Source organism: Arthrobacter bambusae, assembly GCF_022606295.1.
GTDB lineage: Bacteria > Actinomycetota > Actinomycetes > Actinomycetales > Micrococcaceae > Arthrobacter > Arthrobacter bambusae_A.
Genome location: NZ_JAHHZS010000025.1, coordinates 1 through 56,622 on the forward strand (window position 1 = coordinate 1; position 56,622 = coordinate 56,622).

At 63.9% G+C, this 56,622-nt stretch carries 56 protein-coding genes and 1 riboswitch (1 of these 57 only partly in view); of the genes, 20 read left to right on the plus strand and 36 right to left on the minus strand.

Annotation, left to right across the window (positions count from 1 at the left end; genetic code table 11):
* Positions 1-264 precede the first annotated feature (264 nt).
* Complete coding sequence (locus KNN17_RS16165) at positions 265-1,257, minus strand: SDR family NAD(P)-dependent oxidoreductase (RefSeq protein WP_241709995.1); 993 nt, start codon at positions 1,255-1,257, stop codon at positions 265-267.
* A gap of 35 nt (positions 1,258-1,292) precedes the next feature.
* Entirely contained in the window at positions 1,293-2,504 is a 1,212-nt protein-coding gene (moeB, locus tag KNN17_RS16170) for a molybdopterin-synthase adenylyltransferase MoeB (RefSeq protein ID WP_241709996.1), read from the minus strand.
* A gap of 85 nt (positions 2,505-2,589) precedes the next feature.
* On the opposite strand from moeB, the gene KNN17_RS16175 reads away from it, so the two are divergent.
* The 3 genes from KNN17_RS16175 to KNN17_RS16185 are packed head-to-tail and all read left to right on the plus strand — an operon-like array spanning position 2,590 to position 3,861.
* On the plus strand, positions 2,590-3,246 hold the full coding sequence (locus KNN17_RS16175; RefSeq protein WP_370873866.1) for a TetR/AcrR family transcriptional regulator: 657 nt from the start codon (positions 2,590-2,592) through the stop codon (positions 3,244-3,246).
* Between the two features lie 50 nt (positions 3,247-3,296).
* The gene (locus KNN17_RS16180; protein WP_059387503.1) at positions 3,297-3,521 is read left to right on the plus strand and encodes a DUF3107 domain-containing protein; all 225 of its coding nucleotides are present in this window, start codon (positions 3,297-3,299) and stop codon (positions 3,519-3,521) included.
* 37 nt (positions 3,522-3,558) lie between these two features.
* A complete protein-coding gene (locus KNN17_RS16185) occupies positions 3,559-3,861 on the plus strand; it encodes a hypothetical protein (protein ID WP_241709997.1) in 303 nt (100 codons plus the stop codon).
* 97 nt (positions 3,862-3,958) lie between these two features.
* Here KNN17_RS16185 and KNN17_RS16190 read toward each other — a convergent pair whose 3' ends face one another.
* From KNN17_RS16190 to thiO, 4 genes are all read right to left on the minus strand, one after another.
* Positions 3,959-4,291, minus strand: a complete 333-nt coding sequence (locus KNN17_RS16190) for a 4a-hydroxytetrahydrobiopterin dehydratase (RefSeq protein ID WP_241709998.1) — start codon at positions 4,289-4,291, stop codon at positions 3,959-3,961.
* 60 nt (positions 4,292-4,351) lie between these two features.
* A complete protein-coding gene (locus tag KNN17_RS16195; protein ID WP_274619738.1) occupies positions 4,352-5,158 on the minus strand; it encodes a thiazole synthase in 807 nt (268 codons plus the stop codon).
* Between the two features lie 3 nt (positions 5,159-5,161).
* Positions 5,162-5,398 carry a sulfur carrier protein ThiS gene (thiS, locus tag KNN17_RS16200; RefSeq protein WP_241709999.1) on the minus strand — a complete coding sequence of 79 codons (237 nt, stop codon included), beginning with the start codon at positions 5,396-5,398 and terminating at the stop codon, positions 5,162-5,164.
* Positions 5,395-6,699 carry a glycine oxidase ThiO gene (gene thiO, locus KNN17_RS16205; RefSeq protein ID WP_241710000.1) on the minus strand — a complete coding sequence of 435 codons (1,305 nt, stop codon included), beginning with the start codon at positions 6,697-6,699 and terminating at the stop codon, positions 5,395-5,397. Before thiO ends, thiS begins: the two co-directional genes overlap by 4 nt.
* A riboswitch (TPP riboswitch) is annotated at positions 6,691-6,810 on the minus strand. Its footprint overlaps the gene before it by 9 nt.
* A gap of 26 nt (positions 6,811-6,836) precedes the next feature.
* On the opposite strand from thiO, the gene thiE reads away from it, so the two are divergent.
* From thiE to KNN17_RS16225, 4 genes are all read left to right on the plus strand, one after another.
* Complete coding sequence (gene thiE, locus KNN17_RS16210) at positions 6,837-7,526, plus strand: thiamine phosphate synthase (protein WP_241710001.1); 690 nt, start codon at positions 6,837-6,839, stop codon at positions 7,524-7,526.
* A gap of 37 nt (positions 7,527-7,563) precedes the next feature.
* Positions 7,564-9,078, plus strand: a complete 1,515-nt coding sequence (locus tag KNN17_RS16215) for an RNB domain-containing ribonuclease (RefSeq protein ID WP_241710002.1) — start codon at positions 7,564-7,566, stop codon at positions 9,076-9,078.
* 288 nt (positions 9,079-9,366) lie between these two features.
* The gene (locus tag KNN17_RS16220; protein WP_241710003.1) at positions 9,367-11,088 is read left to right on the plus strand and encodes a DEAD/DEAH box helicase; all 1,722 of its coding nucleotides are present in this window, start codon (positions 9,367-9,369) and stop codon (positions 11,086-11,088) included.
* A gap of 8 nt (positions 11,089-11,096) precedes the next feature.
* Positions 11,097-11,960, plus strand: coding sequence for a DNA-methyltransferase (locus KNN17_RS16225; protein WP_078108318.1), 864 nt, complete (start codon positions 11,097-11,099; stop codon positions 11,958-11,960).
* Here KNN17_RS16225 and KNN17_RS16230 read toward each other — a convergent pair.
* Entirely contained in the window at positions 11,957-12,802 is an 846-nt protein-coding gene (locus tag KNN17_RS16230; RefSeq protein ID WP_241710004.1) for a PHP domain-containing protein, read from the minus strand. The genes KNN17_RS16225 and KNN17_RS16230 overlap by 4 nt on opposite strands.
* A gap of 80 nt (positions 12,803-12,882) precedes the next feature.
* Here KNN17_RS16230 and KNN17_RS16235 point away from each other — a divergent pair, with 80 nt between their 5' ends.
* Positions 12,883-14,466: an aminopeptidase P family protein gene (locus KNN17_RS16235; RefSeq protein WP_078108316.1), complete on the plus strand. Its 1,584-nt coding sequence runs from the start codon at positions 12,883-12,885 to the stop codon at positions 14,464-14,466.
* Positions 14,467-14,552: 86 nt separating this feature from the next.
* Here KNN17_RS16235 and KNN17_RS16240 read toward each other — a convergent pair whose 3' ends face one another.
* Positions 14,553-15,374 carry a general stress protein gene (locus tag KNN17_RS16240; RefSeq protein WP_241710005.1) on the minus strand — a complete coding sequence of 274 codons (822 nt, stop codon included), beginning with the start codon at positions 15,372-15,374 and terminating at the stop codon, positions 14,553-14,555.
* Between the two features lie 76 nt (positions 15,375-15,450).
* On the opposite strand from KNN17_RS16240, the gene KNN17_RS16245 reads away from it, so the two are divergent.
* Genes KNN17_RS16245 through KNN17_RS16255 form a run of 3 tightly spaced genes read left to right on the plus strand, consistent with a single transcriptional unit; the run spans position 15,451 to position 18,567 of the window.
* Positions 15,451-16,734: a magnesium transporter MgtE N-terminal domain-containing protein gene (locus KNN17_RS16245; RefSeq protein ID WP_078108315.1), complete on the plus strand. Its 1,284-nt coding sequence runs from the start codon at positions 15,451-15,453 to the stop codon at positions 16,732-16,734.
* A 49-nt stretch (positions 16,735-16,783) separates the two neighbouring features.
* Complete coding sequence (locus KNN17_RS16250; protein WP_078108529.1) at positions 16,784-17,428, plus strand: DUF1003 domain-containing protein; 645 nt, start codon at positions 16,784-16,786, stop codon at positions 17,426-17,428.
* An 11-nt stretch (positions 17,429-17,439) separates the two neighbouring features.
* The gene (locus KNN17_RS16255) at positions 17,440-18,567 is read left to right on the plus strand and encodes an Mrp/NBP35 family ATP-binding protein (RefSeq protein ID WP_241710006.1); all 1,128 of its coding nucleotides are present in this window, start codon (positions 17,440-17,442) and stop codon (positions 18,565-18,567) included.
* Between the two features lie 3 nt (positions 18,568-18,570).
* On the opposite strand, the gene KNN17_RS16260 is transcribed toward KNN17_RS16255, so the two are convergent.
* From KNN17_RS16260 to sigE, 3 genes are read right to left on the minus strand one after another with little or no spacing between them, the layout of a single operon-like run.
* Positions 18,571-18,945, minus strand: coding sequence for a twin-arginine translocase TatA/TatE family subunit (locus tag KNN17_RS16260; RefSeq protein WP_241710007.1), 375 nt, complete (start codon positions 18,943-18,945; stop codon positions 18,571-18,573).
* A 31-nt stretch (positions 18,946-18,976) separates the two neighbouring features.
* The gene (locus KNN17_RS16265) at positions 18,977-19,858 is read right to left on the minus strand and encodes a hypothetical protein (RefSeq protein WP_241710008.1); all 882 of its coding nucleotides are present in this window, start codon (positions 19,856-19,858) and stop codon (positions 18,977-18,979) included.
* Between the two features lie 36 nt (positions 19,859-19,894).
* The gene (gene sigE, locus KNN17_RS16270) at positions 19,895-20,539 is read right to left on the minus strand and encodes an RNA polymerase sigma factor SigE (protein ID WP_078108311.1); all 645 of its coding nucleotides are present in this window, start codon (positions 20,537-20,539) and stop codon (positions 19,895-19,897) included.
* Positions 20,540-20,797: 258 nt separating this feature from the next.
* Between sigE and KNN17_RS16275 the strand changes: the two genes are divergently transcribed.
* Positions 20,798-21,430, plus strand: a complete 633-nt coding sequence (locus KNN17_RS16275) for an O-methyltransferase (protein ID WP_078108310.1) — start codon at positions 20,798-20,800, stop codon at positions 21,428-21,430.
* 76 nt (positions 21,431-21,506) lie between these two features.
* Here KNN17_RS16275 and KNN17_RS16280 read toward each other — a convergent pair whose 3' ends face one another.
* The 5 genes from KNN17_RS16280 to dapE form a co-directional block, all read right to left on the minus strand.
* Positions 21,507-21,674 (minus strand): DUF3117 domain-containing protein, encoded by a 168-nt coding sequence (locus KNN17_RS16280; protein WP_009357720.1) that lies wholly within the window; start codon positions 21,672-21,674, stop codon positions 21,507-21,509.
* 231 nt (positions 21,675-21,905) lie between these two features.
* Positions 21,906-23,183: a hypothetical protein gene (locus KNN17_RS16285; protein WP_372489692.1), complete on the minus strand. Its 1,278-nt coding sequence runs from the start codon at positions 23,181-23,183 to the stop codon at positions 21,906-21,908.
* A complete protein-coding gene (locus KNN17_RS16290) occupies positions 23,180-23,515 on the minus strand; it encodes a DivIVA domain-containing protein (RefSeq protein ID WP_078108309.1) in 336 nt (111 codons plus the stop codon). Before KNN17_RS16290 ends, KNN17_RS16285 begins: the two co-directional genes overlap by 4 nt.
* Positions 23,516-23,552: 37 nt before the next feature.
* Positions 23,553-24,353 (minus strand): TIGR00730 family Rossman fold protein, encoded by an 801-nt coding sequence (locus KNN17_RS16295; protein ID WP_241710039.1) that lies wholly within the window; start codon positions 24,351-24,353, stop codon positions 23,553-23,555.
* A 369-nt stretch (positions 24,354-24,722) separates the two neighbouring features.
* On the minus strand, positions 24,723-25,847 hold the full coding sequence (gene dapE, locus KNN17_RS16300; RefSeq protein ID WP_241710009.1) for a succinyl-diaminopimelate desuccinylase: 1,125 nt from the start codon (positions 25,845-25,847) through the stop codon (positions 24,723-24,725).
* An 86-nt stretch (positions 25,848-25,933) separates the two neighbouring features.
* Between dapE and dapD the strand changes: the two genes are divergently transcribed.
* Together dapD and KNN17_RS16310 are read left to right on the plus strand one after the other, a co-directional pair.
* Positions 25,934-26,959: a 2,3,4,5-tetrahydropyridine-2,6-dicarboxylate N-succinyltransferase gene (dapD, locus tag KNN17_RS16305; RefSeq protein WP_241710010.1), complete on the plus strand. Its 1,026-nt coding sequence runs from the start codon at positions 25,934-25,936 to the stop codon at positions 26,957-26,959.
* 11 nt (positions 26,960-26,970) lie between these two features.
* Positions 26,971-27,813 carry a hypothetical protein gene (locus tag KNN17_RS16310; protein WP_241710011.1) on the plus strand — a complete coding sequence of 281 codons (843 nt, stop codon included), beginning with the start codon at positions 26,971-26,973 and terminating at the stop codon, positions 27,811-27,813.
* A 32-nt stretch (positions 27,814-27,845) separates the two neighbouring features.
* Here the strand turns inward: KNN17_RS16310 and KNN17_RS16315 are convergent, their stop codons facing one another.
* Together KNN17_RS16315 and KNN17_RS16320 are read right to left on the minus strand one after the other, a co-directional pair.
* A complete protein-coding gene (locus KNN17_RS16315; RefSeq protein WP_241710012.1) occupies positions 27,846-28,457 on the minus strand; it encodes a hypothetical protein in 612 nt (203 codons plus the stop codon).
* Positions 28,458-28,520: 63 nt separating this feature from the next.
* The gene (locus tag KNN17_RS16320) at positions 28,521-29,147 is read right to left on the minus strand and encodes a TetR/AcrR family transcriptional regulator (RefSeq protein ID WP_241710013.1); all 627 of its coding nucleotides are present in this window, start codon (positions 29,145-29,147) and stop codon (positions 28,521-28,523) included.
* A gap of 114 nt (positions 29,148-29,261) precedes the next feature.
* On the opposite strand from KNN17_RS16320, the gene galE reads away from it, so the two are divergent.
* Entirely contained in the window at positions 29,262-30,275 is a 1,014-nt protein-coding gene (gene galE, locus KNN17_RS16325; protein WP_241710014.1) for a UDP-glucose 4-epimerase GalE, read from the plus strand.
* Positions 30,276-30,401: 126 nt separating this feature from the next.
* Here the strand turns inward: galE and KNN17_RS16330 are convergent, their stop codons facing one another.
* The 3 genes from KNN17_RS16330 to fdxA all read right to left on the minus strand — a co-directional run bounded on the left by KNN17_RS16330 (position 30,402) and on the right by fdxA (position 33,406).
* Complete coding sequence (locus tag KNN17_RS16330; RefSeq protein ID WP_059387479.1) at positions 30,402-31,685, minus strand: citrate synthase; 1,284 nt, start codon at positions 31,683-31,685, stop codon at positions 30,402-30,404.
* A 230-nt stretch (positions 31,686-31,915) separates the two neighbouring features.
* Entirely contained in the window at positions 31,916-33,064 is a 1,149-nt protein-coding gene (dapC, locus tag KNN17_RS16335; protein WP_274619739.1) for a succinyldiaminopimelate transaminase, read from the minus strand.
* Positions 33,065-33,079: 15 nt separating this feature from the next.
* Entirely contained in the window at positions 33,080-33,406 is a 327-nt protein-coding gene (gene fdxA, locus KNN17_RS16340) for a ferredoxin (RefSeq protein WP_018776555.1), read from the minus strand.
* A gap of 136 nt (positions 33,407-33,542) precedes the next feature.
* On the opposite strand from fdxA, the gene KNN17_RS16345 reads away from it, so the two are divergent.
* A complete protein-coding gene (locus tag KNN17_RS16345) occupies positions 33,543-33,785 on the plus strand; it encodes a putative acetyltransferase (RefSeq protein WP_241710015.1) in 243 nt (80 codons plus the stop codon).
* Positions 33,786-34,087: 302 nt separating this feature from the next.
* On the opposite strand, the gene KNN17_RS16350 is transcribed toward KNN17_RS16345, so the two are convergent.
* Together KNN17_RS16350 and KNN17_RS16355 are read right to left on the minus strand one after the other, a co-directional pair.
* A complete protein-coding gene (locus tag KNN17_RS16350; protein ID WP_241710016.1) occupies positions 34,088-34,897 on the minus strand; it encodes a type IV toxin-antitoxin system AbiEi family antitoxin domain-containing protein in 810 nt (269 codons plus the stop codon).
* Between the two features lie 202 nt (positions 34,898-35,099).
* A complete protein-coding gene (locus tag KNN17_RS16355; RefSeq protein ID WP_241710017.1) occupies positions 35,100-36,317 on the minus strand; it encodes an MFS transporter in 1,218 nt (405 codons plus the stop codon).
* A gap of 198 nt (positions 36,318-36,515) precedes the next feature.
* On the opposite strand from KNN17_RS16355, the gene KNN17_RS16360 reads away from it, so the two are divergent.
* Positions 36,516-37,022 (plus strand): helix-turn-helix domain-containing protein, encoded by a 507-nt coding sequence (locus KNN17_RS16360; RefSeq protein WP_241710018.1) that lies wholly within the window; start codon positions 36,516-36,518, stop codon positions 37,020-37,022.
* Here the strand turns inward: KNN17_RS16360 and KNN17_RS16365 are convergent, their stop codons facing one another.
* From KNN17_RS16365 to KNN17_RS16395, 7 genes are all read right to left on the minus strand, one after another.
* A complete protein-coding gene (locus tag KNN17_RS16365; RefSeq protein ID WP_241710019.1) occupies positions 37,023-37,403 on the minus strand; it encodes a hypothetical protein in 381 nt (126 codons plus the stop codon).
* A 43-nt stretch (positions 37,404-37,446) separates the two neighbouring features.
* Positions 37,447-39,375, minus strand: a complete 1,929-nt coding sequence (gene typA, locus KNN17_RS16370; protein ID WP_078108286.1) for a translational GTPase TypA — start codon at positions 39,373-39,375, stop codon at positions 37,447-37,449.
* Positions 39,376-39,671: 296 nt separating this feature from the next.
* A complete protein-coding gene (locus KNN17_RS16375; RefSeq protein ID WP_241710020.1) occupies positions 39,672-41,384 on the minus strand; it encodes a dipeptide ABC transporter ATP-binding protein in 1,713 nt (570 codons plus the stop codon).
* 11 nt (positions 41,385-41,395) lie between these two features.
* Positions 41,396-42,346, minus strand: coding sequence for an ABC transporter permease (locus tag KNN17_RS16380; RefSeq protein WP_078108285.1), 951 nt, complete (start codon positions 42,344-42,346; stop codon positions 41,396-41,398).
* Between the two features lie 7 nt (positions 42,347-42,353).
* The gene (locus KNN17_RS16385; RefSeq protein WP_059387472.1) at positions 42,354-43,283 is read right to left on the minus strand and encodes an ABC transporter permease; all 930 of its coding nucleotides are present in this window, start codon (positions 43,281-43,283) and stop codon (positions 42,354-42,356) included.
* Positions 43,284-43,416: 133 nt separating this feature from the next.
* Positions 43,417-45,099: a peptide ABC transporter substrate-binding protein gene (locus KNN17_RS16390; RefSeq protein WP_241710021.1), complete on the minus strand. Its 1,683-nt coding sequence runs from the start codon at positions 45,097-45,099 to the stop codon at positions 43,417-43,419.
* 436 nt (positions 45,100-45,535) lie between these two features.
* Positions 45,536-47,383 (minus strand): ABC transporter ATP-binding protein, encoded by a 1,848-nt coding sequence (locus KNN17_RS16395; protein ID WP_241710022.1) that lies wholly within the window; start codon positions 47,381-47,383, stop codon positions 45,536-45,538.
* Between the two features lie 79 nt (positions 47,384-47,462).
* On the opposite strand from KNN17_RS16395, the gene KNN17_RS16400 reads away from it, so the two are divergent.
* Entirely contained in the window at positions 47,463-48,089 is a 627-nt protein-coding gene (locus KNN17_RS16400; RefSeq protein ID WP_241710023.1) for a PH domain-containing protein, read from the plus strand.
* A 24-nt stretch (positions 48,090-48,113) separates the two neighbouring features.
* On the opposite strand, the gene KNN17_RS16405 is transcribed toward KNN17_RS16400, so the two are convergent.
* The 3 genes from KNN17_RS16405 to KNN17_RS16415 form a co-directional block, all read right to left on the minus strand.
* A complete protein-coding gene (locus KNN17_RS16405; RefSeq protein ID WP_078108281.1) occupies positions 48,114-49,208 on the minus strand; it encodes an ABC transporter permease in 1,095 nt (364 codons plus the stop codon).
* Positions 49,205-50,746, minus strand: a complete 1,542-nt coding sequence (locus KNN17_RS16410) for an ABC transporter permease (RefSeq protein ID WP_241710024.1) — start codon at positions 50,744-50,746, stop codon at positions 49,205-49,207. Before KNN17_RS16410 ends, KNN17_RS16405 begins: the two co-directional genes overlap by 4 nt.
* Before the next feature lie 176 nt (positions 50,747-50,922).
* Complete coding sequence (locus KNN17_RS16415) at positions 50,923-52,701, minus strand: ABC transporter family substrate-binding protein (RefSeq protein ID WP_241710025.1); 1,779 nt, start codon at positions 52,699-52,701, stop codon at positions 50,923-50,925.
* Positions 52,702-53,069: 368 nt separating this feature from the next.
* Between KNN17_RS16415 and KNN17_RS16420 the strand changes: the two genes are divergently transcribed.
* On the plus strand, positions 53,070-53,276 hold the full coding sequence (locus KNN17_RS16420) for a hypothetical protein (RefSeq protein WP_078108278.1): 207 nt from the start codon (positions 53,070-53,072) through the stop codon (positions 53,274-53,276).
* Positions 53,277-53,359: 83 nt separating this feature from the next.
* Here the strand turns inward: KNN17_RS16420 and KNN17_RS16425 are convergent, their stop codons facing one another.
* Positions 53,360-53,725, minus strand: coding sequence for a hypothetical protein (locus KNN17_RS16425; protein ID WP_241710026.1), 366 nt, complete (start codon positions 53,723-53,725; stop codon positions 53,360-53,362).
* Between the two features lie 208 nt (positions 53,726-53,933).
* Complete coding sequence (locus KNN17_RS16430) at positions 53,934-55,700, minus strand: GNAT family N-acetyltransferase (protein ID WP_241710027.1); 1,767 nt, start codon at positions 55,698-55,700, stop codon at positions 53,934-53,936.
* Between the two features lie 84 nt (positions 55,701-55,784).
* Between KNN17_RS16430 and KNN17_RS16435 the strand changes: the two genes are divergently transcribed.
* Entirely contained in the window at positions 55,785-56,564 is a 780-nt protein-coding gene (locus KNN17_RS16435; RefSeq protein WP_241710028.1) for an alpha/beta fold hydrolase, read from the plus strand.
* A gap of 13 nt (positions 56,565-56,577) precedes the next feature.
* Here KNN17_RS16435 and KNN17_RS16440 read toward each other — a convergent pair whose 3' ends face one another.
* A protein-coding gene (locus KNN17_RS16440) for a DUF1877 family protein (protein ID WP_241710029.1) crosses the window boundary here: on the minus strand, positions 56,578-56,622 show its end. Its footprint extends 468 nt past the window's final position; 45 of the gene's 513 nt are visible here — the last part of the coding sequence; its start codon lies off the right edge, out of view; it ends in the stop codon at positions 56,578-56,580.

Genomic DNA, 56,622 nt, shown 5'->3' on the forward strand with positions numbered 1-56,622 from the left:
CTCGCGAATCACCGTGCTGATTTGCCCAGCGCAGAGCATGCCCTCCCCCGATCACCAGCACTGGACATAACAGGAATATGTCCGGCTGCAATCACCAAGAATGAACATGTCCCTAGGCGCTGGCTCGCGAATCACCGTGCTGATTTGCCCAGCGCAGAGCATGCCCTCCCCCGATCACCAGCACTGGACATAACAGGAATATGTCCGGCTGCAATCACCAAGAATGAGCATGTCCCTAGGCGCTGCTTCGCGAGCCCCCCGGCCCTACGCGAACGCGTTGACTCCCGTCATTTCTGCGGACACGGCCCACAGCCTTGTTGCGGCTTCCGGATCCACAGCGTGTGCATCCACTCCTTGGTACCGCGCGAGCGGCGAGGCAGGGTCCGTGGGCTTGGCGATGTCGCAGTCTTCGCAATACACCCCGCCCATGCCCGCCAGTGCCGGCGAGGTGGCTGCCCAGGTGGATGTGGCGGCTCCCTGCTCCGGAGTCTTGAAGCCCTCCCTGACGTTGCCCGCATCGTCCATCCATCCCGCCGCGACCATCTCTTCCCTCGGAAGGTAGCGCTGGAGCTCGGTCATGATGCCGCCTGGATGGACCGCGAAGGCCCGTACTCCGGAGGAGCGGCCCAGGCGGTCAAGCTCGACGGCGAACAACGCGTTGGCCGTCTTAGCCTGGCCGTAGGCCTTCCATTTGTCGTAGCCGTTCTCGAAATTGATGTCCTCGAAACGGATGGGCGAGAGTTTGTGCCCGGTGGAGGACAAGGCCACGACGCGGGCCGAACCGGCAGCCGCCAGCGCAGGCCACAGGGAGTTGAGAAGCGTGAAGTGGCCCAAGTGGTTGGTGGCGAATTGGGATTCCCAACCCGGACCCACGCGTTGCTCCGGGCTGGCCATGATGGCCGCGTTGTTGACCAGGATGTCCAGGGTTTCGTTGGACGAGAGGAAACGTGACGCGAAATCCTTCACTGCGTCCTGATCGGCCAGGTCCAAGGCTTCCACCGTCACTTGCTCCGGTGCAAGGCCGGCAGCGGCGAGGACTTCCTTGGCATGTTCAGGACGCCGGGCCGGAACCGTGACCTTGGCCCCGGCGGAGGACAAGGCCCGCACCGTTTCCAGGCCGAGCCCGGAATAACCGCCCGTCACAATTGCGGTCTTGCCGTGAAGGTCCACTCCCGCCACAACGTCCGATGCCGTGGAGCCGTGGCCGAAACCCGATCCGATGGGGTGTTGCGGTGTGGTCATGGATTCCTCGCTCATATCGGGACCTTTCATGTTCACCTGCGCTTGTCGGTTCAGTAAACGGGTTTGCCGGGCTCGACGTCGTGCACCCAAGCGAGGATCCCGCCGTCGAGGTGGCTGACGCGCGTGTAGCCGGCGCGCTGTGCAGCCGCGAGCACCGCCGCGGAACGGGTGCCGCCCTTGCAGTGGAACACGATCTCTTTGTCCTGTGGCAGTTCCGTCCAGGCCTCCCCCGCCAGGATCCGTCCCTGCGGGATGAGCACCGAACCGTCGATGCTCACGATCTCGTGTTCACCGATCTCGCGGACATCCACCAGTTCGAAGTCGCGTTCCCCTGCCGCGCGGGCTTCGAGCATCCCGGAAAGTTCGGTGGCCGTGACCGTCGGAACCGAATCCCCCGCAGGTGCCGGGATGATGCCGCAGAACGCTTCGTAATCGGTCAATTCGGTGATCGGTTCGGCCTCCGGGTCTTTCGAAACCTTGATTTCGCGCCAGCTGCCGCCGAGGGCGTCAAAGAGCGCCACCCGTCCCAGCATGGAGCGCCCGACGCCGGTGATCAGCTTGACTGCCTCAGTCACCATGAGCGAGCCGACAGCAGCGCACAGCATGCCGAACACGCCGCCCTCGCCGCAGGACGGGACCGAGCCGGCAGGAGGGGCCTCAGGGTAGAGATCGCGATAGCTGGGCCCGTGCTTCTCCCAGAACACGCTGACCTGGCCGTCGAAGCGGAAAATCGATCCCCAGACGTACGGTTTGCCGAGAATTGCCGCGGCATCGTTGACAAGGTACCGGGTGGCGAAGTTGTCCGCCCCGTCCAGGATGAGGTCGTAGCCGGAGAAAATCTCCAAGGCATTGGAGGAGTCCAGGCGGACGTTGTGCAGTTGCACGTTGACGAGTGGATTGAGCTCCTTGATCGCGTTCTGTGCCGATTCGATCTTCGGCCGTCCCACATCTCCTACGCCGTGAATGATCTGGCGTTGCAGGTTGCTGAGGTCGACGTCGTCGTCGTCCACGATTCCGAGCGTCCCCACGCCGGCGGCTGCGAGGTACAGCAAAGCCGGAGAGCCCAGTCCGCCTGCACCTATCACCAGGACTTTTGCATTCTTGAGCCGACGCTGACCGGCCGCACCGATTTCGGGAATAATGAGGTGGCGCGAATACCGTTCCACCTCTTCGGTGGTCAGTTCCGCCGCCGGTTCCACGAGGGGCGGCAGTGTCGAAGAAGGAGAGGGCGGCAACGTTTGGGCAGCAAAAATAGTGGCCATACTCCAAAGTATGCCTGCCGCTGCCGCCCGGTCATATTACTGCGCAGTATTGTGGTCATAACTGCAAAGGAAAGGCGGCAGACAAGTGGCTGAGAGTGCACGTATCAAACAGGAGGCACAGGTCAGGCAGGATCGGACCGGTTCGCCGCGTTCGGCCAGGCTGCCACGCGATGAGCGCAGGGCCCAGCTCTTGAACGCCGCCTTGGAAGTCTTCGTTGCCAACGGGTTCCATGGTGCAGCGATGGACGAAATCGCCGAGACAGCCCATGTCAGCAAACCGGTGCTCTACCAACACTTCCCGTCCAAGCGGGAGCTCTACATGGCACTCCTCGACAGCCACCTGGCCACGCTCACGGACCAGATGCTTACGGCGCTGAATTCGACGTCGGACAACAAGGAACGCGTCCAGGCAGTCATGCGCGCCTACTACCGTTTCATCGCAGGCGATGACCAAGCGCACCGGCTCGTCTTCGAATCCGACCTCATCAATGACCCGGACGTCAGTTCGCGTTTGGAGACGTTCAACCGCACTTTTGCCGACGCCGTCGCCAAGGTCATCGCCGAAGACACCAAGCTGCCCCCGCTGGAGGCCCAGCTGCTGGGCCGGGGCCTGGCTGGAATGGCGCAGGTCAGTGCCCGGTATTGGCTCGAGACCGACGGCGATTTGGACCTCGATGTTGCCAGCGACCTGATCTACCGTTTAGCTTGGCGCGGAATCAGTCGCTTCCCGAAAGAGTCCTAGACTACAAATAGAGGACTGAGTAATTTTTTGATTGGCTGGGAGGCCCCGCTGTGGAAGTAAAGATCGGCATTCAGAATGTTGGCCGTGAGATCGCGCTTGAGTCCGCTCTCGACGCCGAGGCTGTTGCCAAGATCGTGAGCGAGGCCATTGCCAACGGCACGGACCTGCGCCTGACCGATGAAAAGGGCCGTCAGGTCATCGTTCCCGGCAACGTCCTCGGATACGTTGAGATCGGTGCCGAGGAAGTACGCCGGGTCGGCTTCGGCGCGCTCTAAGCTTTTACACCAGAACACCAGCGAGCCAGGAGTCCGCATGCTCTCACTTGTCATCGTGGCGCTAGCCACCATCGCCTCGGGCTTCATTGTCTGGGGAACTGACAAACGCCGGGGCACGTACGGAATCACCCTGCCCGCCGGCGTTTCGGTGGCCGTCGCCATGCTGAGTTGGATGATCTTCATCCAACTTGGCTTTGGCTACCAGCCTGGCGTGACGTGGATCCCTTGGGTCCTGCCCATCGTTCTGGGTACCGTGGCGGCCGCGGTGGCCTCGTACTTCCTGGGCCACCACCGGGCCCGGCACGATACTGCCCAGCTGACCGCGGCCCTGCGGCTCTAGCTGGGGCTGCTCGCACGGGCCGGCGACACTTCAAACAGAGCGGCGACTCCTGTATCCGGGCGTCGCCGTTCTGTTTGCGTGTCGCGGACAAACCGGCTCACGGCAGAGCTTCGGGTCGCGCCACTGCCCCGGCTTCCTTGGCTGCCCGGCTGACGTTCATGGCTGCCCGGACATCGCGTTGGGTTACTTCGCTCCCGGCGTCGTGGGAGGTGTAGCGGATCGACACCCGGTTGTACCTCCATTCCAGGTCCGGGTGGTGGTTCTGTTGCTCGGCGATCTGCCCGACGGCGGCAATCAGCTCGAGGGCCGCCGCCGACGTCGGGCATTTAAAGACCGTGACGAGGCTGCCCAGGCGGTACCGCCAGTCCGGAAGATCCGCCAAGGCGTCGTCGATTGCGGACTTGGTGAGGATGTCATCCTTGCCGGCCATGGGGAGCTCCTTCGCTGACAGGGGATTCACACGAATCCGCCGACGGCCGGCAAAAACCCGCTAGAGAAACTCTGCCCGGCCTTCCATGGCCGATGACGCCAGCGCGTGTTCCCGGCGCGGGATGCGGCCCGCCTGCTTCGCCAGCCTACCGGCGATGACCGCGTGTTTGAAGGCCTCGCCCATCTGCACCGGGTTCTGCGCGCGGGTCACTGCGGTGGCCAGCAGCACGGCGTCGCAACCGAGCTCCATGGCCAGTGCGGCGTCGGACGCAGTGCCGATGCCGGCGTCGAGCACTACCGGCACGGAAGCCCGGGACACAATGAGCTCGATGTTGTGGGGATTCAGGATGCCCAAGCCGGTACCGATAGGCGCGCCCAACGGCATCACCGCCGTTGCTCCGAGGTTTTCCAGCCGAAGCGCCAGCACGGGGTCGTCGTTGGTGTAGGCGAAGACCTTGAAGCCGCGGTCCACCAGCTTCTCCGTTGCATCCACCAACTCCACGGCATCGGGCAGGAGCGTCTGCTCGTCGGCGATGACCTCCAGCTTGACCCAATCCGTTTCCAAGGCCTCCCGGGCAAGTTCGGCTGTCATGACAGCGTCCTTGGCGGTAAAGCAGCCGGCAGTGTTGGGCAGGACACGGATGCCGTGGTCCACGAGCAACTGGAACAGGGAACCTGTCTCCGTCGGTGAGTACCTCCGCATGGCAACGGTGGTGAGTTCGGTGCCGGAGGCCAACAGGGCTGCTCCCAGGCCGTCCAGGCTCGGGGCTCCGCCGGTTCCCATGATGAGGCGCGAGCCGAACTCAACACCATCGATTACCAGGGCGTCGGTTCGGGTGCTTGCTGCGTGAGTGCTTGCTGTGGTCATGGTTCAGCCTCCCTGTACTGCGGTCACGATTTCGAGTTCGTCGCCCTCTGCGAGCGCGGTGGCAGCCCACTGGCTGCGCGGCACCACTTCGGAATTGCGTGCGACGGCGACGCCGATCTTGCGTCCGTCGGCCGCCTGGCCGCTGGGGTCCACAACCCGTCCGGTGATGTGGCTGACGAGTGTGGTCACGGACGCGCCGTCGCCCAGTGTGTGGTCTGCGCCGTTCAATCTGATGTTCATGCGTGGTCCTTCGGAAGGGGATGTGGGGTGTCGGCCGACGGGCCGCCTGTGGATGCCCTTGCTGCAGACAGCGGGCGGGAGAAGCGGTCCGGGCGGAATTTGTTCCACCGCGGATCGACGGTGCCATCCATGAGTCCGACGCAGATTTGCGCCGCTGCCGGGGTGAGGAGCACGCCGTGCCGGAAAAAGCCGCTGGCCACGATGAGGCCGGGCACGGTTCCTTCGCGACCTTCGACACGACCCAACAGCGGTGCGTTGTCCGGTGTGCCAGGGCGGGCACGGGCGGTCGCTTCGAGGAGCTCCAGTTCGGCGACAGCCGGAACCAGTACCTGGGCATCGCGGAGCAATTGGTACACGCCCCCGGCTGACACCGGGTTGGCTCCTCCCCCGGACGCCGACAAACCGTCTTCGCGTTGCGTTGCGCCGATCACCACGGTCCCGTCCTCGCGGGGAACGATATACACGGGCACTCCGCGCACCATCCCGCGGACGGTGGCGGTGACAAGGGGCTGCAGATGCTCCGGGACGCGCAACCGCAGTATGTCGCCGTACACGGGACGCAATGGCAGCGACAATCCATCCGGCAGGCCGTTCAAGCGGGCAGCATCAAGTCCGTTGGCTACTACTGTTTCCGTGGCGAGAACTTTGGCGCCCGAGCCGAGCACCGTCCCGACGACGCGCCCGTCCTCCCACAGGAGGCCCGCCGCAGTGTCGTGGACCGCGAACCCGTCTCCTGCCTCCGCGATCCAGCTCGAATCGCCGGGCTGGTGGTTTGCCAAGGCGGCGAGAATCGCGGCCGAGAGCCGGCGCGGATCCACTTGGTGATCGCCCGGGATATCGAAAGCACAGGAAATCTGCGGGCTCAAGAGCGGCTCGCGCTCCCGCGCCTCGCGCAACGGAACGGATTCCACCACCAGGCCATGGGCGAGCTGGACGTCCCGAAGGTCGGCGAGCGCCCGGCGGTCCGCGGCGTCCGCACCGACGGCGAGGGTCGGCGTCGTGCGGTAACCCGTGCCGCGCCCGGCGCTTGAGCCGGTCACATTGCGTTCGAAGCCCGGCCACAACGCCGATGATTCGAGCATGAGCTCCAGGAGGTCCTCTTCCTGGTAGTGCAATTCGCTGACGGGCGCCAGCATTCCCGCTGCCGCGAACGTAGCGCCGCTGGCCGGTGCGGGATCGATGAGGGCAACCGAACGGCCGGATCTGCGGGCTTCCCCCGCGATGCCGAGGCCAATGACACCGCCCCCGATCACCGCGACATCCGCGTGGAGGGGCCCGTTCCGGGTGTTTGCTTCTTCCATGGAGTCCTTCCCTACGCCGGTACTAGCCGGATCAGGTCAAGCGGTCGGCGCTGAAGCCCTCTCAGCCGCGCGGCGATTGTGACCGCCGCCGCGGCTCCCGCGGTACCAGCCCAGTTTAGAGGAACTACTCTGTTTCCATGACCCAGCACGATGTCCACACCACCGCCCGCCTGTACCTCTGCACCGACGCCCGCAAGCAACAGGGTGATTTTGAGCAATTTGTCGATGCCGCATTCGAGGGCGGCGTGGACATCATCCAGCTGCGTGACAAGACGATTGAAGCCGCCGAGGAACTGGAGCTCCTGGAGATCCTGCAATCCGTGGCGCACCGTCACGGCCGTCTCTGGGCAGTCAACGACCGGGCGGACGTCGCTTCCCTCTCGGGCGCACCGGTGTTCCATATCGGCCAAAAGGACATTCCGCTGCGCTCGGCCCGGAAGCTGCTCCACGACCCCACCATCATCGGCCTCTCCACGCACACGCCGGAACAGATCGACGCGGCCATCGCCGCGTCGCCTGGCCGCAGCGGCCTGGACTACTTCTGCGTCGGGCCGGTGTGGGCCACCCCTACCAAGCCGGGACGCTCCGCCGTCGGGCTCGATCTGGTGAAGTACGCCGCCAACGCCGTGAAGCAGGCAGACGCTGAGACAGTCGGCGGTGTGGTGCTCCCCTGGTTCGCGATCGGGGGCATCGATCTGGGCAACGTCGAAGAGGTAGTGGAGGCCGGTGCAAGCCGCATCGTAGTGGTCCGCGCCATCACCGAGGCAGAGGATCCGACGGCGGCAGCCCAGGCACTCCTGGCCGCCCTTGACGCTGCGGCCGCCTAGCGAGACGCCGAAAGATTTTGGAGTTACCCTGACTTTCGTGTCACATCAGCGGATAGCCCCGAATGTCAGTGAAACGTCGAACCAGCTCGCGGAAGCACTGGCGGCGCTTCGGACTGAACTCGAGCTGCCCGCAGGCTATCCCGCTGAAGCGTTGCGCGACGCCGAAGCGGCGGTTTCCGGACACACCCTGCCGGTGCAGGACCTCACGGACGTTCCGTTCATCACGATCGACCCGGCCTCTTCCACGGATCTCGATCAGGCGCTCTTCATTGACCGGTCCGGCGATGGTTACAGGGTCCTCTACGCCATCTCCGATGTGCCCTCCTTCGTGCCCCCGGGAGGAGCGCTCGACGCCGAAACCCGCCACCGGGGGCAAACGTACTATGCCCCGGACGGCCGCATACCGCTGCACCCCGAGATCATCAGCGAGCACGCCGGAAGCCTGTTGGCCGGCCAGACGTGCGGCGCGTTCGTGTGGGATTTCGAACTCGACGCCGAAGCGGAGTTCCGAACCGTCTCTGTGGGTCGGGCAAGCGTACGCAGCCGCGCCAAGCTCGACTACAAAGGCGTGCAGGCGGAGATCGATTCCGGCGCGGCCGATCCCGTCCTCCAGCTCCTCAAGGAGGTCGGACTCAAGCGGGTGGAACTCGAACGCCAACGCGGCGGAGCCAGCCTGAACATGCCTGAGCAGGAAATCGTGCAGCTGCCCGACGGCGAGGGCTACAGGATCGTCGCAGCCCCCTCGCTGCCGGTAGAGGACTGGAACGCCCAGATTTCGCTCATGACCGGGATGGCAGCCGCCCAGCTGATGCTCGACGGCAAAGTGGGAATCCTACGGACCATGCCCGCCCCCGATGAGCGTTCGTTGCTCCATTTCAAACGGCAAACCGGGGCACTTGGCAAACCTTGGACCGAGGGGACCAGCTATGGCGAGTACCTGCGGAGCCTCGACGCCAAGGATCCCCGGCAACTGGCCATCCTCCATTCAGCGGGACTGCTTTTCCGTGGTGCAGGCTACACGCCTTTCGACGGCGAGGTCCCGGACAGTGTGATGCAGTCCGCCATCGGGGCACCCTATGCCCACACCACCGCTCCGTTGCGCCGGCTGGTCGATCGATTTGTCCTGGTCATCTGCGAAGCGCTCAGCAATGGAACCGAGATACCGGCATGGGCCCGGGACGCTTTGCCGAGCCTGCCCGAGATCATGGCGTCATCCGACCAGCTGGCCGCGAAAATGGAGCACCTGGCCCTGGACACCGTGGAGGCAGCGCTCCTTGTCAACCACATCGGACAGGAATTCGACGCCGTGGTGATTTCCGGATCGAAGCCGGCCAAAAACAACGGAAACGGCAACGGGAACAGCCACAACGGCAACAACGGAAACGGCAACGGGAACGGAGCCCAGCACGGCCCCTACGGTGTCGTGCAGATCGCCGAGCCCGCGGTCACCGCCCGTTGCGACGGCGAAATGGAGTCCGGGACGAAGGTCCGCGTGAAACTGCTCCACGCGGACATTGCCACCCGCCAAATCACCTTCGAACTGCTCCCGTAGCGCACTCCGTCCACAGGGCCGAGGCCGCGATCCGGGGTTTATTGTCCCCAGACGCTAGACTGTGTAAGTAGTAATGGATGCCCGGTCGTTGATTCAGTTCATTTTTTGACATCAACAAGCCCGCCCCTACGCGATCTTGAGATACACCAGCTGGTCCCCAGTGCCAGTATTTAGATAGCCCGCGATCGGCTTCCACTGGATTTGCTTGCGCCCATCCGTGCTCCGGAACGGCCCTGCCACAACCGTTGAGCACGCAGCGCAGCCCAAATGAATAAGGAAAACTCCACTGTGAGTGAATTGCACACCCATGAAGTTCTGACAGACGGAACCGAAACGATCGAACCCGAGGAAACCATTTCCTCGGACGAAACACCCCACGAGATCGCGGAAAAGACCTTCGCCGACTACAACGTCCGCGCAGACATCGTCGAATCCCTCGCCGACGCCGGAATCACCCACCCGTTCCCCATCCAGGCCATGACCCTCCCGGTCGCCCTGGGCGGCCACGACATCATCGGCCAAGCCAAGACCGGTACCGGAAAGACCCTCGGCTTCGGCATCCCGGCGCTGCAGCGCGTCGTCGGACCGGGCGACGCCGGCCACGAGAAGCTCGCTGTCCCGGGTGCACCCCAGGCCCTCGTGATTGTTCCTACCCGCGAACTCGCCGTCCAGGTTGCCAACGACCTCCAGACGGCATCCCGGAAGCGCAACGCCCGCATCGCCACCATCTATGGCGGCCGCGCCTACGAGCCCCAGATCGAAGCCCTGCAAAAGGGCGTCGAGATTGTTGTCGGCACGCCCGGCCGTTTGATCGACCTCTACAAGCAGAAGCACCTGAACCTCAAGAACGTTCGCATGGTGATTCTCGACGAAGCGGACGAGATGCTGGACCTCGGCTTCCTCCCCGACGTAGAGACCCTGATTGCCGGCACACCCGCCGTCCGCCAGACCCTGCTCTTCTCGGCCACTATGCCCGGCCCGGTCATCGCCATGGCGCGCCGCTACATGACACAGCCCACGCACATCCGTGCCGCCGACCCGGACGACGAAGGCCTGACGAAGCGCGACATCCGGCAGCTCATCTACCGTGCCCACAGCATGGACAAGGTGGAGGTCGTCGCCCGCATCCTGCAGGCCCGCGGCCGCGGCCGGACCATCATCTTCACCAAGACCAAGCGCACCGCGGCCAAGGTTGCCGAGGAACTCGTGGACCGCGGCTTCGCGGCCGCCGCCATTCACGGCGACTTGGGCCAGGGCGCCCGCGAACAGGCCCTCCGGGCCTTCCGCAACAACAAGGTGGACGTCCTCGTGGCCACCGACGTCGCCGCACGCGGCATCGACGTCGATGACGTCACGCACGTGATCAACTACCAGTGCGTCGAAGACGAAAAGATCTACCTGCACCGGGTGGGCCGCACCGGCCGCGCTGGCAACAAGGGCACAGCCGTGACGTTCGTCGATTGGGACGACATGCCGCGCTGGGGCCTCATCAACAAGGCGCTTGGCTTGAGCTACCCGGAGCCCGTGGAAACCTACTCCTCGTCGCCGCACCTTTTCGAGGAACTCGACATCCCCGCGGGCACCAAGGGCCGACTGCCCCGCGACAAGCGCACCCTCGCAGGCGTTGACGCCGAGGTCCTTGAAGACCTAGGCGAGACCGGCAAGAAGAACTCCCGTTCCGGAGGCGATTCCGGGCGTGGACGCACCGCTCGCGCCGGCGGGCGCGATGGTGGCCGTGAAGGTGCACGCCGCGGTCCCAAGTCCGGCGACGCTCCGGCCCGCGAAGGAGACGGTGATGGCGGCCGCAACCGCACGCGCCGCCGTCGTACGTCCGAAGGCGAAACAGCCCCCGCTGAGGGTTCGGCCCAGTCTGCCGAGCCCCAATCCGGGCAGGCACAGTCCGGCGAGGGCGCCGACAAGCCGGCCCGCGCACGCCGCTCCCGCACCCGCCGCCGCAACGGCGAAGTGGTCTCCGCTTCCGGTGCATCCGGCGAGAGCACCGAGGCTTAACGGCCTCAATGACTGACACTGTTTGGGCGCCGGACGGTAGCAACTTGGTGGTTCACGCGGACAACGCGGTTTTCCTCCCGACGCTGCCGGACGGCGCCTTCACACTGATTTACGTGGACCCGCCCTTCAATACGGGCCGGGTCCAGAGCCGCCAGGAAACGCGCATGGTCCGCAACGCCGACGGCGACGGCGACCGCGTAGGTTTCAAGGGCCGTTCCTATGACACCATCAAGGGCGCCCTGCACCGCTACGACGACGCCTTCAGCGACTACTGGTCCTTCCTGGAACCCCGGCTCGTGGAAGCCTGGCGACTGCTCGCCGACGACGGCACCCTGTACCTGCATCTCGACTACCGCGAGGTGCACTACGCCAAGGTCATGCTGGACTCGATCTTCGGCCGGGAGTGTTTCCTGAACGAGATCATCTGGGCCTACGACTATGGTGCACGCGCCAAGAACCGCTGGCCCACCAAGCACGACAACATCCTCGTGTACGTCAAGAACCCCGCCAAGTACCATTTCGACAACGCCGAGGTGGACCGTGAGCCGTACATGGCGCCCGGCCTCGTGACGCCGGCCAAGCGCGAACTGGGGAAGCTTCCCACGGACGTTTGGTGGCACACCATCGTTTCCCCGACCGGCAAGGAAAAGACCGGCTACCCGACGCAAAAGCCGGAAGGCCTCGTCCGGCGGATCGTCACGGCGTCCAGCCGGCCAGGAGACTGGTGCCTCGATTTCTTCGCCGGCTCAGGCACGCTCGGCTCGGTCGCGTCGAAGCTCGAGCGCAGGTTCGTGTGCGTGGACCAGAATGCCCCGGCTATCGACGTGATGCGGAAACGCCTGGACGGCAAGGCCACCTTCCACCCCGTCTAACGGACCACCGAACTGCCCGTGCCCAACTCCTCGATACGGGCCAGGACGTCGGGGGACGTCAGGTTCTCGCCGAGCAGATTGGGTTTGCCGGTTCCGTGGTAGTCGGACGAACCGGTCATGAACAAGCCATGTTCAGCAGCCAGGCGCCGCAGGAACACGCGGCCTTCCTCGGGATTGTCTCGGTGCTCCACTTCGAGCCCCAGGAGGCCGGCGTCGATCATTTCCCGGTACGTCCGCTCCCCGACCACCCGGCCGCGGGCAGAGGCCACCGGATGTGCGAAGACGGGAACTCCGCCCGCCGCCCGGACGAGCTCGACGGCGAGCGCCGGGTCCGGTGCGTAGTGCTGCACGAAGTAGCGCGAGTGCGAAGTCAGGATCGCGGTGAACGCCTCGGAGCGGCTCGCCACGGCACCGGCCGCCACGAGGGCGTCCGCAATGTGGGGCCGGCCCACGGTCGCACCCGGAGCCACATGGTGGATGACATCGTCCCAGCTCAAGGGGTAGTCCTCCGCCAGGAGCGTGACCATCCGCTTGGCGCGGGTGAGCCTCGCGTCTTTCGCCTTGGTGATTTCCTCGAGCAGGCCGGGGTGTGCGGGATCGTGGAGGTAGCTGAGCAGATGGACGCTGATCCCCTCCCGGGTGCGGCACGAGATCTCCATCCCCGGCACGAAAGCCACCCCGAATTCGAGGGCCGCGACGGAGGCCTGCTCCCATCCGTCAGTGGAGTCGTGGTCGGTCAGGGCCACCACATCCAGACCCGCAGCAGACGCGGAAGCGATCACTCCCGCGGGAGCCTCGGTCCCGTCGGAAACATTGGAGTGCGCATGCAGGTCGATCTTCACTTTCCAAGCGTATTTGATTACGGACGGCTTGGACCGTTGCGCCGCTGGCCTAGTATCGGCCTTGATGGGACGATTGGACGGTGAACGATGCAGATAACACCCAAAACGGTGAAACCACAGCCTCCCAGCCCCTGGAGGAGCGCGTCAACAACCGCTCCCAGCGGCCCACATCCGATGCCTTCAAGGCGTTCATGGCCGGCAATTGGGCGCCCGCGCCGCAGGTGACCCCTGCGCGTGACGCCGTCGCAGACCACGCCGCCACGCGTCGTCGGGCGATCTCCGGCAAGTTCGCGGGCCTGCGCCTCGTCGTACCGGCCGGCCCGCTCAAGGTCCGCTCCAACGATACCGACTACCGTTTCCGCCCCCACTCCGGTTTCGCCCACCTCACGGGCCTGGGCCTGGACCACGAGCCCGACGCCGTGCTGGTCCTGGAACCTGTCGAGGAAGGAACCGGCGACGACGGCGGCAACCACCTCGCGACGCTTTACTTCCGTCCGCTGGCCGGCCGCGACACGGAACAGTTCTACGCCGACTCGCGTTCCGGTGAGTTCTGGATCGGCGCCCGTCCGACGCTCGCCGAATTCGAAGCGCGCCTCGGACTCAGGACGGCGCATCTCGACGAACTCGAGATGGCCATCACCAAGAACGTGGGTGCCCCCGAAATCGGCGGCATCGCCATCCGCCTGGTCCGCAAAGTAGACGAGAACATCGATGCCCTCGTGGACACCGCCCGCTACAACACGGCCAAGGATCCGGAGAACCTGGACCTCGGCGAGCTCGATGCACTGGACGAACTGCTCAGCGAGGCGCTCTCCGAGTTGCGCTTGCTCAAGGACGAGTGGGAAATCGAGCAGATGAAGGCCGCCGTCGCTGCGACGGTGGAAGGCTTCGCCGACGTCGTCCGCGCCCTCCCCCGCGCCATGACCCACCACCGCGGCGAACGCGTCATCGAAGGCGCCTTCTTCGCGCGTGCCCGTGAGGAAGGGAACGAGCTCGGCTACGACACCATCGCGGCCGCCGGAAACAACGCCACGGTGCTGCACTGGACCCGGAACACGGGGAAGGTCAACGCCGGGGAACTCGTGCTGCTGGATGCCGGCGTGGAGGCAGACTCGCTCTACACAGCCGACGTCACCCGCACCATTCCGGCCAATGGGAAGTTCTCGGACGTCCAGCGCAAGGTCTATGAAGCCGTTCTTGACGCAGCCGACGCCGGATTCGCCGCAGCCCAGCCGGGCGTGAAGTTCCGCGACATCCACACGGCCGCCACCACGGTCCTCGCAGAACGCCTTGCCGAGTGGGGCCTGCTGCCGGTCTCCGTCGAGGAAGCCATCAGCAACGAAGGCCAGCAACACCGCCGCTGGATGCCGCACGGTACCAGCCACCACCTAGGCCTGGACGTCCACGACTGTGCCCAGGCCAAGCGCGATCTCTACCTGGACGGCGTGCTCACCGAGGGCATGGTGTTCACCATCGAGCCCGGGCTCTACTTCAAGAACGAAGACCTCGCCATTCCGGAGGAATACCGTGGAATCGGCGTCCGGATCGAGGACGACATCCTGATGACGGCAGACGGTCCCGTCAACCTCAGCGCCGCCCTCCCCCGCAAGGCCGACGACGTCGAGTCCTGGATGGCGGGCATCTACCAGGACGCCGAAGCGTAACCACTGAGGCAAAGCGCGGGAGGAGGGCTACCGGATATTGATCCGGTAGCCCTCCTCCTTTGCTGACCCTTGGCGCTAGGAACTTTTTACTGCTTGGCCGCATCCTCGCCGTTGGCAGCGTGCTCGCCGTTTCCGGGTTCGTTCACCCGTACACCGTACTGAGGCCGGCCGTCGGGAAGATCCGGGTAGCGAACGCCGGCTGTTGGCCGCGCGGCCGCGACCGGTGCGCCTGCGACGGGCTGGGCTGGCTCGCCCGCCGTTCCCTGTCCGGCTTCGGGCCCACGCTGGCCGTAGGGGTCCTGCCAGGACGCCGGGCGTTCCGGCCCAGGGCCCTGGGGCGCGCTTGGATGGACAGGAGGGTTCCGGTAGTCCTGCGGCGTGTACGCCTGAGGAGGCCGGCCGACAGCCGCCTCGGAAGGATTCATCGGCAATTGGTGAAGGAGACGTCGGGCTTCGTTAGATGCCTCAAGCGCGACAATGACGTCATAGTTCGTCGCCACTACCTGGCTGGTGGAGGTGAAGTCCCGCTTTCCACGCTGCGCGGCGTAGGTGACGATCCCGAAGAGCATGAAGAACGCCGCGCCCATCAGCACCGACGTCACAATCGAGAAAGGTCCGCCGGCAGGGGTGAAGAACGAAAGCATGACGCCCACGAACAGGCCGAACCACATACCGCTCAGGGCGCCGGACAAAGCGACGCGCGGGTAACTGAGCCGTCCCGTGACCCGCTCCACCATTTTGAGGTCGTTTCCGACAATGGAGACATGCTGGACGGGGAACTGCTGGTCGGCAAGATAATCCACCGCCTTCTGGGCATCGAGATAGGAAGTGTAAGAGCCCACGGTGTCGCCCTTGGGGACGCTGCGGGATTCCTCCGTGGCCTTGGGGGCACCGAAAATGTTCGCCATACCCCCATTCTGTCCCATACACATGTGAACCGGCTGAAATTCAGCTAAAAGAGAGCAGACTCGGTAGCCTGTAAGGGTGAGCACAAATCCTTCACGCATCTTTGTTGCGCGCTTGCTCGGCCTCGACGTTTTCGACCCCCTGGGTGATCGCCTGGGCCGGCTGCGCGATGTCGTGGTGCTTTCACGCGGCTTGCGCGGGGCCCCGCACGCAGTGGGTATCGTCGTCGAGGTTCCGGGCAAGAAGCGCGTCTTCGTTCCCATGACCAGGCTGACGTCGATGGACCAGGCCCAGATCATCTGTACAGGCTTGGTCAATCTCCGGCGCTTCCAGCAACGCGGTGCCGAGCAGTTGGTCGTCGGCGAGCTCTTTGACCGCAAGGTGACGCTCAAGGACGGCAGCGGCGACGCCATCATCGAAGACATCGCCATGGACCAGCAGCGCAACGGCGACTGGCTGGTCTCCAAGCTTTTCGTTCGACGCGGCACGTCTACCTCCAGGCTTCGGGGGCTGCGCCGCGGCCACACCCTCCTGGTGGACTGGTCGGAGACCCTGCAGGGCTCCGAGAACGATCCCCAGGGTGCCAGCCAGTTCGTTGCCACCCACGAGGACCTCAAGCCGGCCGACTTCGCCGATGCACTCCAGGAAATGTCGGACAAGCGACGGATCGAAGTGGCCAGCGAGTTGCAGGACGAACGCCTCGCCGACGTGCTCCAGGAATTGCCCGAAGAAGACCAGGTCACGCTCTTGTCCGCCTTGGACAACGAACGCGCAGCCGACGTGCTGGAAGAAATGGACCCGGACGACGCCGCGGACCTGTTGGCGGACTTGCCTTCCGCGAAGGCCGAGGAACTGCTGCTCCTGATGGAGCCCGACGAGGCCGACGACGTCCGCAGGCTCCTGCAGTATGACGAAGACACTGCCGGCGGCCTCATGACCCCGGTGCCCGTGATCCTGCCACCGGAAGCCACGGTCGCTGAAGCGCTGGCCCATGTGCGCAGCGAAGAGCTCTCCCCCGCCTTGGCTTCGGCCATCTTTATCTGCCGGCCGCCGCTGGAGACACCCACGGGACGGTTCCTCGGCGTCGTGCATATCCAGCAATTGCTCCGCAGCGCCCCGCCCGAGCAGCTGGGCAGCATCGTGGACAAGAACCTTGAGCCGGTTTCCGATCATGCCAGCGTCAGCGAGGTCAGCCACACCATGGCCTCCTACAACCTCAACTCCCTCCCGGTCGTGAACAGCGCCGGCCGCCTGGTGGGGGCGGTGACTGTTGATGACCTCTTGGACCATTTGCTCCCGGACGACTGGCGAACCCATGAAGACGGAGCCCCGATCAGGAAACTAGGAGGCCGAATTGGCTGAGAAGCCCACCACCGGAGGACTGGACACCCCGCTCGAGCTGCGCTCCCGCATGCTGCCGAACTTCGGCAGCGATCCTGATGCCTTCGGCCGGTTTGCCGAGCGCTTCGCCCGCTACATGGGTACGGCGAACTTCCTGTTCTACATGACGATCTTCGTGGTCATCTGGATCGCGTTCAACGTTATTGGCTTGTTTGGATTCCAATGGGATCCCTATCCGTTCATCCTCCTCAATCTTTTCTTCTCCACGCAGGCCTCGTACGCGGCGCCCTTGATCCTGTTGGCCCAGAACCGCCAGGACGACAGGGACCGCGTGACAATCGAGCAGGACCGCGCCCGGGACGAGCGCAACCTGGCTGATACCGAATACCTGACCCGTGAGGTCGCCGCCCTTCGCATCGCCCTGCGCGAGGTCGCTACCAGGGACTACGTGCGTGCCGAACTCCGCTCGCTGCTGTCGGATCTGCTCGAAGCGCAGGACGAGATGCGTACGGACGATCCCGCCGGCTCGAACCGGAGCGAGAAGGCCAAGGACAAGATCAAGGAAAAGCGCGACAAGCAGCGCAATCCCAGGACGCAGCAGATCCCCAAGATCCACCCGGCGCATTCCAGCGCTGACCAGACCGAACCCGACCTCTCGTCCGTCGGCACCTCGCCGGCCAGGCACTCAGGTCCTCCCGACCAGCCCGAAAGCTGAACATCCACTCCATGAGCACACCTTCTGTCGAGGACCTCAACGCTGCCTTGGCAACCGTCATCGATCCCGAACTCCGCCGTCCCATTACTGAATTGGGGATGCTGGAGTCGGTAGAGGCCAGTCCGGACGGAACCGTCCGGGTTGTGGTGCTGCTGACTATCGCCGGCTGCCCCCTGCGCGAAACCATCACGGCCGACGCCACCGCTGCCCTTGGCCGGGTTGCGGGAGTGACGGGCGTCGACGTCGAACTCAAGGTCATGACGCAGCCGCAACGAGACGCACTCAAGGAACGTCTGCGCGGCGCTGGCGGTCAACGCGGAATCCCCTTCAACGAACCTGGCTCCCTGACGAAGGTGTTCGCCGTCGCGAGCGGCAAGGGCGGTGTGGGGAAGTCCTCGGTGACGGTCAACCTTGCCTGCGCCCTTGCGGCGCAGGGGCTGCGCGTGGGAATCGTCGACGCCGATGTCCACGGCTTCTCCGTCCCGGCCCTCATGGGAATCACGCAGCAGCCCACGCGCGTGGACGACATGATCCTCCCGCCCGTGGCCTTCGGCGTGAAGGTGATCTCGATCGGCATGTTTGTTTCCGGGAACAAGGCAGTCGCTTGGCGCGGGCCGATGCTGCACCGTGCCTTGGAGCAATTCCTCACGGACGTGTATTTCGGCGATCTGGATGCCTTGTTCCTGGATCTTCCGCCGGGCACGGGCGACATCGCTATCTCCGTGGCGCAGTTGCTTCCCAACGCCGAAATCCTCGTGGTGACCACCCCGCAGGCGGCTGCGGCGGATGTTGCCGAAAGAGCCGGAACCATCGCAACGCAGACGGGCCAGAAGCTTGCCGGCGTCGTGGAGAACATGTCCTTCCTGGAGCTGCCCGACGGCGGCAGGATGGAATTGTTCGGAAGCGGCGGCGGGCCGGTGCTGGCTGAGCGGCTGAGTGCCGCCGTCGGAAGCGACGTCCCGCTGTTGGGACAGATCCCCTTGGACATCCGTCTGCGCGAAGGCGGGGACGCGGGCCGCCCGGTGGTGTTGGCGGCCCCGGAGACGGCTGCCGCGCAGGCGCTTCAGGGCATCGCGGGCAAGCTCAACGCCAAGCCGCGCGGCCTGGCCGGAATGTCCCTCGGGATCCAGCCGAAATAGCTTCTAGGTGGCCTCGGCGTCGAAAGGCGCCTTTTCGCCGACGGAAAGCCGTTCGACAACCCGCTCGGGTGCTTTCGCCACGGTGTCCACAGCGACAGGCGCACCGTCGCTGACAGGCTTCGTGTCGTCGTCGAGCAGTGCTTCCTTGATGATCCTGCGCGGATCGTACTGGCGCGGGTCATACTTCTTCCAGTCGACGTCATCTATGTCGATGCCGACTTCTTCCTTGATCTGCTCACGGGCCCCGGACGCCATGCGCCGCAGTTCCTTGACCAGATTCGTCAACTTCCGCGTGTATTCAGGCAAACGGCTGGGGCCGATCACGATGACGCCGATGATCAGCAGGACGACGAACTCCGAGCCATTGATTCCAAACACGTATCGAAGGTTACCTTGTCCGTTGGTCCGCTCAGAAACCTGCGAGGCCCGCGAGGGCATGGAGACCCCGCTGCAACCGTTCGTTCCAGGTCTCTGCGCTGTTTTCGGCCGGCCGGGCAACCATGAGGGAGTCTCCAGCCTTCACAAGCTCCGGAACGGCTCCCGCAGCCTGGTTGGCAGGCATGTCGGACGAGTAACGCAGCACGGCTACCGGCGAGGAGTAGACGGCCTGCCACGGGGCGCCCTGGGCGATCGACAGTTGGGTCCCCGAAGCGCCGCTTCCCTCCAAGTGCTGCTCCACCAGGGTGGCGTGGTGGTCACCGTCGCTGAGGCGCAGCTCAACGGCGGGGTGTCCGTCCTGCATCAGGGCCCGGGCGGAAACCATGTGGTATCCCATGCCGGCCATTTCGGGACATGCCCAGCCGTCTTTCCGCAGTTCGGACAATTGCTGCTCGTCCAGGCTCACCGTTCCTGCCACGCTGACGGGCAGACTCAGCTGCGAACCCGTCACGGGGAGCTCCTCTCCCGCGCTTCCGGGCACGGTTGAGCTGACAAGGGTCCGGACTTCCTGTTCTCCGCGGTTGGATGCCTGCGGCGCAACTTCACCGCCAAGCGCGTAGGCTGCAACCGCCAGGATTCCGGCGCTCACGGCGAGTCCGCCCGCCGCGGCGCTGGCAAGCCGGATACCGTGCCACACGCTCCGCTGCGGAGCAGGACGCTCAGGAGCATCGGATTGCGCCAACCGCCGTGTGTGTTCGATCAGCCGGTTGGTGAAATCCTCGCTCGCTTCGGGAACGGACGCACGGCGGAGCCGTTCGAGGTACTGGCGTTCGCGCAGGACCGCGGCATGGCATTCAGAGCATTCCTGCAGATGGCCGGGGGCGCGGCTGTGCCGGATAGTTCCCCGAGCCAAGCTGCCGCGTCGTCCTTTCAGCAGACCCATCGGCGACTAAAGGAGGCCGGCGATGCGGGGCATCTTGAGCCGCGGCTTGCGGGCCTGGACCGGCCGTGGATCCCGATGTGCGAGTTTTTCACGGAGCATCGTGCGTCCGCGGTGGATGCGGGACCTGACGGTCCCCAGCTTCACGTCGAGCGCTTCGGCAACCTCGTCGTAGGACAGGCCTTCAAGATCGCAAAGAACGACGGCGGCGCGGAAGTCCGGCGGGAGTTCTTCCAGGGCGCGCTGGACGTCCAGGTCGAGATTGTTCAGCTCGAAGCTCTGCTCGGGACCCGGTTCACGCCCGGGCAGCCGGGATTCGGCGTCTTCGGCCAGGGCATCGAAGCGAATGCGGCTCTTCCGACGGGCCTGGTCGAGGAAGAGGTTGGTAGTGATGCGGTGCAGCCAGCCGTCCAGGGTGCCTGGCTTGAAGTTTTCGAGCGAACGGAACACCCTGACGAAGACTTCCTGGGTGAGGTCCTCGGCGTCGAACTTGTTTCCAGTGAGCCGATAGGCAAGGCGGAAGACCTTGGCGGAGTGGTTCTCCACCACTTCCTCCCAGCTGGGCCTGACCCACTCCTCGGCTGGCGGGGCCGTGTCGGTGGAACCCAGGACTGCTGCCGTTGTCTGGACTGGCGCAGCACTTGATGCCCGCATCGTCCGCTCCCCTCAAACTGTTTGTCATCCTGCCGGTCACTCAGGAGTTCGTTGCCAGCCCTCGCTTGGATGGCTGGATATATATCATCCCAGTGTTGGCTGGGATTTTGCTGATCACCGGCATGCTTTTCCCGCAGAGCGAACAATGACCAGAAGGCGCCCCGAAGACACAGAATTGCGGGCCGCGGGCGTCCGGGCTGGGCGGCGCGTAGCCAGTAGTCTGGAAGCAATACCCCTCTGCCTGGAAAGCGAACCCCCATGAGTGCCGACAAGTCAACCAGCTGGTCCTATGCAGAAGATCTGCCTGCCGAGGACGACGTGTTGCTTCGCGCCCGTGAACGCTCCTACGATTTGGGCGTTACCCCGGTCAGCCCCGGAGTTGGCGCAGTCCTGACCGTCCTCGCCGCGGCCTCGAAGGCGCAGACCGTTGTAGAGGTCGGATCCGGGGCAGGCGTCTCAGGCGTGTGCCTGTTGCGCGGCCTCAGCCCGCAGGCTGTCCTGACCACTATCGACGTCGACGTCGAGCACCTCAAGGCCGCCCGCGAGGCGTTCCTGGAATCCGGCAGTCCCGCGAACCGGACCCGGACCATCTCCGGCCGTGCCGCCGACGTCCTGCCGCGCCTGACCGACTCCGCGTACGACCTCGTGTTCATCGATGCGGACAAACCCAATTTTCCCGGTTACGTCGAGCAAGCAATCCGGCTCTTGAAGTCGGGCGGGACCCTGGTGATCAACGACGCGCTGGACAAGGACAAGGTTTCCAACCCGGCTGCCCGGGACAGCACCACCGTGGTGCTTCGCCAGATCGGCAAAGCCATCCGCGACGACGAACGGCTCTCCTCGGCGATGCTTCCGACAGGTGACGGCTTGCTGGTCGCAGTCAAGAAGTAGCAGGGCGCCGTTCGCTGTTCAGGATTAAACATGAAAGCAGGGCGCCGGCTCTTATGCCGGGCCCTGCCCAGTGAATCTATTCGGTAACGCCTACGAGGCATTCCTTGAGGTTCGCCGCCTCTGCTGCGTTGAGCTCGACCACCAGCCGTCCTCCGCCTTCGAGCGGCACACGCATGATCAGGCTGCGGCCCTCTTTGGTTACTTCCATAGGGCCGTCGCCAGTACGTGGTTTCATAGCCGCCATTAGGAAAATCCCCTCCAGTTGTCCCAAATCCCGCCAACCCGGCCGGGCTGGCTCCGCGTGGAATATACGGCGCCGACATTCATGGCAGTTCAGTCGTCGTCGCCGAGCACCCGAGAGTGCTTTTGTCCTTGCTTGTGTCCATTATCTCGTAATTACCCGCCCGTAGCTAATTGATGGACTTTTCCCGGCGGGCCGTGATCGCGCTTGAACAGGGGAAAGACCGGCGCGGCATCACGGCGGGTAGTCGCCGCCGCCCGGCAGCGGGGCCCACGCCCACAGCCAGACGATCCACACGATCTGGAGGAGGAAGAACATGACCACCACGGTGCCGCGGTAGGCCTTCGAACGGGAGAACCAGGCCGCGCTGAGCGCCAAGGGGAACAAAGGCAAGAGCATCCGGAACGTACTCGTCTGGGGGTGCAGGAAGACCAGGAGGTAGCCCATGTAGCACGTGCACCACAGTCTCAGCTCGGCGCCGAGCGCCCGGACGGGTTTGCTTATCATCAGCAAGGCAAAGAGCCCCGCGAAGACAAACGGCGCCAGGATACCGAGTACTGGTCCGAAGAGCAGTTGACCGGTCTCGAACCATGGCTTGAACGGAACGAGGTCGTCCCCGCGCCAAACCGTTTCAGTCTTGGTGTAGGCCAGGGGATCGCCCGTGACCGCCCAGGCAATGGCCGGCCACGCGAGGGCCCCTGCCACGCTGACGACTACAAGTGCCGCCAGCGATCCAAGTTCCCTGGACGTGGGAATGGCGGCCGCGGGCATGGTTCCTTGAACGGACCCCGCGCCGGGGCGGCGTCCAAACCTCTTCCACAAATGGTGGAGCAGGAGCAGGCCCGCCATGGCCGCGAAGGGCACGCCGGTGGGCCGCGACAGGCACATGAGCAAGACCACCGGGATCGCAGCCAGGTATTTGCGGCGCACCATAAGCAGAAGTGAACCCGCCAGCAAGAGGGTGTTGAGGGACTCGGCATAGGGGACCTGCAGGATGGCCGAGACCGGGAACATCGAGAAGAAGGTCACAGCCCAGAGCGCCGTGGTGCGCCCGGCGTATTCCCGGAACAGTTTGTAGGCCACCAGGGCCGCGCCCAGCCCGGCCACCACGGCAATGACTGTCAGGGCAGGCAGCGCCGCCAGTCCGGTGAAGGCACCGAGGGCCCTGGCAAGGTAGGGAAAAAGGGGATAGAACGCCCAGGAATTTTCCGCGACGCCGCCGTTCGCATTGAGCGGCAATTCAGACGGATACCCGTTGTTCGCGGCTTCGGCGTACCAGCGCCCATCCCAGATCGTGATGAAATTCCAGTAGTCGGGCGCCGGCGGGAACCACGGATTGACACCTTGCTGCAATGCCGCAGCCATGAAGATGCAAGCGCTGACAAGCCTCGACGCGATGTAGACGAGGGCGACCTGGACCCACCACGGCCAGGCGACGGCCCGGGCTCCGGCAAGGCGCAGCCTTCGGGCCAGGGATCCGTTAGGAGTCCCCACTTCGACTGGCCGGGTCACTCCTGTGGTTCTTCCTGGTCCCCGGCTGCTTCAAGGGCCAGTTTCAGTCGTTCGATTTCCCTCTCCTGGGACGTCAGCTGATCCCTCAGCTCATCGAGCACCTCATCCACCTGGTCCATGCGGTAGCCCCGCAGGCCCAGGGCGAAACGGACGCGGTCGACGTCGGACGCCTTGGCTCCGGCCGGCAACAGGACCGGCGGCAGGTTCGGGACAGGTTCATCCAAGCCGGCGCCGGAGTCGCGGCTGGATCTCGCCATGCCGGCGCCGAGGAACAAGACGGCACCGATAACGACAATCGCGAGGAAGACCAGAAAAAAGCTCACAACAACCATCGTGCCAGACTCAGCTGAGAGCTCCGTGCCGGCAACGCTACTCCGGGCGCTGGTCGCCGTTAGTCGAGGGCGGGCGCGGGATACCGTGCAGCACGCGGTGAACCGCGTCCGCGGGATCGTCCACAAGCTGGATGAGGTCCAGGTCCTTTGCGGAAACCATGCCTTCGGCCACCAGGGTTCCCTTGATCCATTCGATCATCGGGCTCCAGAAATCGACCCCCAGAAGGACGATCGGGAATGATGTCACCTTGCGGGTCTGCACCAGAACCATGGCCTCGAACAATTCGTCGAGGGTTCCCAGTCCGCCCGGCAGCACGATGAACCCTTGCGCGTACTTGACGAACATGGTCTTCCGGGCGAAGAAGTACCTGAAGTTGATACCAAGGTCCACCCACCGGTTGAGGCCTTGTTCGAAGGGCAGTTCGATTCCCAGTCCAACGGAGACGCCGTTGCCTTCGACCGCTCCCCTGTTAGCCGCTTCCATCGATCCCGGGCCACCCCCGGTGATGACGGCGACGCCGGCTTCGGCGAGATGGCGGCCGACCTGCACGCCCATATCGTAATAGCTGGTGCCCGGCTTGGTGCGGGCCGACCCAAAGACACTGACAGCGGGGCCAAGCTCAGCGAGAGCACCGAATCCTTCGACGAACTCGCTCTGGATCCGCAGGACCCGCCATGGGTCGGTGTGAATGAAGTGGTCCGCGCCTCTGGTGTCCAGGAGTCGCTGGTCCGACATCGGCATGGTGGCCTGTTTCCGCCGAAGCTCCAAAGGTCCTTTGTGCTTTGCTGGCGGCTCCGGGGCAACGGCGGGGACTGACGGTGCCGATCCGTTGCTCATCGCCTTGCCATTGGCGTCTGGACTAGGAACTTGGGGCTGGCTCGTACTCATTGACCTAGGCTAGCGCGGATGCCGGCTGCTGCCGTTCCGGCGCGGCCCTGTTGATTGCGGTGTTGCAAACTAAGGCCCGCGCACGCTATCGGATTCTCGGCCTCGCGTCCTGCCCTGGTCATTCTCGCCATCGTCGGATTCATCGTTCTTCGCTTCGCCCAGAGCGGGCCGTTCGATGCGAAGAAGTGGCACTTGTTCACCTTCCCGTTGGTCCAGCAGCCAACTTCCCGCAAACGTGGGTGTGGCCCGTGGGCTTGGTTCCAGAACCAAGCCCACGGGCCACACCCGCGATCTCAAGCAAAAGTGAGGGCGCCCGACCTAGTCAGCCAGCCACGACCTGAGCGCGCGGAGGCACTCACGGATGGCATCGGCGTCGACGTGTTCGTTGTCCTTGTGCGCCAGAAGCGGATCGCCCGGCCCGAAGTTGACCGCGGGAACGCCCAGTTCGCTGAAGCGGGCGACGTCGGTCCAACCGTATTTGGGTTTGGGCTCGGCCCCGACGGCGGCAACGAAGGACGCCGCAGCCGGGTGGTTGAGGCCGGGCCGCGCTCCGGCGGCGGCATCGGTGCGGACCACGTCGAAGCCCTCCAACAATTCACGGACATGGGCTTCGGCCTGGTCCGGGGTCTTGTCCGGCGCGAAGCGGTAGTTGATCTCCACGACGCAGCGGTCCGGGATCACGTTTCCCGCGGTGCCGCCGTTGATCTTCACGGCATTGAGGCTTTCCCGGTAATCCAGTCCGTCCACGTTGACGGTGCGTGGTTCGTAGGCCGCCAAGCGGGTCAAGATGGGCGCGGCAGCGTGGATGGCATTGCTGCCCATCCATGCCCGCGCGGAATGCGCCGTTTCCCCGACCGTGGTGGCTTCGAAACGGCTGGTGCCGTTGCACCCGCCTTCCACTGTGCCGTCGGTGGGTTCGAGGAGAATCGCGAAGTCCCCCTCCAGGAGATGGCCGTGGTTCCGTACCAAGCGGCCAAGGCCGCTCTTGACCGCTTCGACTTCCTCGTGGTCGTAGAAAACAAAGGTGACATCCTTGCCGGGCTCGGCGCCGCCGTCGAACATGGTTGCGGCCAGCGCAAGCTGAACCGCGACCCCGCCCTTCATGTCCGTGGCTCCGCGTCCGTAGAGGTTTCCCGTCCCGGGGACGCCGGACTCCCACGTTGACGGCACGGTGCCGAGCGAACCCTCCACGGTGGGCAAGGGCACGGTATCGAGGTGGCCGGCCAGGATCACACGCTCCGGGCGTCCCAGCTCGGTCCGGGCAATGATCGCGTCCCCGTCCCGCACAAGCTGCAGTCCAGGGATTGTGCGGAGGGCGGATTCAACGGCGTCTGCAAGCGCGGCTTCGTTGCCGGACACGCTGTGGATGTCCATCAGCGCGGCGGTCAGAAGCGCAACGTCTTGCCTGATGTCAAGAAGGATTGGAGTAGTTTCAACGGTCACCTATCCACTGTAGCCCGAGCGAATTGCGACCCCTTCGGTCCACGCACGGTTTCAAGGGAAGCAGTGGCTCTCGATAGACTTGCGCCATGACTGAAACCGCTGCCTCTGCCGCTCTCGATAGCGCTTCTGACAACGATCGCTCCGCCTACGGCTTTGGCTTGGCCACCATCGCCACCTCCGACGCCGGAGAAGCGACAGTGCTGGACGTATGGTTTCCGGCGCCGGCACTGGGCGAAGCTGCCGCATCCTTGCGGGCCGTGGAGCACGCCGACGAGTCGCTGACCGCACTCGCCGCCGACAGCCACGACGCCGACCGCCGGACCGAGCAAAAAGTGGTCTTTGCCCAGATCAACTTGGACGAAGCCCCCGCAGACACCGTTGACGCCTACCTCCGGCTGCACTTGCTTTCGCACCGGCTGGTCAAGCCCAACAGCATCAACCTGGACGGCATCTTCGGCAAGCTCCCCAACGTTGTGTGGACCAACTTCGGCCCCGCCGCCGTGGACGGCTTCGAACTGACCCGTGCCCGGCTGCGCAAGCGCGGCGCCGTCACGGTCTACGGAGTGGACAAGTTCCCCCGCATGGTGGACTACGTCCTCCCCACCGGCGTCAGGATCGCCGACGCCGACCGGGTCCGCCTGGGCGCCTACCTCTCAGAGGGCACCACGGTCATGCACGAGGGCTTCGTGAACTTCAACGCCGGCACCCTCGGGACGTCCATGGTGGAAGGCCGCATCTCGGCAGGCGTTGTTGCCGGTGACGGCACCGACGTCGGTGGCGGAGCCTCCATCATGGGAACCCTCTCCGGCGGCGGCAAGGAAAAGATTTCCCTGGGTGACCGCGTGCTTCTGGGCGCCAACTCCGGTGTGGGCATCAGCATCGGCGACGACTCCGTGGTTGAAGCCGGCCTTTACGTCACTGCCGGAACCCGGGTGCGTATCCCCGGCCCGAAGGACGCCAACGGCGAAGACACCAGCAGCATCATCAAGGCTGTGGAGCTTTCCGGGGTGCCGAACCTGCTGTTCCGCCGCAACTCCACCACCGGTGAAGTCGAGGTCCTCCCCCGCAAGGGCCAGACGGTGGAACTCAACGAAGCCCTCCACGCCAACTAGCTGATACCTGGATGCGCCGTCTCCGACGCACCATCATCCTGTTGCTGGCGCTTGCCTTGGTGGCCGGCGCCATCTATGCCGTGGTGACTGTACTGCAGCGCTCCGAAACCTTGGTTACGGAGCGCTGCGTCGCCGTCGTCGGCTCGGATTCCTACGAGTTGGCGACGGACCAGGCGGCGAACGCCGCCCTCATCACGGCCATTGCGGTTCAGCGGGGGCTGCCTCCGCGCGCGGCCACAATCGCCGTGGCCACCGCAATGCAGGAATCCAAACTTCGCAATATCGGCCACGGTGACGAGGTGGGCCCCGATTCGAGGGGGCTCTTCCAGCAGCGCCCGTCCCAGGGGTGGGGCACCGAAGCCGAGGTCATGGATCCCGTCTACGCGACAAACGCCTTCTATGACCACTTGGTGAAGGTGCCCGGCTACGAAACCATGGCGATCACCGATGCGGCGCAAGCGGTCCAGCATTCCGCGTACCCCCAGGCGTACGCGCAGCAGGAAGCGATGGGCAGGGCCTACGCGTCGGCGCTGACCGGACATTCCGAAAGGGCCCTGGACTGCACCCTCCGCGCCGCGGACGCTGCCGGTGATCCGAATGCCGTTACGGCAGCCATGACGACGGCGTTCGGCTCCCTGCCGGCCGTGGCCCAAGGCCGCACGGTCCAGTTGAACATCACTGGAGCGCAGGCGTGGGCGGTGGCCCAGTGGGCCGTGGCGAACGCCAAGGACCTCTCCGTGACACAGGTTGACGTGGCGGGCGCCAGCTGGAACCGGCAGGACCACAAAGGGTGGCAGGATTCAGCGGCAGCATCGGGATCCGTGACCATCACGGTTTCGGCTCCGAAGACGTAATGTTCAGGGGTGCTCGCCTCCGGCTGCCGGCCTCAGGCCAGTAGTTCGACCACTGGCTGGACGTAGCTGCGGAAGATATCCGGTTCGGACAGGAGCCGGTGGCTCATGATCATCTTGTCCGGCTCAAGGTACCAGGCCCGTGGCTCGTTGAGGGGCAACTCGATGATCGTCAACTGGAAGTCCCGGGAGCTCCGGCCGACTTCGAGCAGCCGGTCCTCCACCATATCGCCCAGAAGCAGCGTGGCGCCGCTCGCTTCGCGTTCAGCCTCGAGTTTTTCGTACTCTTCAAGGCGTTCACGGGCCCACGTGAGGGCGGCACCGAAGTGTGCCTGAAGTACCCGGCGGAGGGCCGGCGAATTGCCGAAAGCGTTGAATCCCGGGGGTGAAAGCTCGGGCGCGGCATCCGGATACGCCCTCAGCAGCCGCTCCCACCACGCCTCCCACTCGGTCTTGAGGGCCGGCACTCCGCCTACCTCGGCGGTGAGGTGCGTGTGGTCCGCCTGCCTGACTTTAGGTGTGGCGTGGGACAACGTCGGCGTCCCGGCTCCGTCCAATCCAGCAACGTCTCTCAGATACAAGGCAATGAGCATCGGTCCGGAGGTGTCCATTGTGATCCGCCACCCCTGACCGCCTGTGTCATGCATCCGATTGCCTCCCTTGGCAGGTGCCCACTCAGAGTTCCAGTCTATTCCCGAAGAGGCGCGACGTTAACGGTTGGAAGGCACCGCAACAAGACTGTCCACATGTGCGGTCAGAACGTCGCGGCACACCTCGGCCGTCATCCATTCGGGCTGCAGCAAGGCGTGCATGCACAGTCCGTCGAGGGTCGCGAGAAGGCGCTCGGCCTCGGTCACCAGACGCTCCTGGCCGGAGCCGCCGTCGGGCATCAGCCGCATCACCAAGCGGCCGACGACGGCGGCCACGGCACGGTGGCTGCGTGCGGCTTCCGGCTCGAGCATCGGACGGATCCGGGCCGCGTGCCGGAATGCCATCCACACGCAGGCGTCGACGGCCAGTTCCTCGTCGAGCGGAAGGAATTGACCCAGCAGGGTTAACACGGCGGCGTCGTGTTCCGCCGACCCATTGTCCAGGGATTCGACGACGGCGAACGCCTCGTCCAGCCGCCCGGCGATCCTGTCGATGACCACGGCAAAGGAATGGACCAGCAATTCGTCACTGCTGGCAAAGTAGTGGCGGACCGAACCAACGGCCAGCCCGGCTTCGTCGGCCACCTCCCGCAAGGAGGCCCGCTCGAGGCCATCCGAGGCGATGATCCTGAAGACGGCTTCGACTACTTCTTGGCGCCGGGCTTCGGCATCGACAATCTTGGGCACAAATCTTTTTAGCACAAACGTGCTTGAACCATGTCGTCCGGCACACGGGACCGCGCGACTGTGGCCTACGCAACACTGAGCGGGCACGCACCAAGTTCGACTACCGTTGCTTGCATGAGAATTCTTGTCACGGGTGGCACCGGCTACATCGGATCGCACACCGTCCTGTCCCTGTTGGAAACCGGACACGAAGTGGTCGTGGTGGACAACCTCGTGAACTCAAGCGAAGAATCCCTGCGCCGCGTCGGCGAACTGGCGGGAAAGACCGCAGCATTCCATCAGGTGGACCTGGTGGACGAGGCCGCGCTTGAGGCCGTGTTCGACCAGCACAGCATCGACGCCGTCATCCACTTCGCCGGGCTCAAGGCGGTTGGCGAGTCCGTGCAGGAACCCTTGAACTACTACTACAACAACATCGTGGGCACACTGAACCTGCTGCGCGCCATGGACAAGCACGGGGTCCGCTCGATCGTCTTCAGTTCTTCGGCAACGGTATACGGCGAGCACAACCCCATCCCCTACATCGAGAAGATGGAGATCGGGGCCAACAACCCCTATGGACGTACCAAGGAGCAGGTCGAGGACATCCTCACGGACCTGGGCGCCGCGGACGAACGTTGGCACATCGCTCTATTGCGCTACTTCAACCCGGTGGGTGCACACCCCTCAGGCCGTATCGGCGAGGACCCGCAGGGCATCCCCAACAACCTGGTTCCGTACATCGCCCAAGTTGCCGTCGGCCGCCGCGACAAGCTCATGGTCTTCGGTGGAGACTACGACACCCCGGACGGCACCTGCCTGCGGGACTACATCCACGTCGTCGACCTCGCGGAGGGCCACGTCGCCGCCCTGGACTACGTTGCGGAACGCCCCGGCGTGCACCGCTGGAACCTCGGCTCCGGCAAGGGTACATCCGTGCTGGAGATGCTCCACGCGTTCGAACAGGCCGTCGGGCACCCGCTGCCGTATGAGATCACAGGCCGCCGCGCCGGAGACCTGCCCGCGTTCTGGGCCGACGCCTCCTCCGCCCTGGCCGACCTGAGCTGGTCCACCACGAAGACCGTGGACCAGATGTGCGAAGACCACTGGCGGTGGCAGAAGAACAACCCCCTCGGCTACAGCTCTTAAAGCAACGCGGGGTCACTTACGGCCCATGATGTCCCTTGGGACGGACCGTAAGTGACCCCGCGTTGACAGGGCCCACACCGGCGAGGGACCCGGGCCGAGCTTGCGAGGCCTGGGAGCCGGTGGGGACTAGACTGCCGGGTAGTCGCGCTCCGGCTCTCCGGTGTAGAGCTGCCGCGGACGGCCGATCTTGGTCTGGGGATCGTTGATCATTTCGCGCCACTGGGCGATCCAGCCGGGGAGCCGGCCGATGGCGAACAGCACGGTGAACATCTTCTCGGGGAAGCCCATGGCCTTGTAGATCAGGCCGGTGTAGAAGTCGACGTTCGGGTAGAGCTTGCGCTGGATGAAGTAATCATCGGCCAGCGCCTTCTCTTCGAGGCGCATCGCGATGTCCAGGAGCTCGTCGTTTCCGCCGAGCTTGCCCAGGATCTCGTGCGCGGTCGCCTTGATGATCTTCGCGCGGGGATCGTAGTTCTTGTAGACCCGGTGCCCGAAGCCCATGAGGCGGACGCCGTCCTCCTTGTTCTTGACCTTCTCCATGTATTCCTCAGGCTTGATGCCGTCGGCCTGGATCTGACGCAGCATCTTCAGCACGGCTTCGTTGGCGCCACCGTGGGCGGGCCCGAAGAGGGCGTTGATGCCTGCGGAAACGGAAGCGAACAGGTTCGCGTTCGAGGAGCCCACCAGGCGGACGGTCGACGTCGAGCAGTTCTGCTCGTGGTCGGCGTGCAGGATGAGCAGAAGGTCGAGCGCCTTGACGACGACGGGGTCCAGCTCGTACTGCTCTGCCGGCAGGCCGAAGCTCAGGCGCAGGAAGTTCTCCACGAGGTTCATGGAGTTGTCCGGGTACAGCATGGGCTGGCCAATGGACTTCTTGTGTGCGTAGGCAGCGATGACCGGGAGCTTCGCCATGAGGCGGATAGTGGAAACTTCCACGTGCTCCGGGTTGAACGGGTCCAAGGAGTCCTGGTAGAACGTGGACAGCGCGGAGACAGCCGAGGAAAGCACCGGCATCGGGTGCGCGTCACGCGGGAAGCCGCCGAAGAAGCCCTTGAGCTCTTCGTGGAGCAGCGTGTGGTGGCGGATCCGCTGGTCGAACGCGTCCAGCTCGGTGGGTGTGGGAAGGTTGCCGTAGATCAGCAGGTAGGAAACTTCCAGGAAGCTTGAGTGCTGGGCAAGCTGCTCGATCGGGTAGCCGCGGTACCGCAGGATACCGGCGTCGCCATCGATGTAGGTGATCGCCGACGTCGTGGCGGCGGTGTTCATGAAGCCGGGGTCATAGGCGACGGCGCCCGTCTGCTTCAGCAGCTTGGAAACGTCGTATCCTTCGTTCCCTTCTACAACCTTGATCCGCGGGAGTTCGAGCTCTCCGCCGGCATGGCGCAGGGTAGCGCTGGTGGTCTCAGTCATGGAGTCCCCTTCATGAGGCTCTTGGCCTCGGTCGAAAGCTTGATCCAACCAACATCTGGTGACTCCAACCGGGGGCCTGCAGGTGCAGGCGCCATCGGCCGGACTGCCTTCATGGAGAAAGCCACCATTGATAGTCAGTTAAAAGCTACCGCCAGTAAGCGGGACAAACTAATTCACAAGCTACGGTTACTGGCGGAATGACGCGCCCTGTGCGGCAAGTCACAGCATTGTTACCGGGCAGTGTTCAAGCGTTCCACGGCCGCATCGATGCGTTCGTCGGTGCCCGTGAGCGCCACTCGGATGAAACCGTTGCCTGCGTCTCCGTAGAACACTCCCGGCCCGACGACGATCCCCAGGTCAGCGAAACGCTGGACCGTGTCCCACGTCGCCTCCCCTGCCGTGGACCACAAGTACAGGCCCGCCTTGGACTCGTGGATCTCCAGGCCGAAGTTCCGAAGTGCAGGCACGAGGCGTTCGCGGCGTCCGCGGTAGAGATCTTTTTGGGCAAGCACGTGGCCGGCATCGCCGAGCGCGGCCCGCATGGCTTCCTGAACCGGGTAGGGCACGATCATGCCTGCATGCTTGCGGCTGTTGACGAGGTTTGCCACGATCGACGAATCCCCGGCCACGAAAGCAGCACGGTAGCCGGCGAGGTTCGACTGCTTGCTCAGCGAGTAGACGCACAAGAGGCCGTCCGTGGATCCTCCCGTGACGCGCGGATCAAGGACGCTCGGAACGGCCTCGCCGCCACGCTGCGCATCCCATTCACCCCAGCCGAGTTCGGCATAGCATTCATCCGACGCCACGACTGCACCGATCTCGCGCGCCTGGGCCACGATCTGCCGGAGCGATTCGACGTCACGGACGCTGCCCGTGGGATTGCCCGGGGAATTGATCCAGATGAGCCGGACCTTGGCGCGGGTGGCTGAATCCAGTTCGTCCAGGCTGTCCGCGGCGACCGCGGTGGCCCCTGCGAGCATGGCGCCGATGTCGTAGGTGGGGTAGGCAACAGTGGGACGGACCACGACGTCACCCCCGCTGAGTCCCAGCAGGAACGGCAGCCAAGCGACCAATTCCTTGGAGCCGACCGTGGGCATGATGTCCCTCGGATCGATCCCGGGGACCCCGCGACGGCTGGCGAACCAGGCGGACACAGCCTCGCGGAGTGCTTCCGTACCGTGGACTGTCGGGTACCCATGGGCATCGGCGGCCCCTGCGAGCGCCTCGCGAACCAGCTGCGGCGTAGGATCCACGGGGGTTCCGATGGAAAGATTGACCACCCCGCCCGGGTGTTCCGAGGCCTTGGCCACATACGGTGCCATGGCTTCCCAAGGGTAGTCGGGCAGGTTGAGGCCGAAAGCGGGGGCCGCAGAAATCAAAGGAAGCAACCGTTCTTAGTGGTCTTGGTTCTGTGGAGGCAGCGCAGCGATGAAGGGGTGGTCCTTGCCGGTGTTGCCGATCTTGGCAGCCCCGCCCGGGGAACCAAGGTCATCGAAGAACTCGACATTGGCCTTGTAGTAGTCGGCCCATTCCTCCGGGGTGTCGTCCTCGTAGTAGATCGCTTCCACCGGGCACACGGGTTCACAAGCTCCGCAGTCCACGCACTCATCCGGGTGGATATAGAGGGAACGTTCGCCTTCGTAGATGCAGTCAACAGGACACTCTTCAATACATGCCTTGTCCTTGACGTCCACACACGGCTGCGCGATTACGTAGGTCACGTCCCTTGCCTCTCCACAGTTGTCCCGGACAGTTTCCGGGTAGTACCACCGGCCATGTGGCCGGTACATCGAATTCTGAGCCTATTATCCCCCAGCCGGAACTCAGCAACCTAGCCGGGCGTCTTACTATGAACTGGTGAATCAGCCCCGGCCCCAGGATTTCCTGCTCAATACCGTATCCGGAACACGAGTCGTTGTCCGATACCGGCTGGACGACGGCTTCACCGATGCCCTCGGCTACCTGCTCTCCGTCGTCGATGGTGCGTGCACCATCCGTACCCGGCAATCCGATGTCGAGATCCCCCTTGCCCTTGTAGTGGCCGCCAAGGAGGTCCCTCCTCCGCCTCCGCGCCGTGGTCCGCGCACAGCCCGCGAGTAATCCCGCACCACCTCTGCCCATCCACCTCTGCCCACCCACCCCTGCCCATCCACCTCTGCCCACCCACCCCTGCCCACCCACCCCTGCCCACCAACGCGGACATGCCCCATTCCCGCTCGAACCGCTGGACATGCCCACCGCCCGCTCAAACCATTGGACATAGTGCGAATATGTCCATTCCTGGCTCGGAGGGCTGGGCATGTCCCGCGGCAGCGCAAGCCCGGGCGAGGCACATGTCGGTTCCTGAGGCGCAGCGATGGGCATGTCCCTTTTGACGGGGCCGAAGATGAGCTAGGCGGAGATCACGCGGCCTGGTCGAGCGACCTCAGAGTGTCGCGGACCATCGCCACAAATTCCCGAGGCCGGTTCTTCAGCATGGAATAGCTCACAACCAAGGTGGGAATACCCAGCCTGGTGGTGACATTCCACCGGCGGCGGTCCTCCTCGAAGCTCGGCTTGTCCATGTGGAAGCCTGCTCCGTCGGTTTCAATCCCCAGCCTTCCGTCCACCATCAAGTCCAAATGCCCCATGCCGCGTATGTTCACTTGTGATTCCACATGGAAACCGGCTTCGCGCAGGAGGTACCGGGCGATGCACTCAATGATCGACTGTGACTGGGGAACAATTTGTGACACCAGCCTCCGCTCCCGCGCATCGTTCCGCCCGCTTAGCCGCATCCTCATGCCAGAGAGCGGTAGCCTCCCCAGAGCTACGGCAGATTCCGCAATGACAAGCCCATCCAGGTCCGGCAGGCAACGGAGGGCCTGGACAACTGAATCCATGAGGGACGGCGGGGTTGCGGATCTATGGCAAACAAAACCTTGGTACCTTCGGCTGTGAGGGACGGCAACATGGGGAAATTGAGGGGGATCCAAGACCCACAACCCGGACAGCTCGGCCGCGGAAACGCAGGCCGGTTCAGCAGGAAGGGATCGGATGGCAACCAAGCCGGGATCGGCGTCGGGCATCGCATAAACCCCTCGCGCCACCCGGAGAATCCGCCCGCTCGCCAACGCGGATTTCAGTTGGAAATGCGATACCCCGGCCGCAGCAAGATGCTTGGCCCGCGCCACGCCGTCGTACGCTGAAATGACGTCGATAATATTCACCATGCGCCCATCGTTCCGGCCGAATCATGGGTGCGGAAGCGCCAATATTCACTATGTGGAAAACGTCCAGTCCACTCCTGTGGCCAAGCGCTGGACATGCGCCCCCCTCACCGCAGAGCATGCGTCACGTGGAGACCAAGGAATGAGCATGTTGCCAATATGTCCAATGCTGCGGGCCAAGGCGGGGCATGTCCCAAGGGGACGGTCAGGCGCCGTGCACCTCGTCCGGCAGCCTGCGCATTCCCCACAGCGGGGAGAACAGCACCGGCGCAACAAGAACAATGCTTCCGGCCCAGCCGATCCAGAGTGTCGGGACGAGGCCAAGGTTCTCGGCCAGGAGACCCGAGGCGAGGGCTGCGATCGGCATGACTCCCCACACGACAAAGCGAATGGACGCATTCATGCGCCCCAGGAGCCGGGGAGGACACACCCGCTGCCTCATGCTCAACTGCATGATGTTGTACGCCAGGACTCCGAAGGCGAACCCGAACTCCGAGACGATGAGCATCACGAGGGACATCCATCGTTCAGGGGCAAGCACGGACAACGGGACCAGGAGGAGGAAAAGCGAGCTGATCATCGACGCCACGGGAATGACGGTCCCCTCGCCGATCCAGGCCGCGAACCGGGGCGCCGCAACCGCCCCGATCAGACCGCCCACAGCACCGACCGCCATGATGAGGCCCATGCCCTCCGGACCAAGTCCCAATTCACGAAGCACGAGTACCGGCATCAAAGTGAAAGCAAGCGTGGTGAAGAAGTTGACCCCGCCCGTACAAGCCACAACCCTGCTGATCAACGGATGCCTGACGACGAAGACCAGGCCTTCCTTGATTTCGCTCGCCAGCGGCCGCCGGTCCTTCGCGGGCACGGGGACTTCCGCGTCGCGTGTTCTGAGCAGGAAGATGGCCGACAACAGGTACCCCATCGCCTCCCCGACGAACAGCACCGGGGCGGAAACGATCACCAGGAGCGCACCGCCCGCGGCAGGACCACCGATCCGGGCGATCTGGGAGGTGGCTTCCAGCTTGGAGTTGGCCTGCGGCACTTTCCCGGCGTCCACGAGCACGGGCACGTAGCTCTGGTAGGAAACGTCGAAGAAGACCGTCGCAGCCCCGACGACGGCGGCTACAGCGTACAGGTGCCAGATCTGCAGGATGCCGGCCCACCAGAGTATAGGTACGGTGGCCATCGCCGCGGTCCGGACCAGGTCAGCCACAATCATGGTGCGACGCTTGAGCCAGCGGTCAACCCAGGCTCCTGCCGGCAAACCGATGAGCAGGAAGGCCGCAAGGCCGGCGGCATTGAGTGCACCAACTTCGAACTCGCTGGCGCCGAGCAAAGTCACTGCGAGGACGGGGAATGCCAATTGCCCAAGTTGCGCCCCGAGCTGGCTGACGGCTTGGCCCGACCAGAAGGTCATGAAGTTCCGGTCCCGCCAAAGCGAGGCCGGCTTCTGAGCCGGGGTAGCTTGAAGAGCTGTGTCACTTTGGAGAGTCGCCTCAGTTTGCAGAGCGTTGTCGCCCTGCTGAGCGTTGTCAGTGGTCCCGGCGTTCACCCGCTCAGTTTCCTGCAGTGATTGGTATATGTCAATCACTTATGGGTGGCTACACTGGCCTCCATGACGGAACACGCGTGGGACGACAGCGACCTGGTCGCCAAGGGCCGCGCCTTGAGCTCGCCCTTGCGCCTGAGGATCCTCCGGCTCTGCCTACACCACGCGCGCACCAACAAAGAGATTGCCGGGCTCTTGGACATCAACCCGGCGTCGAGCCTGCACCACGTCAGGACCCTGGTGCGCACCGGCTTTCTCGAACCTCAGGAAGGCCGGAAGGGAAAGAGGGGCGCCAAAGAGGTTCCATATATCGCCACACGCGCCTCCTGGAGCACACCCGTCAACGATATTTCCCCGATCCTGATCGAAACATTCGTCCAGGAAACCCGCGGACTCGCACCCGAGGACATCGAAATCTGGCGGCTTGGCGTCAAGTTCAACGCAGCACGGCAGCAGGAAATGATGGGCAAGTTACGGGCGGTCGTCGAAGAATACATGCGGCTTCCGGCAGACGACGACGGCGAGGCCACCTCGCTCTTGATCGCCCACCACCGGGACCCGAGCGCAGATTAGCTAGCCGCGCGACCTACGCCGGTAGCGCCGGCACCACAAGAGCATGACAAACGTGATCCCTGCGTTCCCGTAGACCCACACATTTCCAGGCACATCCGCGACGATCAGCTGCTTGCCGGTTCCGCCCGCGGACAGCAGGCCTACGGTCGCGTAACAAAGAATGCCCGCTACCGCCGTCGGGAGCAAAGACCGCGACCACGCGCCCAGCAGGAGCTGGAGCGAGGCGAGCAGGAGCAATGCTGCCGCGGTGCCCCAATAGACGTCGACGCCGGCAACGAGGAGCGTCTGCCGGTGCAGTGCGGTGCCTGCAACGGCAGCAAAAAGAGCCACCGGAACAGCCGCGGCGATGCCGCGTACCGTTCCGGTGGCTCCCTTATTCAATGCGTCAATCCGTTCAGTGCGTCAGTACGCAATCAGCGCAGGATCAGACTTTGGCGCGTGCGCGGGTAGCCTTGGCGCGCTCGTTGGCGTCCAGGATCACCTTGCGGATGCGGATGGAATCCGGGGTCACCTCAACGCACTCGTCTTCGCGGGCGAATTCGAGGGACTCTTCGAGGGTCAGGTCGCGCGGCGGCGTCAGGTTCTCGAAGGTGTCGGAGGAAGCAGCACGCATGTTGGTGAGCTTTTTTTCCTTGGTGATGTTGACGTCCATGTCATCAGCGCGCGAGTTCTCGCCGACGATCATGCCTTCGTAGACCTCGGACGTGGGCTTCACGAAGAAGGAGCCGCGTTCCTGCAGGTTGATCATCGCGAAGGGGGTGACGACACCGGCGCGGTCGGCAACCATCGAACCGTTGGTGCGGTATTCGATGGGGCCGGCCCACGGCTCGTAGCCCTCGGAGATCGAGGAAGCGATGCCGGCGCCACGGGTGTCCGTGAGGAACTTGGTACGGAAGCCGATGAGGCCGCGAGCAGGAACGATGAATTCCATGCGGCACCAGCCGGTACCGTGGTTGGCCATGTTGGTCATGCGGCCCTTGCGCGCGGCCATGAGCTGCGTCACCGCACCGAGGTACTCTTCGGGCACGTCGATGGTCATGTGTTCCATCGGCTCGTGAATCTTGCCGTCAACAGTCCGGGTGACAACCTGCGGCTTGCCGACCGTCAGTTCGAAGCCTTCGCGTCGCATCTGCTCCACGAGGATGGCCAGTGCGAGCTCGCCACGGCCCTGGACTTCCCAGGCGTCCGGACGCTCGGTAGGCAGAACCTTAATGGAGACGTTACCGATCAGTTCCTTGTCCAGGCGATCCTTCACCTGGCGGGCTGTGACCTTCGCGCCCTTGACCTTGCCGGCCAGCGGAGAGGTGTTGATACCGATGGTCATGGAGATCGCGGGGTCATCCACCGTGATGAGGGGCAGCGGCTGCGGGTTCTCGGCGTCGGTCAGGGTCTCACCGATGGTGATTTCCTCGATGCCGGCAACAGCAACAATCTCGCCCGGGCCGGCGGACTCCGCCGGCACGCGGTCAAGGGCCTTGGTGGCCAGGAGCTCGGTGATCTTGACGTTCTTCAGCTCGCCGTTGGCGCGCGCCCAAGCGACGGTCTGGCCCTTACGGAGGGTGCCGTTGTAGATGCGCAGGAGGGCGAGGCGGCCGAGGAACGGGGAAGCGTCCAAGTTGGTGACGTGCGCCTGAAGGACACCGTTCGGGTTGTAGGTCGGCGCCGGAATGTGCTCGATGATCGCCTTGAAGAGGGGTTCGAGATCTTCGTTATCCGGGGCCGAGCCGTCAGCCGGCTGCTCGAGGGAGGCGCGGCCGACCTTCGCTGCGGCGTAGACCACGGGTACTTCGAGGATCTTGTCGAGGTCCAGGTCCGGAACTTCGTCCGCGAGGTCGGAGGCCAGGCCGAGGAGCAGGTCCATGGACTCGTGGACAACCTCTTCGATGCGGGCGTCGGGGCGGTCGGTCTTGTTGACCAGCAGGATGACGGGCAGGTGGGCGGCAAGGGCCTTGCGGAGCACAAAGCGGGTCTGCGGCAGCGGACCTTCGGAAGCGTCAACCAGGAGGACCACGCCGTCAACCATGGACAGGCCGCGCTCAACCTCGCCACCGAAGTCGGCGTGGCCGGGGGTGTCGATCACGTTGATGGTGATGGTCTCGCCATTGGACGACGGGCCGTTGTAGGCAACCGTGGTGTTCTTGGCGAGGATGGTGATGCCCTTTTCGCGCTCCAGGTCACCGGAGTCCATGACGCGGTCTTCCAGGTGGTTGTGCTCGGCGAAGGAGTTGGTCTGCTTGAGCATGGCGTCGACCAGGGTGGTCTTGCCGTGGTCAACGTGGGCCACAATCGCGACGTTGCGCAGATCACTGCGCGATGCAGTGGCCGCGGCGGTGTTGGTGGTGGTTTCAGACATGCGTAATGGCTCGATTCAGTGGTGAAGTCAGCTGTTGTATCGCGACATTTCCAACCGGAACGCACGACGGATTAGCCCCTTTGACACAGGGCACCTTCCTAGAGTCTAAGCGCTGTGGTATTTATTGGCCTAAAAATCACCCTCCAGGCCGCCGAATTGTGCCCTTCATCACAATGGGCAGCGAGCTCCGAGACGCGCCGGAAACAGCAAAAGAGCCGGGACCACTTCCCCCCACGGAAGTGGTACCGGCTCTTCTACCCGCCAAACTGGCGCTTAGCAGACGGGCGTCAAACCCGTCAGGCCACCACGGGCGGCAGCATGAGGCTGGCACCCGGGATCGCGTTAAGCAGGGCCTTGGTGTAGTCCTGCTGCGGCGAATCGAAGACGTCGTCGGTGCTGCCCGTCTCCACGAGCTTGCCCTTCTGCATCACGCAGACATGGTCAGCGATCTGCCGCACGACGGCGAGGTCGTGCGTGATGAACAGGTACGTCAGACCAAGATTGGACTGCAGCTCGGCCAGGAGGTTCAGTACCTGGGCCTGAACCAAGACGTCGAGGGCGGAGACCGCCTCGTCGCAGATGATCACTTCGGGGTCGAGGGCCAGCGCCCGCGCGATCGCGACACGCTGCCTTTGGCCGCCGGAGAGTTCGTTCGGGTACCGCTGCATCGTGGACTGCGGCAGCGCCACCTGGTCCAGGAGTTCCCGGACCTTTTTCTCGCGGCTGACCTTGTCACCGATCTTGTGGGTCCGGAGCGGTTCCTCGATGGTCCTGAAGATGTTGTACATCGGGTCAAGCGAACCGTACGGGTCCTGGAAAATCGGCTGAACGCGGCGCCGGAACTTGAAGATCTCCCGGCTGTTCAGGGTGGAAGTGTCCACGCCGTCGAACACGATCCGGCCCGACGTCGGTGCAAGCAGGTTGAGGACCATCTGGGCCACGGTGGACTTGCCGGAACCCGACTCCCCCACGATCGCCGTCGTCGTCCCGCGTTTGACGTTGAACGAGACGTTGTCCACCGCTTTGAAGTCCGTTGCCTTGCCCACTCCTGAGCGCAGCTTGAAGATCTTGCTGAGGCTCTCGACCTTCAGGACGTCGTCGGACAACGCCTTTTCGGCCACGACGTCGGTGGGCGCCAGGAGTTCTTCGGTCTGGATTCCCTCGGCCTTGGCAGCCTGGATACGCCTGGAAGCGAGGGACGGGGCCGAGGCCACCAACCGCTGGGTGTAGGGGTGTTGCGGGTTGCGGAGCAATTCGAGCGAAGGACCAGCCTCCACCACGTTGCCGCGGTACATGACCACCACTTTGTCCGCGCGCTCGGCAGCAAGGCCAAGATCGTGGGTGATGAGCAAGACAGCCGTACCGAGTTCCGCCGTCATGGTTTCGAGGTGGTCCAGGATCTGCCGCTGCACGGTCACGTCCAGGGCCGACGTCGGCTCATCCGCGATCAGGAGGCGGGGCTGGCAGGACAGGCCGATGGCGATCAGGGCACGCTGGCGCATGCCGCCGGAGAATTCGTGCGGGTACTGCTTGGCGCGGCGAGCGGAGTCCGGCAGGCCGGCTTCCCCCAGGACGCGGGCGACGTCGGCAGGACCGCTGGGCTTGCCGTTGGCGCGAAGTGTTTCGCGCACCTGGTAGCCGATCTTCCAGACCGGGTTCAGGTTGGACATCGGATCCTGCGGAACCATGCCGATCGTGTTGCCACGCAGCTCGATCATGCGCCGTTCCGGTGCATGGGAAATGTCCTCGCCGTCGAGCAGGATCTGCCCGCCGGAAACCCTGCCATTCTCCGGCAGGAGGCCGATGGCGGCAAGCGCCGTCGTCGACTTTCCCGAACCGGACTCCCCCACAATGGCAACGGTCTCGCCGGGCATGATGGTCAGGTGCGCGTTCTTGACGGCCTGGAATTCGCCGCTCGCCGTCTGGAAGGAGATGGCGAGGTCACGGATTTCCAGGAGCGGACGCTCTTCGGATCCGGCTTCGTCGATGGTGATGTTGGACGTTGACATGATTGCCTCCTTCATCGCTTGCGGCTCTTGGGATCAAGGGCGTCACGCAGCGCGTCGCCAAGCATGATGAAGCTCAGGACCGTGATGGACAGTGCGGTTGCGGGGAACATCAGCACCTCGGGGTTGGTGCGCAACGTGTCCTTCGCTGCGGAAATGTCGTTACCCCAGGACATGATGCTGCCGGGCAGGCCAATGCCGAGGAAGGACAGCGTTGCTTCCGTCACGATGAAGACGCCAAGCTCCATGGTGGCCAGCACGATGATCGGCGCAAGCGCGTTCGGTACGACGTGCCGGACCAGCGTGCCGATCTTGGAGACGCCGAGTGAGCGTGCGGCGGTAACGAAATCCGCGTTGCGGACCTCGATCACCGCGCCGCGGGTGATGCGGGCCATTTGGGGCCAGCCGAGCATCACGATGACCATGACCACCGTGAAGACGCTCTTGTTCTCGCGGAAGAACGGGAGCTGGGTGACTACCAGTGCGCCGAGGACCAAAGGCAAGGCGAAGAAGATGTCGCCGATGCGGGCAATCACGGTGTCAACCCAGCCGCCGAAGAAACCGGCCAGCGCGCCGAGCGTAACTCCGATGATCAGCACGAAGATGACGGAGACGACGCCGACGGTCAAGGATGCCTGCGTGCCGTGGATGACGCGGGAGTAGATGTCGCAGCCCTGGAAGGTGAATCCCAGGGGATGGCCGGCCGAGGGACCCCCGAGGGAGTCGGCCAGCTGACAGTTGTCGTTCGGGGCTGTCTGTGTGAACAGGCCCGGGAAGAACGCGACGACGAGGAGCAGGAGAATCATGAGCGCCGAGATGATGAAGAGCGGCCGACGGCGGAGCTTCCGCCAGGCATCAGCCCACAGGCTCAGGGGTGCTGCGTCGACCTTGAGGGTATCGGTCGCGAGCAGCGGTGTCTCGTCGATAGGGGCAACGTAGTGCTCGATCTGACGGTTACTTTTCATATCGGATCTACTTTTCATAGCGAATCCTGGGGTCAAGCCAGGCGTAGAGGAGGTCGACCAACAGGTTGGCGGCAACGAAGACCAGTACCAACACGCTGACAATGGCGACGACGGTGGGGCCTTCGCTGCGGATCACGGCTTGGTAGAGCTTTTGGCCGACGCCGGGCACGTTGAAGATGCCTTCGGTGACGATCGCACCGCCCATCAAGCCACCCAGGTTCGCGCCCAGGTAGGTGACCACGGGAATCATGGAGTTTCGCAGGATGTGGGCCAGGACCACGCGGGGTCGGGAAAGGCCTTTTGCGGTTGCGGTGCGGACGTAGTCGGCGTTCATGTTTTCAATGACCGAGGCGCGGGTCAGGCGCAGCACGTAGGCAAAGGACACGAGGCCAAGAACCGTCGCCGGAAGGATCAGGGTGCCCCAATCCGCGTTGGATCCAACGGTCGGCTTGGCCCAGCCGAGCTGCACGCCAACGACGAGCTGGAGCACGAAGCCCAGGACGAACGTCGGGACGGCAATGACGACGAGGGAAGCGACCAGCACGGTGGAGTCGAAGATCTTCCCCTTGCGCAGGCCGGCAATCAGGCCGAAGGCCACTCCGAAGACGGCCTGGATGGCAAGGGCCTCGACGGCGAGCATGGCGGTGACCGGGAAAACACGGCCAAGGGTGGCGGCGATTGGCTGGCCGGTGAAGTCCACCCCTAGGTTGAAGGTGAAGAGGTTCTTGAGGAACAGCCCGTACTGGACCCAGAACGGCTGGTCGAGGTTGTATTGCTGGCGCAGCGCGGCAATGACGGACTCGCTGGGCGGCCGGTCGCCGAACAGGGCGCGGATGGGGTCGCCCGGGAGGGCAAAGACCATGAAGTACACGAGCAGGGTGGTTCCCAGGAACACGGGGATGACCTGCAGCAAACGCCGGAGGATGTACTGGGTCACAGCAACGGTTCCTGGACGCTCTTGGAAATATAGGGATTCATTGGGGACAGCTTTCGTGCCGAATCAAGGCATGGGGGCCCGGTTTGTGGCCGGACCCCCATACGCTAACGAGCTTGGAACAAGTCCAGAAGGACTATTTTGCGGTGATGTTGTAGTACAGCAGGACGCCGTTCCAGCCGGAGTCGACGTTGCTGACGTTCTGGCTCCATACGGCCTGGCGGGCCTGGTACCACAAGGGCAGGTTCGGAAGGTCCTTGAAGAGGATTTCCTGTGCCTGGGTGAACTTCTTGTTGGCGTCGTCCGTGGACTTGGATGCAAGGCCCTCGGTCAGCAGCTTGTCGAAGTCAGGGTTGCTGTAACCCTCGTAGTTGGCGCTGGCACCGGTCTTCAGCAGCGGGCCGAGGAAGTTGTACAGCGACGGGTAGTCTGCCTGCCAGCCTGCGCGGGTGAAGCCCGGGAGGGTCTTCGCCGTGCGGAGGTTCAGGATCTCTGCGAACTTCGCAAACGGCTGGCCTTCTGCCTGGATGCCGAGGTTGTTCTTCAGGTTGTTGGCAACAGCGTCAATCCATTCCTTGTTGCCACCATCGGTGTTGTACGCGAGCTGGAGAACCTTGCCGGCGGGCCACGGGCTCATGGCGTTTGCCTTCGACCAGAGGTCCTTGGCCTTCGCGGCGTCGAACTTCAGGACGTCGGAGCCGGCCACGTTGTCGTTGTAGCCGTCGATGGACGGCGACGTGAAGTCCTTCGCCGGGATGCGGGTGCCGTTGAAGACGACCTTGGTGATCTCATCGCGGTTGATCGCCATGGAGATGGCCTGGCGACGCAGCTGGCCGGCCGGTCCCTGGAACTCAGGCAGGTAGTTCGGGATGTTCAGGGTCGCGTTGCCTGCGTAAGCCTTGTTCAGGTTGTGGTCCGGGAAGTCCGTGGTGTAGGTCTTCAGGGCGTTCGTCGGCAGGACGTCGGTCACGTCAAGGTTGTTGGCCTGGACGTCCGTGTAAGCCGGAGCCGGGTCGGTGTAGAACTTGAAGGTCACGCCACCGTTCTTGGCCATACGGTTGCCCTGGTAGTCAGGGTTCTTGACGAGGGCAATCTGGCTGTCGTGCTGCCAGGCACCCTTCGCGGCCATCTTGTATGGGCCGTTGCCGATGGGGTTTTCGCCGAAGGCCTTCGGGTCCTTCAGGGCGTCAGCCGGAAGCGGCATGAAGGCGGAGTAGCCGAGGCGCTGCGGCCAGTCGGCTTCCGGCTGGGCCAGCTTGACCGTGATGGTCGAATCGTCCTTGAGCACGAGGCCGGACATCGTCTGGGCGGTCGGTGCGGGAGTCGACGTTGACTTGCCGTCCGCGCCCTTGGTCGTCTTTACGGCGCTGACTGCGTCGTAGCCTTCGATGGATTCGAAGAAGCTGCTGCTGGCCTGGGCGTTGGTGCTCAGGGCTGCGAAGTTCCAAGCGTCAACAAAGCTCTTGGCAGTAACTGCCTCGCCGTTGGTGAACTTGGCGCCCTTCTTGACCTTGATGGTGTAGTTCTGGCCGTCAGTCGTGTCAATGGACTCCGCGAGTGCGTTCACGGACTTGCCATTGGCGTCGTAGCTGGTCAGGCCTTCGAACAGGAGGTCGACAACGCGGCCACCGTACACCTCGTTGGTGTTGGACGGGAGCAGGGGGTGCTGGGGTTCATTGCTGTATGCGGTGATGATTTTGTTCGGATCGCCGGCAGCGGTTGCTGCACTGCTTCCGGCGCCGGCGCTGCCGCATCCGGTGAGGGCAAGTGCGGCGACTGCCAGCAAGCCAAGAGCTTTGGAAGTGCGCGAAAAACGCATTCCGCCTCCTATGGATTCAGGGGGATGGGTCAGGGCAACTCATAGCTGCCCCCGGGGCCAGGCACAGAAATATCCTGTGACGCGGCCTACATGGATGTGTAATCCTAACCACAGCTTGTCCGAAATATGGAATCCCATTGGCGTGAAGAACGAAGTGTGCAGTTGACAGTTTTAGTAATGAAGCAGTCATTTCACGTAAATGAAGCAGTCATTTCACGCAATGAGCCCTGCGTTGCTAGACTCGACATGCCTGATCCCTGATTTTCCCCGGAATGTTGGGCTATTTATGGCACCCCAAAGGGGTACAACAGACACACCCGGCGCCTCAAACAAACACAAGAACACCCACGAAAAAGAGCCCCCGCCGCCTATGGCGACGGAGACTCTCTTGCGGTTGCGCCGGTCGGTTCGTGCCGCCGGGAACGCCTCCGGATTGCTACTCGATGCCCGCCGCCATGAGCTGCGCGCGCAGTTCCCGACGCTCGCGCTGCTTCTCGGGGTCCGGAAGCGGCACCGCGGCCAGCAGCCTCTGCGTGTAGGGCTCCTGCGGATTGCGGAGGATCTGTTCCCGGGTGCCTTGCTCCACGATCCGGCCTCGCTGCATCACGCAGATCCGGTCCGCGAGCACATCAACCACGGCGAGGTCGTGCGTGACGAACAAGCACGCGAACCCCAGCTCCCTCTGCAGGTTCTGGAAGAGTTCCAAGACCTTTGCCTGCACCGAAACGTCCAGCGCCGACGTCGGCTCATCCGCGACCATGAGCTTGGGCTGCAGCGACAGCGCCCGGGCAATGCCGACGCGCTGCTTCTGGCCGCCTGACAATTCATGCGGATACCGGTTGCGGTAGCCGCGCGGCAGTTCCACCTGGTCCAGAAGGGTCTCAATCCGTTTCTGCAGATTGACGCCCTTCGCCACCCCCGCAAGGAACATCGGCTCGCCGATGCTCTCACCGATGGGCAGCCGAGGGTTCAACGACGACGACGGATCCTGGAACACCATGCCGATGTCGCGCCGCACTTGGTGCAGCTGCTTTCCATTGCGCTTGGCGGCGGAAATGTCCTGCCCCACCACCCGCATGCTGCCTTCGGCTACGGGCAAGAGCCCGACGGCGGCGCGTCCAATGGTCGTTTTGCCCGAACCGGACTCCCCGACGAGACCCACCACCTGACCGGGGTAGATCACGAGATTTGCCCCCTCGACAGCACGGAACGCCGGGACCCTGCCCTGCTTGGGGTACTCGATGGCCACGTCGACCAGCTCAAGCACCGGTTCACCCTTGGGCCTGGACGCTTCTTCCGCCGCTGCCTTCAAAGCAGTCTGGTTCTCGCGCTCCCGGCGGACCAGCTCGTCGTGATCGACCGATTCCAGCTCGGCGTGGGTTGCCGCGGCCAATGCCGCGGTGACGTCGACGTCGGTGCTGTCCGCCCCCTGTCCCAGGTGGGGAACGGCGGCCAGAAGAGCCTGCGTGTATTCGTGCTGCGGGTTGCTGAAGATTTGTTGTGCAGTGCCGCTCTCCACGATGACGCCCTTGCGCATCACTGCGATCCGGTCGGCGAGGTCTGCCACCACGCCCATGTCGTGCGTGATCAGGACGATTGCGCTGTCCAGCTTGTTGCGCAGGTTGCGCATCAGATCCAGTATTTCGGCCTGGACCGTCACGTCCAACGCAGTAGTGGGTTCGTCTGCGATCAGGAGCTTGGGATCGCAGGACAATGACTGCGCGATCATGGCCCGTTGCCGCTGGCCGCCGGAGAGCTGGTGCGGATAGGACTTGAATGCCTTCTCCGGATCCGGAAGTTCCACCAGCTCGAGCATGCGCACGGCCCGCTTCCTTGCTTCATCCGGGGAGATCGAGTTGTGCAGCCGGAGCGTCTCGACGATCTGCGCACCCACGGTGTACACAGGGTTGAGCGCGGTCATGGGCTCCTGGAAGATCACGGCGACGTCCTTGCCCCGGACCTCGCGGATGTTGCCCGACTTTTCGCCGAGCAATTCCTTGCCCGAAAGCTTCACACTTCCCCGAACGCGGCTGTTGCTGGGCAGCAAGCCGAGCAGGGCCATGGAGCTGGCGCTCTTGCCGGAACCGGACTCACCGACGATGGCGAGGACCTCGCCGGCCCTGACCTCGTAGTTCAGTCCGATGGCGGCAGGAACCCATTTCTTGTCTACGCCGAAGTCGACGCTGAGATCGCGTACTTCCAGGACCATGGCCCCGCGCGTGCTCCTGTCCGACTCGGTTTCGAGCTGGGTAGCCTCCGGTTCGGGGCTGGCGTTGTCAGTCATGTTGGGTCTTCCCTTCCACCCGGGCCACCCTCCAAGGGGTGATTAGTGAAGTAGCCCGGAATCCTGAATTATTAGGGGCATGAGCAGAGAGCCGTATGCCGGAAATGTCGAAATCTTCAAGGCCCGCACCAGCAAGTTGTTTGCTTGGATCTGCTGGGCCGTTGCGGTTTTCGGAGTGGTGGTCACGCTTGTGGCAGGCGGGCCGCGGGCCCTTCCGGGAGCCGCTCCCCTGCTCTTCGTAGCGTTCCTTGGCTGGTTGCTCTTCTGGCGCCCGGTGGTGGTGGTCCGGGATTCCGGCGTCGCGCTGGAGAATCCCTACCGGACCATCGATGTTCCGTGGGACGCACTGGTGCAAGTTGATACCCGCTACGCCCTCACGCTGGTGACGCCGCGCAAGAAGTACCCGGCGTGGGCTGCTCCCGCACCGGGAATCTGGGGCGGGCGCAATGCCCGCCCCGAACACCTCAAAGGACTCCCGGGCACCACGTACGGCCCCGGCAGCTCGGTTCGCCCCGGGGACCTCAAGAACACCGATTCCGGTGCCGCTGCAGTCCTCGTGCGCACCCGCTGGCAGGACCTCGTGGAGGCCGGCCGCGTGGAACCCGGCCGGGCCGAGGACGCCCTGGTGACGGTCGCCGTCGGATGGTTCCGGATAGCGGCCACGGTGGTCCTGGCCGCGGCCAGTTACTGGGCGGTCTTCCTGTAGGCGGTTTTCCCGGACAGGTCGCACTCAGCTGCCTTTCGAGGCATCGGCAACCGGCGCCGTCGTGCTGGAGTGGCTTGTGGTTTCGACGGCGCTCTTCGCTTTGAACTTCTTCTGCCGCGGATCGAAGGCGTCCCGCAGGCCGTCACCGATGAAGTTGATGCTCAGGCAGATGAGGATGATGAACAGGCCGGGGAACCAGAACAGCCACGGCCGTGTGGCGAAGGCTTCCTGGTTCTGGGCAACCAACAGGCCCAGCGAAGTGTCGGGAGCCTTCACGCCGAGACCCAGGTAGCTGAGGGCGGTCTCCAGCAGGATCGCCGCGGACATCGTCAGGGTCACGTTCACGATCAACACACCGACGGCGTTGGGGAGGATGTGCTTGAAGATGATCCTTGCGTTCGACGCTCCGGAGATCCTGGCTGCGTCCACGAACTCCCGCTCGCGCAGGGTCAGGAACTCTCCGCGGACCAGGCGGGCGAGGCCCACCCAGAGGACGAAGCCGAGGAAGACGCCGAGAATGACGACGCCGTTGTTGGAAGCAAAGCTTGCAATCCAGCTGCCTTCATCCCTGCGGTTGGCAATCTGGCCAACCACGGCCGCGAGGAGCAACACCGGGATGATGATGATGACGTCGGTGAGGCGCATCAGGATGGCTTCCACCCAGCCGCGGAAATAGCCGGCAAGGCCACCGACGATTGCGCCGACCGCCCCCGCGATGGCACCAATCAGGACCATGACGGTGATGGACTGCTGGGCGCCGCGCATGGTCATGGCAAACAGGTCGCGGCCAATCCGGTCCTGGCCGAACGGGTGCTCGCCCCAAGCAAGGGGCCACAACGACGACGTGGGGACGCCATCATTGACGAGGGGCGAAACATCCGTGTGGTTGTACTTCCACCACCCGGGTATGCCGAAGGCACCCACGGAAGTGAAGGCGAGCAGGAAGATCGCGGCGAACACTGCGAGCCCGATCAGGGCTCCGGTGTGGCCAAAGAACCGTTTGCGGACAATCTGGCCTTGGCTGAGGCCTCCGGTTGCTTCGCTGCCGGCCTCGGCGCCTGCGGCTTCGGCAAGCGCCTGTTGTGCCAGGATTTCTTCCTCTTGGGTTGGCTGGCTCATGCTTTGATCCTTACGCGTGGGTCGAGAGCGGAGTACGCGAGGTCCGCTACGAGGTTGAAGACCATTGCGGTGATGGCAACGCACAGGAAGACACCCATAACCGGGTTCACGTCCGAGCGTTGCAGTCCGTCAATGAACAGGAAGCCCATGCCACGGACGGAAAACACCGATTCCGTAATGACTGCGCCACCGATCAACGCGCCGATATCGAAGGCTACGATCGTCGCGATGGGTATCAGGGCGTTCCTGAATGCGTGGCCCATGATCACGGACCGTTCGCTCAGGCCCTTGGCCCGCGCCGTCCGGATGTAGTCCATGTTCATGATTTCCAGCATCGACGAGCGCGTGAATCGCGTGTAGCTGGCCAGGGACACCAGGATGAGGGCGATGGTTGGCAACACGAGGTGGGTCAGCGTGTCGGTGGACATGATCCAGAAGTCACCCTGAATGTTCGGGGTTCCTGCACCGATGGTGGCGATGGGGCGTCCGCGAACCCTGCTGTTGTTGAAGTACGACGGCCACGCTTGCATGAAGCGGTCCATCACAACGAGCGCTCCCACCAGGAAAGCGGTGATCGCGGCGGCACGCATTGACTGCCCGCGGTCGTAGCCGCCCATGAAGTACCCGACCGCCAGTCCAACAAGGATGGTGGCGATGGCAAGCAGGAAAATCATGAGCCCGGTCGCATCGTTGAGCAACGGTTGGACCGCGAAGTAGGCGATCACGCCGATGCCCACCACGATCAGGCTTGACTGGAGGGCCTTGCGGTTCTTGAGTCCTGAAACCAGGACGGTGACTCCGAAGGCAATTCCCACTCCAAGAATGGCAATGACGACAGGGCCCAAACCGGGATTGCGGAACCACTGCGTGAGGGAGAAATAGAAAAGGATGAGGGAGACGGCCACAAAGACCGACCCGCCGACGATGAGCCGGCGTTTGGCCGCGCCGCCGACAACCACGGCGCCGATAACGCCAAGGACGGCACCGATCCCCAAAGCGACGGTCGGCGGTATTTCCGGATTTCGAAGGAAGTCGTTGAAGCCGATGGCGCCGAATTCCTTCAGCAGGACGGCAACCCAGAAGATCGGCAGCGAGAAGAAAAGGAACGCCATGAACGTCACGCCGTAGTCCAGCGCGCTGTACTGGCGGAGTGCTGTGACGATGCCGAGGGAAATGCCGATCAGGATGGCCAGGATCGTAGCGCCCGTGACGAGCGTGAGCGTTTGAACCAAGGCAAAGCCGAGAGCTTCGGTAATGGGCTGCCCGGCGATGTTCTTGCCGAGGTTGCAGGCGTTTCCGAACGGCACAATGCATTGGGCCGCACCGCCGAGCCACTTGAAGTAGCGCAATGGCGGTGGCGTGTTGAGGTCAAGCAGATCGATGCGGGCATCCATCAGCGCTTGCCGGTTCGGCGCGCTGCTGGCCCGGAACTCGGCCAGGGGATCTCCGGACGACGCTGTCAGGAGATACACCAGGAACGATGCTCCGAGAAGAATGAACGCGGCGGTAATCAACCGCCGGACTATATAGGTCAACATGGTGAGGAACCTCGAAATCCAGGCCCGGGTTCGCCGGCGCCCATCGCAGAATCGTGCCCGTTCCCTGGATGAGGTTGTGGGAAGCGGACAATATGCCGGTGCACCAACCAAGGCGCCGGGACCATGATACGTCGGTCCCGGCGCCTTGGCTGGTAATTTAGCTCAGCGAGCAAGGTTTACTTCTGAGCCCACTCCCAGAAGTTCCACCAAACGCCCGTCTGGTTCGGCATGAGCTTCACGCCGGTGATGCGGTCGCTGTAGGCGTCCACGTTCACTGACTGGAAGAGCGGAAGACCATAGGAGCTGTCCCAGATCTTCTTGTCGATCTGCTTCTGGAGGTCATCCTGCTTGCTGCGGTCGGTAGTGACCACGAGCTGCTCCATCAGCTTGTCCGCGTCGGTGTTGCTGAACTGGTTGAAGTTGTTTCCACCGTCGGTCTTGAAGATCTGCGGAACACCGGACACGCCGACACCCGGGTTGATCCAACCGAAGATGGTGGCGTCATAGCCGCCCTTGCCCAAGGCCTTGCCCCAGTCAGAGGCGCCCAGGCCGCCGTCGACGATCTTGAAGCCGGCCTTGGTGGCGGATTCGCGGATCAGCGAGAAGGCGTCAACACGGTTCGGGTTGTCCTTGTTGTACATGATGCGGATTTCCGGAGTAGCACCGTTCAGGAGCTTCTTGGCACCATCAATGTCCACGTCCTGGAAGGCCGAGGAGCCGTTGTTCTTGGCGGAATCAGCGTACGCAGCCTGCTGGGGTACGAAGATCTGGGAATCCAGCGGCTTCGCGTTCGGGTCAAGCTTGCCGATGATCTTGTTGACGATGTCCTTGCGGGGCACGGTCTTCATGAAGGCGGTACGCACATTCTGGTCGGCCAGCGGGCCCGAGAAGTTCAGGTCCAGGTGGTCGAAGGCCAACTGGTTGCCCTGGTCGACGGTAACGCCCTGGCTGGAGAGTGCCTTCAACTGGTCGAGAGTGTCAGCGGAAGCCTGCGGGGCAATGATGTCCGCCTCGCCGTTCTTGAGGGCTTGGACCTGGGCCGGTGCCGAACCGATGTACCGGACGGTGATTTCGTCAAGGTTCGGAGTCGGCCCCCAGTTGTAGTCCTTGTTCCGGACCATGGTGAGGGACTGGTCCTGGTTCATGCTCTTCACGATGTAAGGACCGTTGGAGAGGAACAGGGTCGGGTCCGCGGGAAGCGTCTTCGTATCGAAGCCAGTGTTCCACATGTCCGACATTGCCTTCAGCTTCGGGTCCGTCGGAAGTGGCGCCTTGGAGTTTCCGCGCGGCTTGCTCTTGAAGAAGTCAATCAGGGCCTGGGTGTCCTTCAGGCCAGCCTTCTGGGCAAGGACGTGTGCAGGAACGTCAATGCCGGGACCACCCAGCACGATCTCCCAGTCGGCGAACGGCTTGGAGTACTTGAGCGTGAGGGTCTTGTTGTTGTTGCTGATCTCCGGGAAGTCCGTCAGGCTCAAGCCGGTGTTGTCACCGGCGTAAGAGAAGTAGGACGTACCCGTCTTGGCCTTGGTGTCGGCGTCGTCGTAGTAACCGGAGAAGGCTGCCCACTGCAAGAGGAGGTCAGCTGCGGAAACCGGAGTGCCGTCAGACCACTTCACGCCATCGTTAATGGTGTACTTGACGGTCAGCGGGTTGTCCGAGACCTTCTCCATCGTGCCGAACTTGTCGTTGTGAACGACGTTCAGCTTGTTGTCGATGTAGTAGAAGCCCGAGTGCGTTGCGTAGCTGATCTTGGAGTTGATATCAGTGTTGCCATCGGCTGTGTTGGGGTTGAACGTGTTGAAAGCGTTGACCTCGACCACAGTGGCCGTGCCACCCGTCTTGGCAGCTGCTCCGGTGGATGGGGTATTGCCACCGGAATTGCCGGCACAGGCGCTCAGTGCCATTACGGCGATTGCCGCAATACCCACTGCTTTGGAAGTACGTCCGAAACGCATTCCGCCTCCTATTTTTTTGAGTGGAAAAAGCCGGCGCTGTTGACTCCGGCAGACTGCCACAACCCCCTCAGCAGGCTTGTGGCTCGTCTCACATGAGCAGTAGCCTAGCGCCCGGAACGGATGTTTGGGTCGAAAGTTTCCCGCCGGTAAAGTTTGTTATCGAGATGCAATCATTCAAGGACGTCCAAGTGGTTTCTTGATCCAAGGCAACATGACATGGGCCCCGATTCAAGGCGATTCGGGGCTTATGTCAGTTAATTCTCCATCACTGAACCCTTCAGGGCAGGAACTCCGGCGTGGGTCCGCATGGGCCGCTGGCAGGGTGGAGGGGGTATCCAGGCCTCGCCCCGGGGGCTACGTTGAGGTGCATGGGCGAGAAATTCACTTATGAGGGCGGTCCCCGCGACAAGGAACGCAGCGAGGGCGAGGTATCGGATTTCCCGGAGATTCACCCAGGCGGAGAGTACCAATGGTCCGGATTGGCGCACGGCCAACCGCTTGGCGATGAACCCGCCGGAGTGTCCGACGACGGCGAGCGCGCCACCGTCGTCTGGTTCCCGAAAACAACCGGTTAGTCTCGCTTTCCCCCGTATGCAGGCCTAGTCTTTTCTCAATTCACTGGTCTATTTGGGGGAATCATGGTCTCAACCCGTTCCATTCAGCGTGCCGTCATCGGCGCAATCGTCGGTTTGGCTCTGGCCGCGTGCGGCGCACCGGCGTCGGAAGTGCGCCACTTGCCAAGCGAATCAGCGGTGGCCACAGTTACGGCGTCGCCAAGCGAAAGCGTCAATGCGGCATTTTCTTCGTCGTCGCCTTCTCCTGAGGCCCCCACGACGGCGGCCGCTGCTCCGCCGTCGGCGACGCCGGTCGCCGTCGTACCAGCGCCCGCCGCACCAGCCCCGGCTGCACCGGCACCCGCAGTACAGGCGCCCGCAGTACAGGCGCCGGCGCCTGTTGTACCAGCCGCACCAGTGGCGCCCGCAGACCCTGGTCCCGCTGCCCAGCCGCCCGCAGCGCCGAACACGGTCCAAGGGATAATCCCCGGAGCCTTTTGCCCTAATGCCGACGTCGGCATGCAAGGGATTGCGGCAAATGGCCGGAGCTACGTCTGCGGCGGCAAGGGCGCCGACAAGAACGGGCACTACCACTGGAACGTGTAAAACGGCTGCCGTCGGTCGCAGGGCTGGAACCGTAGTCACGCCGAACCCACCAACGACGCGCAGGCGCGGTGCCTATATACGCCGTTTCAGCCCGACGTGTGCCGTCCGATACCCGAGCCGGGTGTAGAAGGCTCGGGCCCGTTCCCGTGCTTCGTCGGTGGTCACTTGTGCTAGTTGCGCCCCACGCGCACGGCCAAAATTGTGGGCCCACTCAAGCATCGCGGCACCCAAGCCCTGTGAACGTTCCGCGGCAGCAACTCGAAGTCCTTCGATCTGTAGTCGGGAAGAACCACCCCGGGAAAGTCCTGGAATGACGGTCAATTGCATCGTGGCAACAATGCAATCGGAATCATTGCGGACAACCCCCAGATAGTTGGAGCTGTCGCGAACAACCAGGTTGTAGGCCGCCTCGTATCGTTCGAACTCGGCGCACTCCCGATCCGGACCGAACTGATCATCCGACAGCAGCGCGGCGATGGCTTTAACATCATCGCGTCTCGCCCGTTCCAGCCTGAAGGTCCGGCCAGCCACGCGCAGAAGTCCTCGAACCGAGGACCGCGCATCTGACTGCAAGCGAGCGACCAGAAGATCAAGCCATCCGCCGACGCTGATCCGGGCCTCAACGGTGTCAGGATAGCGACACCTCAAATGCAACCCGGTGTCGTCCAGGATGAACCACAGCATGACGCCGTCCGTGTCGATTGTCGCGCTCACGTACTGGGCGTCGAGTCCGACGGAATCGATTCGCACAGGCAGCCTGCGCAGGTCCAGCCAGGAGATCGCGAACATCCCGGGAGCTACCGGCATGCCGCCCCATGGAGCCAGGACGTCCGCGAGGGGCCATGCGCCAAGCTGTACGGCCTCTTTGACCGCGGCCGCCGCGGCGAGCGGCTCGGCGACCGCAGACTCAAGTACCGAATTAGTGATGAACCATCCGACTGAGTCATGCCATTTGTCGTCGAAGCGGCTGTGCACGGGAAATACGGCTCGCAGCGGGGTTCCCGCCAACTCTCGGGTCACCGCGGTCATCGCGACAACGGCGAGTGCAAGCGTCGAGACACCGTCGTTGCGGGCTTGCGCCGCGAATGCCGCACCGTCGTCGAGATCGAAGACATCGCGAACTTCCACGCGCTCGCGCTGAGGATCGGGCGCACCCAGGGGCAGTGGGAATTGCGGCATTGCGCCGCCGCTGTCCCCGATGATTTGTTCCCACCGGTGGCGCACGTGGTCCGGCGCCGGTTTCCGGTCCAGCAGCGCCTGGGTGTGTTCAACAAACGCCGGCGCTGGCTCGGGCAACAGTTCACGGCCGTCGCTCCCGGCGTCGAGGGCTGACAGCAGGTCGCGCGCGATCACCAGCATCGACCACATGTCCACATGTGCGTGGTCGGCCGCGATCACAACGGTGATTCCAGCGGCAGTCTCCAAGACGCACAGCCGGTGTGAGGGGCGTTGGTATGGGGAGCAGGCCGCATCGAGGATGTCCCGCACCGCCTCATTGACGGCCTGGCCGGGAGATACCTCATGCTCCACCCAGGTTCCCGGACCAATTTCAATTTCGTGAAGCTCCGGATCGCCGTCCGCGCCGGGCACGAATGCCGTTCGCAGAGTTCCGTGACGGCCGACGACGGCCAGCCAGGCATCGGCAATTGCCTCACGACCAGTTGGTGAAGGCAGCCGAAAAGACATTGCCATCCAGGATCCGCGCCGGTCGCCGGCCCCGACATGGAGCCGCTGGTCAAAGGACACCGGAAGACGACCGCGGAGCGCAGACACGCTGACGTCATAGCCCCAAAGTCGTCCGAACGGTAGGCGCAGGTGCGTGACGTTGGTCAGGCGCATGGCAGTATCGTATCGCCCCAGATAGCCTGAATGCTCAACGCGGCCGCTCCAAGTGCCGCGGCCAGTGACGAAACGAGGAGCTTGATGCCCACTTTCGAGGTTCCCGGCGCCGAGCTTGCGGTTGCTTTGAGCGACGAATGTGGGCATCCGATTGTCCAACTGCATGGCCTCACCTCAAGCCGCGCGCACGATCGGGTTCTCAACCTCGACCTCGGCCGAGGGCTCAGTGGAACCCGGCTGCTGCGGTACGACGCACGCGGCCATGGCCGGTCGACAGGGCGGAAGGTCCCCGAGGACTATCAGTGGCAAAACCTCGCCGACGACCTCCTGCGGCTGCTCGATCACTGGTTCCCCGGCGAACGTGTCCACGGAGTCGGTCCCTCCATGGGTACCGGCACACTCCTGCACGCCGCTTCCCGCGAGCCGGACCGCTTTACCGGGCTCACTCTCATGGTGCCGCCCACTGCGTGGGAAACCCGAGCTGCGCAGGCTGCAAACTACCGGGTTGCCGCGGCGCTTATCGAGTCTGTTGGTGTCGAGGCATTCCTCGCCACCACCCGCGGAACAACACCACCGCCGGCCACGATTGGTGCTCCGGAGACCGTGCCCGACGTCCCCGATGCCCTCTTGCCGTCGGTATTTCGGGGCGCGGCACTCAGCGATCTGCCTGCTCCTGAGGCCGTCGCGCGAATCGATATCCCGACGACGATCCTGGCGTGGGTTGATGATCCGGGCCACCCGCTGTCAACCGCGGAATCCCTTGCCGCGCTGCTTCCCCAAGCAACACTGACGGTCGCCCGCACCCCGGACGATGTCGAAACCTGGCCCAATATCCTGTGCCGAGATATTGAACGTTGGGGCTGAGACTGGATGATCGTTACCCGATCAGGTAGACCATGCCGCGCCCCTCGTCGGCGAGATT

Coding starts and splice junctions, on each gene's coding strand:
- KNN17_RS16350 (WP_241710016.1), bottom strand. CDS start 34,897: ATGGTGAATATTATCGACGTCATTTCAGCGTACGACGGCGTGGCGCGG.
- KNN17_RS16390 (WP_241710021.1), bottom strand. CDS start 45,099: ATGCGTTTTTCGCGCACTTCCAAAGCTCTTGGCTTGCTGGCAGTCGCC.
- KNN17_RS16255 (WP_241710006.1), top strand. CDS start 17,440: ATGAGCACACCTTCTGTCGAGGACCTCAACGCTGCCTTGGCAACCGTC.
- KNN17_RS16415 (WP_241710025.1), bottom strand. CDS start 52,701: ATGCGTTTCGGACGTACTTCCAAAGCAGTGGGTATTGCGGCAATCGCC.
- galE (WP_241710014.1), top strand. CDS start 29,262: ATGAGAATTCTTGTCACGGGTGGCACCGGCTACATCGGATCGCACACC.
- KNN17_RS16310 (WP_241710011.1), top strand. CDS start 26,971: ATGCGCCGTCTCCGACGCACCATCATCCTGTTGCTGGCGCTTGCCTTG.
- thiE (WP_241710001.1), top strand. CDS start 6,837: ATGACCCAGCACGATGTCCACACCACCGCCCGCCTGTACCTCTGCACC.
- dapD (WP_241710010.1), top strand. CDS start 25,934: ATGACTGAAACCGCTGCCTCTGCCGCTCTCGATAGCGCTTCTGACAAC.
- KNN17_RS16375 (WP_241710020.1), bottom strand. CDS start 41,384: ATGTCAACGTCCAACATCACCATCGACGAAGCCGGATCCGAAGAGCGT.
- KNN17_RS16395 (WP_241710022.1), bottom strand. CDS start 47,383: ATGACTGACAACGCCAGCCCCGAACCGGAGGCTACCCAGCTCGAAACC.
- KNN17_RS16195 (WP_274619738.1), bottom strand. CDS start 5,158: ATGACCACAGCAAGCACTCACGCAGCAAGCACCCGAACCGACGCCCTG.
- thiS (WP_241709999.1), bottom strand. CDS start 5,398: ATGAACATCAGATTGAACGGCGCAGACCACACACTGGGCGACGGCGCG.
- KNN17_RS16240 (WP_241710005.1), bottom strand. CDS start 15,374: ATGGCGAACATTTTCGGTGCCCCCAAGGCCACGGAGGAATCCCGCAGC.
- KNN17_RS16315 (WP_241710012.1), bottom strand. CDS start 28,457: ATGCATGACACAGGCGGTCAGGGGTGGCGGATCACAATGGACACCTCC.
- KNN17_RS16355 (WP_241710017.1), bottom strand. CDS start 36,317: ATGACCTTCTGGTCGGGCCAAGCCGTCAGCCAGCTCGGGGCGCAACTT.
- typA (WP_078108286.1), bottom strand. CDS start 39,375: ATGTCTGAAACCACCACCAACACCGCCGCGGCCACTGCATCGCGCAGT.
- KNN17_RS16360 (WP_241710018.1), top strand. CDS start 36,516: ATGACGGAACACGCGTGGGACGACAGCGACCTGGTCGCCAAGGGCCGC.
- KNN17_RS16290 (WP_078108309.1), bottom strand. CDS start 23,515: ATGGTTGTTGTGAGCTTTTTTCTGGTCTTCCTCGCGATTGTCGTTATC.
- KNN17_RS16190 (WP_241709998.1), bottom strand. CDS start 4,291: ATGGCCGGCAAGGATGACATCCTCACCAAGTCCGCAATCGACGACGCC.
- KNN17_RS16330 (WP_059387479.1), bottom strand. CDS start 31,685: ATGACTGAGACCACCAGCGCTACCCTGCGCCATGCCGGCGGAGAGCTC.
- KNN17_RS16165 (WP_241709995.1), bottom strand. CDS start 1,257: ATGAGCGAGGAATCCATGACCACACCGCAACACCCCATCGGATCGGGT.
- KNN17_RS16420 (WP_078108278.1), top strand. CDS start 53,070: ATGGGCGAGAAATTCACTTATGAGGGCGGTCCCCGCGACAAGGAACGC.
- KNN17_RS16435 (WP_241710028.1), top strand. CDS start 55,785: ATGCCCACTTTCGAGGTTCCCGGCGCCGAGCTTGCGGTTGCTTTGAGC.
- thiO (WP_241710000.1), bottom strand. CDS start 6,699: ATGGAAGAAGCAAACACCCGGAACGGGCCCCTCCACGCGGATGTCGCG.
- KNN17_RS16185 (WP_241709997.1), top strand. CDS start 3,559: ATGCTCTCACTTGTCATCGTGGCGCTAGCCACCATCGCCTCGGGCTTC.
- KNN17_RS16405 (WP_078108281.1), bottom strand. CDS start 49,208: ATGAGCCAGCCAACCCAAGAGGAAGAAATCCTGGCACAACAGGCGCTT.
- KNN17_RS16410 (WP_241710024.1), bottom strand. CDS start 50,746: ATGTTGACCTATATAGTCCGGCGGTTGATTACCGCCGCGTTCATTCTT.
- KNN17_RS16295 (WP_241710039.1), bottom strand. CDS start 24,353: ATGAGCAACGGATCGGCACCGTCAGTCCCCGCCGTTGCCCCGGAGCCG.
- KNN17_RS16250 (WP_078108529.1), top strand. CDS start 16,784: ATGCTGCCGAACTTCGGCAGCGATCCTGATGCCTTCGGCCGGTTTGCC.
- KNN17_RS16430 (WP_241710027.1), bottom strand. CDS start 55,700: ATGCGCCTGACCAACGTCACGCACCTGCGCCTACCGTTCGGACGACTT.
- sigE (WP_078108311.1), bottom strand. CDS start 20,539: ATGCGGGCATCAAGTGCTGCGCCAGTCCAGACAACGGCAGCAGTCCTG.
- KNN17_RS16400 (WP_241710023.1), top strand. CDS start 47,463: ATGAGCAGAGAGCCGTATGCCGGAAATGTCGAAATCTTCAAGGCCCGC.
- KNN17_RS16280 (WP_009357720.1), bottom strand. CDS start 21,674: ATGGCGGCTATGAAACCACGTACTGGCGACGGCCCTATGGAAGTAACC.
- KNN17_RS16225 (WP_078108318.1), top strand. CDS start 11,097: ATGACTGACACTGTTTGGGCGCCGGACGGTAGCAACTTGGTGGTTCAC.
- KNN17_RS16380 (WP_078108285.1), bottom strand. CDS start 42,346: ATGAAAAGTAACCGTCAGATCGAGCACTACGTTGCCCCTATCGACGAG.
- KNN17_RS16275 (WP_078108310.1), top strand. CDS start 20,798: ATGAGTGCCGACAAGTCAACCAGCTGGTCCTATGCAGAAGATCTGCCT.
- moeB (WP_241709996.1), bottom strand. CDS start 2,504: ATGGCCACTATTTTTGCTGCCCAAACGTTGCCGCCCTCTCCTTCTTCG.